Raw genomic sequence first — 44,482 nt, 5'->3', positions numbered from 1 at the left:
CTGGGCCGCGGACTGGTTGCACGTCCACAGCTGGATCTGCGTCCCGTCGGCGCTCGCCCCGTTCGCGACGTCGACGCACTTGCCGCCGATGCCGGTGATCTGGCCACTGCGAGCGGGAGCCCCGGCGGTGGTGAAGGTGAAGTCGTCGACGTCGAAGAGCGATCCGCTGCCGCCCTTGAAGACGAGGTACAGGGTGGTGGTGCCGGCGGGGCGGTCGGTGAGGTTCGCCGACACGTTCTGGAAGGTCTCCCAGCCCCCGGTGACGGGGACGGACGCGGAGCCGAGCAGGGTCCCGGTGGGGGAACCGGCACGTACCTCCAGAGTGCCTCCGCCACCGCCGGAGGAGACCCTCGCGGTCAGGGAGGTGGCGTTGCCGAGGATGTACGGCTTGAAGGAGATCCAGTCGCCGTTGTCGATGTTCCCGACCGTCTTCCCGCCGTTCGCCGTCGCCTTGTCGATGACCGTCACGCCCGCGGAGCCGCCGTAGTGCTCGGCCTGGCGTTTGCTGCCCTGGCTGATGTTCTGGTCGTGGGTCGTCAGGGCCGGCTGACCGTTCGCGCCCTTGTCCGTGTACTCGGCGTCCCAGACGCCGAAGATGTTCGCGTTGGGGTCGTGCTCACCGTCGGCGATGGTCTGCACGGTGCCGGAGCAGCCGGTGGCGGATGTCTGGGGGTGGCCGTGGCTGTCGTGGCCGATGATGAACGTGACCTTGACCTTGGAGCAGTCGATCGTGCCGTCCTCGGGATCCGTGACGGTCACCTCGAAGGGGACGGCGGCGCCCGGGTCGATGATGGAACCGTCGGCCGGGAGTTCCAGGCTGACGGTGGGTGCGGTGTTGCCGACGGTGACGACGACCGAGGCGGTCGCGGTGTTCCCGGTCCCGTCGGACAGTGTCAGTTCCGCGGTGTAGCGGCCGTTGGCGGTGTAGGTGTGCGAGGGGTCGGCCGCCGTCGAGGTGGTGCCGTCGCCGAACTTCCAGGCGTAGCTCAGCGGGTCGCCGTCGGGGTCGGAGCTTCCGGCCGAGGAGAACCGGACCGCGAGCGGGGCCTTCCCCGAGGTCCGGTCCGCCGCGGCCCTGGCGAGCGGTGAGCGCCCTCCTGTGACGTTCTCGATCCGGTAGAGCGCACTGTTGGCGTCGCCGTTGAAGTAACCGGTGCCGTAGTCGAGGACGTACAACGCCCCGTCCGGACCGAAGGCCATGTCCATCACCTGGGTGCCCTGCCACGGGAACGCGTTGATGGACTGCACGGTCCCGTCGGAACCCTGTTCGATGCGCTTGATCCATTTGCGGCCGAACTCACCGGCGAAGAAGTCGCCGTCGAAGCTCTCGGGGAACTTGACGGCCGAGGCCGACGCCGCGTCGTAGCGGTACACGGGGCCGCCCATGGGCGACTCCGAACCGCTGCCGAACTCGGGCACCGAGCCGCCGTCGTAGGGGACCCAGGCGGGCTGGGCCGGGGGCAGGTCGGTCAGGCCCGTGTTGTTCGGCGAGGTGTTCCTGGGCGCGGCACAGGAGAAGGCGGAGCCGGACGTCGAGCCGGCGAAGTCGTAGTCGACGTAGGCGCTGTTCCTGCCGGTGCAGTAGGGCCAGCCGAAGTTGCCGGCCTTGGTGATCCGGTTGAACTCGACCTGTCCCGCGGGCCCCCGGGACGCGTTCGCGGTCCCCGCGTCGGGTCCGTAGTCGCCGAGGTACACGATGCCGGTGGGCTTGTCGACGCTCATCCGGAAGGGGTTGCGGAAGCCCATGGCGTAGATCTCGGGCCGGGTCCTCGCGGTGCCGGGAGCGAAGAGGTTGCCCGACGGGATGGAGTAGCCGCCGGCCGCGTCGACCTTGATGCGCAGGACCTTGCCTCGCAGGTCGTTGGTGTTGCCCGACGAACGCTGGGCGTCGTAGGCGGGGTTGCGGTTCGGCCGTTCGTCGATGGGGGTGTAGCCGTCGGAGGCGAAGGGGTTGCTGTCGTCCCCGGTGGAGAGGTACAGGTTGCCCTGGGCGTCGAAGTCGATGTCGCCGCCCACGTGACAGCAGAGACCTCGGCTCGCGGGGACGTCGAGGACCTTCTTCTCGGAGGCGGTGTCCAGGGTGCCGTCCGTCCTGAGGACGAACCGGGAGAGCCGGTTGACACCGTCGAACGGTGCGAAGTCGGCCGCCGAGCCGTTCGCGGGGGCGTCTCCGGCGGGGGTCGAGAGCTTCGGGGCGTAGTAGAGGTAGACGAAGCGGTTGGCGGTGAAGCCCGGGTCCACTCCGACGCCCTGGAGGCCTTCCTCGTCGTGCGAGTAGACGTCCAGTCTGCCGGCGACCTTGGTGGCGCCGGCGGCGTCCGTGAGGCGGAGGGTCCCGTCCCGTGATGTGTGCAGGACGGACCTGTCGGGCAGAACGGCGAGCGTCATCGGCTCACCGGTCTCGGCCACCCCTTTGGCAAGGGTGACCTGCTGGAATTCGTCGGCGGCCGTCGGTGCCGCTTCGGCCGGTCTCTGGTGAGCGGTGAGGGCGCCCGCGGCGACGAGCAGGGTGCATACGAGCGCCGCGAGGGGCCGGGTGGGTCTCCTGTGCACGCGAATCCTCCGTGTGGTGACGGGGCCGGGGTGGAGCACAGGCGCGCGCCGTCGCGCCGGGAGACGGGTGCCCACAGGGGGGAGGGGAGGGCACCCCGTTCTGTTGTCCGGTTCAGGTCAGGAAGGTAATGGCTTTTGCACCCGCCAGATAGCCCTTTGACGTACCGGAACACAACTTTCTCTAGTAGCGGGACAAAGCGGCTGGGAGCGGGCCCTGGCCGGTGCACGCGCGCGGGGTCCGGGAAGCCGGGCGGATCGCCCCACGGCATGCGCGGAACTGTGCACGGACCCGGCCGCAGCCATCGGGCGTGCCCCGCCACGGGATGTGTGGCGCCGGAGCGGCTGTGAAGGGGCACGTCCGCACGAACGTCGACGGGGGGCGGGCACGGAACGCCGAACTCCCGGTCATGCCTGATGTCCCGTCAGAACCGGAGCGCTGCCCGCGGGCGGCAGGGCAAGCCGCGCAGATGGTGATCATTGCAGCCGGTGTTCAGCTCGGCGTCACCGTACGGCCAGGACGGGTGAGGAGCGTACGGGCTGATCCCACCCGATGCCTGAACCGTGGAGCCCCGATGAGCACAGAGGGACAGACCAGCCGCCGCCATCCCCTGGACAGACGCGCGCTCCTGCGAGCGGCGGTGGCCGTGCCGGCGGCCGGTGCCGCGGCCGCCGGCACGGCCACCGCGCAGGCTCAGGCCGCCGAAGCAGCCGGACCGACGTCACGCGGCCGGTTCGACGCCGAGAGCCCGCGCTTCGCGCTGGCAGTGCTGCCCGACACCCAGTACCTGTTCGACGCCGACAGTGCGGACCCGGCCCCTCTGCGGGCGACCTTCCGCTACCTCGTCGACGAGCGGTCGGCGGCCAACATCGCCTTCATGACACATCTCGGCGACGTCACCGAACACGGGACCGAGGACGAGATCGCCCTCGCCGCCGACACCTTCCGCACCCTCCACGGCAAGGTGCCCTACAGCGTGCTCGCCGGCAACCACGACGTCAGCTCCTCCACGGACGACCAGCGCGGCGACTCCGCCTACCTCGCCGCGTTCGGACCGGAGCGCTACTCCGCCATGCCCACCTTCGGCGGTGCCTCGCCGGACGGCTACAACAGCTACCACGTCCTGCGGGCCGGCGGCCGGAAGTGGCTCGTGCTCGCCCTGGACTGGCGCATCTCCGACAAGGGCCTGGAGTGGGCACAGAACGTACTCGACACCCACCCCACGTTGCCCGCGGTGCTCACCACCCACGACATCGCCTGGTCCGGGGACGACGGAAAGGCCCAGCTCTCGGAGAACGGCAAGCGCCTGTGGGAAGCGCTCGTCAAGGGCAACGACCAGATCTTCCTGGCGTTGGGCGGACACTACTGGCCGTCCGGACGCACGGTCCTGACCAATGACTACGACAACGATGTCCACATCCACATCACCAATTACCAGGACCGTTACTACGGTGGTGCCGGAATGATCCGGACCTACGGTTTCGACCTGGCGCGCAACGCCGTCGACGTCGAGACGTTCTCACCCTGGTTCCTCGCCGGGGACTCGGACAAGCGCCCTCCGCTGGCCGCCGAGACCGTCGAACTGACGGGGCCTGTCGAGCGGTTCAGCCTCTCGGTCGACTTCGAGGCGCGGTTCGCCGGCTTCGCCCCGTCCGCACCGCCCAAGCCGCGTCCGGCCTCGGCCGTGATGCCACGGGGCACCCTGGCCTACTGGCGGTTCGACGCCTCCGGCACGGGTGCGGCAGGAGGGCCGGGGGCGACGGTGGAGGACGGCGTCCTGGTCCGGGACCTGACCGGCAACGGCAACGACTTGACGGTGAGCCGGCTGCACTCCAGCGGCCCCGACGCGCTGACCTGGTCGGACGACCACCACCCCGGCCAGCCCGCACACGCCAGCCTGCGCTTCGACGGCGGCCGGGGGCCCGACCGCGGAGCCATCCTCACCACCGCGGGCGGGGCCGCGCTGAACAGCGAGAAGTTCACCCGCGGCTACACCATCGAAACCTTCGTCCGGCTGCCGGAGCCCTTCGAGGGTGATCACAGCTGGATGGGAATCCTCAGCTGGGAGGGCCGGAACGGCGACGCGGGAAAGACGACGGGATGGTCGCCGTCGGAGCCGACCTGCAGTCTGAACCTGTCGCCCGAACGTTTCCTGCAGTTCGTCGTCTACCCGCACCGGCAGGACGCCGATCCGACGTCCTGGAGCCACGCCGTTCCGGTCGGCCGGTGGATGCACATCGCCGTCGTCAACGACGGCCGCCGCACGGTGATGTACGTTGACGGTTCGAAGATCGCCCGAAACCCTTCGCAGCCGTCCACCGGCATCGCGACTCTGGGTGAACCCTTCGTGCTGGGCGCCACCCAGTTCGACAGGCGCTTCGGCCAGGGTTTCTACGGCTGGATGGGCGACACCCGGATCGTCGGCCGGGCGTTGCCGGTGGCCGAATTCCTCACCTCGTTCGGCTGAGCCGCGCCGGCCTTCCGGGGGTGAGGGGCCTGCGGAGTGCGGCGGGGCAGTCTGCCACGCGCTCACGGCCGGGAAGGTGCCGTGCGGGGCCGCCGGGTACACCGAGCGGCCCCGCCCGCCTCGGCGCGTTCCAGATGGGGCGTGCCCTGGTGGACGGCCCCATGCCGATCAGGCGGTCCTGATGTCACCGCGCGGGGCGGACGGCCGGACTCCCCGGCGTGAGCACCGGCCTGCCCGATCCGCGACGCCCTACCGTGGCGCGACGGCCGCCAGTACCCCCCGTGCAGCCGTACCGTCCGGCCAGGTCCATCCGGCGACGAGGCGTCCGGACGACTCCTGCGCGGCGTCCGCCGGCCGCAGGACACGGTGGACCTGGAAGCCGAGGCCGTCATCGAGGCCGGGATCGCGCACGGTGACGGTCGGGTCAGGGGTGTCGCTCCTGCTCTGATGCTGCGGTACCACCTCACCGCGCAGGAGCGCGCCCAACTGCGCCATCACGACCGGGTCGTGGACGCCGTCGTAGATCCACCGGGTGCCGAGCACCCCATGCTCAGAGGTACCGATCAGCGCCTCGTCCGGGACGCCCTCCAGCGCCGCACCCCGGTAAGCCATCGGGACCAGGTACGCCACCGGTTCCTGCGCGGCGGCATCCACCACGACCGTGAACTCGATCCCGACGGCGCCCTCCGGATCGTCCAGACGGAACCCGCCGGCCCTGGCCAGTTCCGGCGTTCCCGCGCCCCCCACGTACCAACTCTGCCTCGGCAGCCAGCCGGTGAGCAGCTCCAGCTTGGTCGGCGTCATGGTGGTGCGGTGGATGGTGGCCATGCGAGCTCCCTCTCGTGTACGTCCGGGCCCGTCGTCCGACGGGCTGGGACCGAACCTATAGGACCCGGCCGCACGCCCTGAGTGGTCGCGAGACCGTCCGACCGGGTCCCCGCCGTGTCTCGGCTGCCGTCATCGCCGACCCCTGTGTCCGCACTGATGCCGCGTCCCTCGCCACGACTGCACCGAGTCGGCCGCAGGGGGCAACCGGGCTGGTGCTCGCGCCGGACCGCACACCGCCGGCAGCTGCCCCGGAGGCGGCTCCCCAGAAGCACGTCGCCCGGCGTTTCCGAGCGGTCCCCGCAGGTGTGTGGGGCAGCATGGGGCAGATGGATCCTGCGCAGCCGGAGCGGACGCCCGACGGCCGGTACATCGTGGTGCACGGGCGACGGTGGCGGGCGACGGACCCGGAGATCCCCGAGGACGTCGCCGCCGGTCTGCGCCGTCATCTCATGGCGGCCCGGCGTGCGGTGGGCGTCTCGCGCCGGAAGGGGGACACGGCTGCTGAGGGACTGGCCCGAAGGCGCGTGCACCGGGCGAAGGTGGCCCTCGGCGAACGTGGCACCCCGTGGTGGGAGCAGTCCCTCAGCGAGCGGCGCCGACGCTGGGAGGACGGCGCGGCCGAACTCGATGCCGACCGGCCGGACGAAGGCCGGGCAGCGCCGTAGCCGTCGCTCCGCACGGGAGGTCCGCCCGAAAGCTCCGCGGCGCGAGCGCGGGGCGGGCAGGCACGAGGCAGTCGTCCCGGGCAGGAGTGTTCCCGGGAGTCCCGCCGGGGCCGGCTGCTCGTGCCTGCTCCGGTGAAACCGCTTCCTCGTACGCATAGTTGAGGCGTACAGGACCTGACCCCCGCGCCGGGGCCGCCGCGCGGCACGGACCCGCCCGTGGCACCAGCGGACACCGGCAGAGTGCTCACGGCGTCACAGGGTCTCTGGCCGCACGTCTGGGGGCGTCGGGTTACCTCGTCGAAGCCATCGGGACGGGAGCTGCCGCTCTGGGGTCGCTCGGCGAGCAGCGCTTCGACCTGATCATCGCGGACGTGGACATCCCCGACCTGCAGGACCTGCCCACCACCGCCCCGCCCTGGTCGACAGGCCGCCCGTCCTCTGTGTCGCCTCGTGCGAGTCGCTGGACCAGTTGGTGCCCGAGATCGGTACCGAGGTGGCGGACTACGTCACCAAGCCCTGCCGGGAGGAGACGAAGCCACCACCGGGGCGTGCCCCTCATGACGCCCGCCGACCGTGCCCCCGTACGTCCCGCGCGAAGGTGTACGAGGCGCCGAGGAAGAGCAAAGCTCCGGCCCCGAGCCAGAGGACCGATGCCCCCGAGTGGTAGTCGCGAAAGGCGACGACGAGCAGCAACGCGCTGCCGAGGACGCCGAAGGCTGAGATCAGAGCGCTGATGCGGTGGGTCACACGGACATCATCGACCACGACCTCGGCCGTCGGGAGCGATCCAGGCGGATTGGCCCAGCTCTCTCATCGACCAGGCTGGATGCGCGAGCGGCCGGCGACGCGCGTCGCGCGGCGGAGGAAGGAGGCGACACGGTGGGTCGGCGCCCTCCCTTGCTCGAGCGAGGGAGGGAGAGAGCCCGGGGAGGACCGATGACGCTGCGGCGCATGTGCGTGCCGGGCGCGGGCCGGGTGAGGCCGCGAAGACGGCTCGGCCCGGAGTGCGGGCTGTGCGAAAACCTCGGCCGGAGCCTTGGCCACCGGCCGGTGCCGAAGGGCGGCCGACGGCACGGCCGGGCGGCGCCGGCCCGCTCGGGAACGGGGCCGGCGCCGCGGCGGGTTCAGCCGGGCCAGATGCCCGTCACACGTCGCGTGGCCACTGCGCCCGAGCGATCGACCGCGGCCTTGACCACAGAGAAGATGGCTCCCTGGACAGCGGCGGCAAGCAGGATCTGCCGCCAGGAACGGTGCTCGTCCAGAGCGTCGGGGGCGTCGTTGTCGCCTTCGATGATCTTCCACGCCTGTTTGAACGCGGCACCCGCGATCATGCCGCTCGCCGCGCCGAGGGCGAGCCCCACCGGTTTGTAAGCGATCTTGGAAGCCTTCATCGGCGTCCCCGGCCGCGGCGCACCAGCAGGAAGGCGGCAAGCAGCGCACCGCCCGCGAGCAGCTGGTTCCGGTTGGCCCGTGCGAAAGAAGCGGCCTTGCCGGCGTTCTCGAGCAGCGGGTCGGGAGCCCTCTCCGCCGCGTACTGTCCTGCCCGGGTCGCGGTCTCCCGTACGTGTGCCGCGGCCTGCGCCGTCTTCTCCAGGACGGGATCGGGCGTCTTGTCCTTGACGAGTTGTGTGGCCTGCTCCGCCTTCGCCCGGAGCTGGTCGGCCATCAGGGCCGCCTTCTCCGAAGCCTGTTCCTTCGCGGCGGCCGTCTTCTCCTTCGCCTGTGCCTTGACGTCCGCCTTGGCGGCGAGCGCCTCGACGGTGCGGCCGAGTTCGTCGCGGGTGCGTTCGACCTGCTCGCGTACCTCCTCGGGGTTGGAGGCGTCGGGGACGGGGGTGCCTATGTTGGTGCGGGACTCTTCGTTCATCGGTGTGCCTTTTCCTTGATCTCGGCCACATCGGCCTTGACGCTGTCTACGGTCTGCTCGGGAGTGGGAGAACCGGCCTGCGCGATCTGCTTCTTCCCGGCCAGGGCGGCTGCGGCTGCCACTGCCGCCAGCACCGCCGTGACGATCAGCGCCGACGCCCACACCGGCAGCGCCAGTGCGAGAGCCGCGATGCAGGTCGCGACCAGAGCCTGGGCCGCCAGCATGCCGATGAAGCCCGCGGCGCCGAAGAGGCCACCGCCCTTCCCGTAGCGCTTGCCCTTCTGGGTCATCTCCGCCCGGGCCAGCTGCATCTCCTCGCGGACCAGCTCCGAGACCTGTTGCGAGGCGCGGGAAACCAGCACGCTCACCGAGTCGTCGTTGGCGTGGGTCTGCCGCTCTGCCGTGCTCATGGCTACGTCACCTTGCCTTCCTCGATCTTCGTAAACATCGCCTGGTCCGTGACGTCCGGCGGGCCGGTCAGCCGCTCGGACCTGTGCCGTAGCCCGCCATGACGGAACCTCCCTGTTGAGCGGTGTTTGCCGGTGTCTCGGCTCGACTACCCCGCAACCGCCCCAGCACCCTCCTCACCGGCAACGTCTTCTCCCGGCCCGGCTGTCCGTGCTCCGGCGGCACCTTGTGTCCAGGCCCATATCCCGTGGTGGGGGGCCGTGGGACTGCTCCGCCCCGCGCGAGGGAGGCACCGGAACGCCACGGAACCCGCAACACCGCGAGCGGGCAGTCCGGGCGGCGGTGCCCCCGAGGTGATCAGACAGCGGGCGATTCGGGAGGCTCCTCCCAGCGGAGCAGGTCTCCCGGCTGGCACTCGAGCACTTCGCACAGGGCGGCCAGCGTCGCGAAGCGGACCGCCTTCGCGCGGCCGTTCTTGAGCACCGCCAGGTTGGCGGGCGTGATCCCCACGCGCTCCGCGAGTTCTCCTACGGACATCTTGCGTTTCGCCAGCATCACGTCGATGTCGACCGCGATCGGCATCAGATCACCTCGTCCAGCTCGGCCTGCATCCGGGTCGCCGCGACGTCACGCTCGACGGCCTGGGCGAGCAGCATCCGCAGGACGAGTACGACGAGCGCGACTCCCAGGACCGCCAGAGCCGCGCCGCCCACCAGGAGGACCACGCCAGGCGCGACGGCTTCGCCCGGAGCCAGGAGGACCGCGAGTCCGAAGAGGAGGCAGGCGGCTGCCACCACCGCGCCGATCACCACATGCACGTACCGGAAGGCGGCGTGGGAGAACACCGTCCCGCGTCGCACCATCGTCACCAGTCGCCATACGCACATCAGGACGACCTCGACGGCCGCTGTGCCCAGCACGATGACCGAGAGGAGCGGGGCGCGAAGGTACTCGATGTCCGCGTCCATGCCCCTCAGGTCGATGGCCAGCAGCGGCACCATCACGGCCTGCACGAGCACCGATCCGGTGAGCAGCAGCACGAGCACGGCCCGCAGTGCGAGCACTGTCAGTCTTCCCATCATCTCTCCTTCGATCGACCTGCGATAAAAATCTATCGATAAACGATAGGAGAGGCAAGTCATGAACCCTCAGTGACGGAGAACCTCCACAGGGCCCGGCCGCGCCGGAGCCGGTCGTCGCCAAGAAGGGCGCGAGCCGGGAGCGGGGGTGTGGAGCAGTGGCGATCCGGAGCGCGTGCGTGGACGCAAGTGCCTCCGCACGCTGGACGGCGGTGAGTCGTGAACGCGGGACAGGAAGGCGGACATGCGCCGTCCCGATGTCCGAACGGTCCGTAGTGGGGAAGGCGGGCGGTGGGGGAGTCGTCGGAGAGCGCCGACGTGATCGTCGTGGGTGGCGGACTCACAGGCCTCGCGTCCGCGTGGGTGGTGACCGCGCACCGGCGGAGGTGATCGGCGAGGGCTGACGCGTCTGCCGGACGCCGTCCACCATCGGCATCCCGTACCGCGGCCGGCAGGGAGAACGGAACCGCATGCAGGCCGGAGTACAGCGGCGGGAGCCGGGCGTCCGGATCCGCTGTCCGCTACCTCCGGACCCTTCGGCGGCTGCCCCACAAGGCAGCCGCCGTCGTCCACCCGCTCGTCACGCAGGTCACCAGTCGTGGACGGTCCCGTCATTCAGCCGGTTGACCGGGAGGTAGGCCGCTTCGTACGGGTGCGCGGCTGCCAGCTCCTCGTCCAGATCCACCCCGATGCCCGGCGCCTCGCCCGGGTGCAGGTATCCGTCCACGAAGGTGTAGGCGTGGCGGAACACCTCCTCGGTGAGCGGGGTGTGACCCGAGTACTCCTGGATACCGAAGTTGTGCACGGCCAGGTCGAGATGGACGGCGGCCGCCATGCCGACCGGGGAGATGTCCTCGGGCCCGTGAATCGCGCTCTTGATCTGGTACTGCGCTGCGAAGTCGAAGAGCTTCCGCAGCGGGGTGACCCCGCCGAAGTGCGTGACGGCGGAACGCACGTAGTCGATCAGCTGCTCGGTGATCAGGGACTGGTAGTCGTACACCGTGTTGAAGACCTCGCCGATGGCCAGCGGGGTCGTGGTGTTGCGGCGGACGAGGCGCAGAGCCTCCTGGTTCTCCGCGGGCGTGCAGTCCTCCAGCCAGAACAAGCGGTACGGCTCCAGGTCCTTGCCGAGGCGGGCGGCCTGGACGGGTGTGAGCCGGTGGTGGGCGTCGTGCAGCAGGGGCAGTTCAGGGCCGAACTCGGCGCGTACGGCCTCCAGTACGGTCGGCATGTGGCGCAGATAGGCGTCGGTGTCCCAGTCCTCCACCAGCGGCCGGGCCTGCTGGTGCAGCACGGGGGAGCCGCTTTCGTCCGTGCTCGACACACCGTAGACCGCCTTCAGCCCGGGGACGCCCGACTGCACGCGGACGGCAGGGTACCCCTCGGCGAGGCGTGCCCGGACCGAGTCGAGGAGCTCGGGGATGTCACGGCCGTTGGCGTGACCGTACGTTCCCACCCGGTCCCGGCTGGCTCCGCCGAGCAGTTGGTAGAGGGGGAGGCCCGCGGCTTTGGCCTTGATGTCCCACAGTGCCACGTCGACGGCGGCGATCGCGGCCATGGTCACCGGCCCGCGCCGCCAGTAGGCACCCCTGTACAGGGATTGCCAGGTGTCCTCGACACGGTGCGGGTCGAGACCCATGAGGAGGGGCACCACGTGGTCGGTGAGATAGCTGACGACGGCCAGCTCCCGGCCGTTGAGCGTCGCGTCGCCGAGGCCGGTGAGCCCGTCGTCCGTCGTCAGTCTGAGGGTGACGAAGTTCCGGCCGGGGCTGGTGACGAGGACCTTCGCGTCGACAATTTTCATGGGGATACTTTCTTCAGAATGCGGTGGTGAGGGTCGTTCAGCCCTTGGTGGCGCCCGAGGTCAAGCCGGCCACCAGGTACTTCTGTCCGAGGACGGCGGCCAGGACGACGGGGACGGTGATGAGCGTCGCTGCGGCCATCAGGCCGCCCCAGTCGGTGCTCGCGTACGAGATGAAGTTGAAGAGGGTCACCGGCACGGTCTGGGTGCGGTCGTCGGCGAAGATCAGCGCGAACATGAAGTTGTTCCAGCTGAAGACGAAGGCGAGCAGCGAGGCGGTCGCCGTCCCGGGGGCCGCGAGGGGCAGCGCGATGCGCCAGAAGGCTCCGAAGGCGCTCAGGCCGTCGGTGCGCGCGGCCTCCTCCAGCTCGACCGGCAGGCCGGCGAAGAAGCTGATCATGATCCACATGATGAGCGGGACGGAGACGAACATCTGGCTGAGGATCAGCACGGTGTAGGAGCCGACGAGGCCCATCTGCGCGAACAGGTAGTACCAGGGGACGAGCAGCGAGATCGCGGGCACGATGCGCGCGACCAGGATCAGCGATCCGGTGCGGTGCATGTCGAACCGTCCGACCGCCCAGGCGGCGGGCACCGCGATGACGGCGGAGAGCACGGTGGAGACCACGCCGACCAGCAGGGAGTTGCCCATCGACCGGAGGATCTGCCCGGCCTCGACGATGTTCCGGAAGTTCTCGAGGGTGGGGCTGAACCACAGCCCCACGGACGGGTCGGTCACCTGGACGTTGGTCTTGAACGCGGCGGCGAACATCCACACCAGGGGCAGCGCGAAGACGAGCGTCACGACGGCGATGGCGATGCCGCGCAGCCACGACCGGACCCTGCGGCGCCGCAGGTGTGCCGGGACGGGTGCGGGGACGACGGTGGCGCTCATGCGGTCTTCCTTCCGCCCCGGCGGCGCAGCAGCACCACGACGCCGATGATGAAGAGTGTGAACAGGACCAGGACGGCGGCGGCCAGGCCGTACTCCTGGTAGTCGAAGGTGAGCCCGTAGGCGTAGACGTTCAGGGTCTCCACCTCGAAGTCCGAGCCGCCACCCGCCCCTTTGGTGGCGTAGAGGATGTCGAAGGTCTTGAGGGCGTCCACGGCGCGCAGTACCAGGGCGGTGGCGAGCGTCGGGCCGAGCATGGGCAGCACGACGTGCCTGAACCGCTGCCAGCCGTTCGCCCCGTCGACGCGGGCCGCCTCCTCCGGTTCCTCGGGCAGCGTGGTCAGCCCGGCGAGCAGCAGCAGGGTCATCATGGGCGTCCACTGCCAGACGTCGATCAGCATCAGAGTCGGCAGCGACTGGCTGACGGAGCCCAGGAACTCCTGCCGGGGCAGTCCGATTCCGGCGAGCAGGTGGTTGGCTATGCCGTTGGTCGGGTCGAGGATCAACAGCCAGAGGATGCCGATCGCCACCGGCGTGGTGAGCAACGGGATGATCAGGACCGTACGCACCCACCGCATGCCCCGGAACGGCTTGCGCATGAGCATCGCCAGGGCGAGACCGAGCACCGTCTCGAGGATCACCGCCCCGGCCGTGAAGATCACCGTACGCTGCGCGGCGGGCCAGAACCGGCGGGTGTCGCCGAGCGCGTCGGTGAAGTTCCGGAGGCCGATGTGCGCCTTGCCGGCGTTCACCGCGCCGAAGGCGTCGGTCAGGCTGAGGTTGATGGTGTAGACCAGCGGAAAAATGATCATGAGGCCGACGAACAGCAGGGCCGGGGCGAGCATCGTCCACTTGAGACGTCGGTTGGCCTGCTCGAACGTGCGGGGGGTGCGGCGCGCGGGGGCCGGCCCGGTCCCGGACGCGGCGGCGCCGCGGACCGGGGAGACCTCTGTGGTGGACATCAGGACTCCTTGTGGCGGTTGTCGCGGACGAGGAAATCGGCGAACTCCGCATCGGCGTCACGAGCGGCCGGCCGCACGTCCTCGCCGAGGATGCCCGCGACCAGCGGCCGCCCGACGATGTCCCTGGCCCGGCCGACCTGCAGGACGCGGGGCCTGTCGTAGCCCAGGCCCCTCTCGGCGTTCAGCCGCATGGCCTCGGCCAGGTCCGGCGGGAAGGAGCCCAGAGATGCGGGGTCGGACCACACCGAGGCGCGGGCGCCGGGGATGCCGTCCTTCTGGAGCGCTGCCGTCACCTCGGTGCCCGCGGCCCACCTGATGAACTCCCAGGCGTCGTCGCGCAGCAGGCTGAACTTGCTGATGCCGAGGCTCCAGGACGGGATGTTGTGCGGCCGCGCGCCGGCCGGTCCGGCAGGGAAGGGTGCGAAGCCGACGGTCTCCCGCACGGTCGACACCTGTGGGTCGAGGAAGCTGCTGTAGATCGCGTCGGCGTCGATGTAGAAGGCGGCCTTGCCCTGCGCGAAGATCGGCATGGCCTGTTCGAGGCTCATGTTGGTGGCGCCGGGCGGGCCCGTCCTCGCCAGGAGCCGGCCGTAGTACTCGTACGCGGCGAGAGCCTCGGGCGAGCCGATTCCGGACCGGCCCCGCACGACGAAGTCCCCGCCGTGGGAGTACAGGAAGCTGGACCACTGGGACACGGCACCGCTGCGCTGCCCCCGGCCGACGAAGCCGTAGAGGCCCTTCTTCTTCTCGGTGAGTTCCTCGGCGGCGGACATCAGCGCTTCCAGGGTGCGCGGCGGTCCGCCGAGGCCCTCCACGAGGTCCTTGCGGTAGTAGAGCGCCGGGCGCTCGGTCACCACCGGGACGCTGAGTACCCTGCCCGCGGTCAAGGAGGCCTCGCGCGGGGCCTCCTGGAAGTCCGGCCAGGCGAAGTCCTGGTCCTGCGTGACGCGGTCGGTCAGGTCGGCCAGCCAGCCGTTGTGCGCGAAGAGCAGTTGCTCCTGGAGCGCACGGACCATCATGACGTCCACGTCGGTGCCCGAGGCGTTGAGCTTCACGTTGTAGCTGCTCGCCAGTTGGTCCGCGGTGAGCAGGGTCATGGACACCCGCCGTCCGATGCGCTCCTCGAACTCCTTCGTCCGGCGGCGGATCGCCTGGGACCACACGTGGTTGATCGCCATGATCCGCAGCGGGGTGTCGGCGCCGGGCCGCCCGCCCCCGGTCGTACACGCGCCGAGCGCCCCCATCCCGGCGGCTCCCGCGACTCCTGCCGCCAGCCTGCCGAAGGAGCGCCGGCTGAGGAGCTGGCTGCTCGTGGACATCGTTGTCCTCGTCTCTCTCTGCGCTGTCGTGCGTCTTGCTCACCAGGGGGGTGGCCTCCTCGGGAGCTCCGATTCGTCTGGCCCAACTGGTAGGACCAGTTGAACCAGAGGGACGTTAGCAGGAGAGAGGCGTACCGAACAGCCCTTCGGGGTCCCGGATTCATCGAGGCGTCGCGCTGCCCGCGGAGGCTCGTGGCCGGTGACCCGGTGACCCGGTGACCCGGTGGTCCCGCTGCCGCCCGCCCCGCTGCCGAGCCCTACCGGTTGCCGGTCTCGTCCAGCAGCGCTTCGATGTGGTTGCGCGCCATGATGTCGACCTGGATGTCGAGATCCTTGCCGTAGGTGCGCAGACCGAGCATCAAGTGCTCCCGCATGCGTTCACAGGCCAGGTCCGCGTCACGGGCCTCGACAGCCTCGAAGATCTCCGGGTGGTGCGGAACACCGGGCTCGCCGATCGAGGGGTCGGAGTTGGAACGGAGCATCATCTCGAACATCATCCCGCTGATCGACGAGAGCATGATCCTGAGGACCGGATTCTTGCTCGCCTCGGCGATGGCGTCGTGAAAAGCCATGTCGGCGCGGGCCTTCACGACGACGTCGCTCGCCGACTCGAGGGCGTCACGCGCGGACCGCATCGCCTCGATGTCCTCGTCCGTCGCACGTTCGGTCGCCAGGCGGACCATCTCGACCTCGAGCGGCAGCCGGGCCTCGATCAGCTGCCGGACGGTCGGCCGGCCCGCCCGGTACAACGCGTCGTACCCTCTGGCCTGCCCCGACGTCTGCTCACGCACGAAGGAGCCGCGCCCCGGTGCGACCTCGATCAGATGCTGGGCCTCGAGCCGCCGCAGGACCTCGCGCACCACGTTCCTGCTGGCGCCGAACTGGGCCGCGAGCTCGCGCTCCGAGGAGAGCTTCGTGCCGACGGGAATGTGACCGGACCGGATGTCATGCTCGAGTTCCCGCGCGATCCGTTCCGTCAGGAGCCCACGCTGGGCAGGAGCCGCGGCCTGGCCGGACCGCGCGGAGGAGGGAGAGGCGGACGACTGCATCCCCGCAGCGTACAGCCTGGTCCAGGACGGGACGCGGCCGATCGAACGGCCGGACACCGGCGATGCCGGGTCCTGACCGGGGCCCCGTGCAGGACCTCGGGAAACGCCTACTGCCTCCCGGGAACCGACGTACCGGCGCGCGTGGCGTCCGTGCCCCAGCTGGCGAGCAGTCGCAGGGCCTCGGCGGACGGGGAGCCCGGCTCGGCGTGATAAGCGATCATGGACTGTTCCGCGTCGTCGGGCAGGGCGAACGTCTCGAAGGCCAGCGACAGCTCCCCGACCAGCGGGTGATGCAGCCGCTTGACGCCGTGGCTCTTCTCCTTGACGTCATGCCTGGCCCACAGCCGCCGGAACTCCTCACTCTTCACGGACAGCTCCCCGACGAGCGCCGAGAGGCGCGGGTCGTCGGGATGACAGCCCGCGTCCATCCGCAGGTAGCTGACGATGTCCGACGCCTTCTGGTCCCACTCGACGAACAGCTCGCGGTACTCCGGGTTCAGGAACACCAGCCGCGCCCAGTTCCGCTCCTGCTGCGGCAGCTCCGACCAGTCGCCGAAGACGGCAGCGGCCATCCGGTTCCAGCCGAGGATCTCGGAACGCCGTCCGATGACGTACGCGGGTACGCCCTCCATCGTGTCGAGCAGCTGACAGAGCGTGCCACGCACCCGCTGCTGCCGCATGGACGGCTTCTTCTTGTGCTGCCTGGGCTTCGTGAGGTGCATCAGATGCGCCTGCTCGGCGTCCGTCAGCCTCAGCGCGGACGCGATCGCGCCGAGCACCTCCCCGGACACGTTCTGCCCGTTTCCCTGTTCGAGACGTGTGTAGTACGCCACGGACACTCCGGCCAGCTGGGCCAGCTCCTCGCGGCGCAGCCCCGGGACCCGCCGGTGCCGCCCGTAGTCCGGCAGCCCCACATCCTCCGGCTTCAGCCGGGCACGCCTGCTGCGCAGGAACTCGCTCAGTTCGGCGCGCCGGTCGAGGGCGTGCCCCGTGCCGCCACCGGGGCCATGGCCACCGGCGGGCCGCCGCGGGGGTACAGGCTGCTCGTCCATGAGTCCAGTATCCACGGTCGTACGCACGCCATCCTGACCCCGCCAGTAGTAGGACCACTGGACGTACGCAGAGCCGTGGCCTGGGTGGAAACCGTGAGGTGGGGCAGGCTGGACGGCGTGCCCGGACCGAAAGCTGCCGGGCGCAGGACCACTCCTTAGGAGACACTCCCGCATGACTTCTGTCGCCGCGTACGCCGCGTCCTCCGCCAATGCTCCGCTGGAGCGCACCACTGTCGAGCGTCGCGCGGTCGGCGAGTTCGACGTCCTGATCGACATCAAGTTCGCCGGCATCTGCCACTCGGACATCCACCAGGCCCGCGACGGCTGGGGGCAGGGCATCTTCCCGATGGTGCCGGGCCACGAGATCGCCGGCGTCGTCACCGAGACGGGCTCCGGCGTCACCAGGTTCGCAGTGGGCGACCGCGTGGGCGTCGGCTGCATGGTCGACTCCTGCCGCGAGTGCGACAACTGCAAGGCGGGCCTCGAGCAGTACTGCGTCAAGGGGAACACCGGCACGTACAACGCCCTGGACAAGAACGGCGACCCCACGTACGGGGGCTACTCCACGCACATCGTCGTGGACGAGAACTACACGCTGCGCATACCCGACGGCCTGTCGCTCGACGAGGCCGCGCCGCTGCTCTGCGCGGGTATCACCACGTACTCCCCGCTGAAGCACTGGAACGCGGGTCCCGGGAAGAAGGTCGCCGTCCTCGGCATGGGCGGCCTCGGGCACATGGGTGTCAAGATCGCGCACGCGCTGGGTGCGGAGGTGACCGTCCTCTCGCAGTCCCTGCGCAAGCAGGACGACGGGCTGAAGCTCGGCGCCGACCACTACTACGCCACCAGTGACCCGAAGACCTTCGAGGAGCTGCGCGGGACGTTCGACATCATCCTGTCGACGGTATCCGCGCCGCTGGACTTCGGTGCCTACCTCTCCCTCCTCAAGACGGACGGTGCGCTGGTGAACGTCGGCGCCCCGGAGGAGCCGATCTCCGTCAACCTCTTCTCCCTGATCGGCGGCCGCAAGTCCCTCTCGGGTTCCGGTATCGGCGGCATCCAGGAGACCCAGGACATGCTGGACTTCTGCGCGGAGCACGGCTTCGGTGCGGAGATCGAGCTGATCGGTGCGTCCGAGATCAACGAGGCGTACGAGCGAGTGCTGAACAGTGATGTCCGGTACCGGTTCGTGATCGACGCCGCGACGATCTGAGACCCGACCCGCCCCCACCCCACCGGTGCCGTGACGAGGCTCCGGGGCGTACTCGGGCGGCCGGTCCGGCGGGGACGTTCCCTTCGCGGAACGCCCCGCCGCGGGCCGGCGGTCAGCCCGCGGCCATGTCACACGGGGCCGGTCCGCGGGCATGCCGTGGAGGGATGACCGTCCTCCCGGGCGTGGTGCCCGGGGTGTCAGGCGTCCGGGGCGGGGGGAGCGTGGCCCGCGGCGGCGGCGCGCAGGTCCTTCTTGGAGACCTTGCCGACTCCGGTCTGCGGGAACGCGTCCACGAACTCGACACGGTCCGGAATCTTGTAGGCGGCCAGTCCCCGGCGCTGTACGAATCTTCTGACGGCAAGGGCTTTGAGGGGTTCGGCGCCCGGGCGCAGGATCACGTACGCACAGATGCGCTCGCCCAGGTAGGCGTCGGGCTTCGCCACCACGTTGGCGTCGTGGACCGACGGGTGGGCGAGGATGTGGTTCTCCACCTCCTCGGCGGCGATCTTCTCGCCGCCCCGGTTGATCTGGTCCCTGGCGCGTCCCTCGACGATCAGACGGCCGCTCGCCGTGACCCGGACGATGTGCCCGGTACGGTAGAGGCCGTCCTCCGTGAAGGAACGGGTGTTGTGGTCCGGGGCGTTCCAGCAGCCCCGGATCGTGTAGGCCCCCGGGTCAGCAGGTGCCCTGTTCCGCCCGGTGCCACCTCGCGGTCCTGGTCGTCGACCACCAGGATCTCGTCGTCCGGGGAATGGCTTCCGTGCTCACAGCTCGGCCCCCACCGCACTGAGGAAGGTCCGGAACTTGGCCGCCGTCTCGGCGGTCTCGGCCTCCGGATCGGACGCGGCGACGACCCCGGCACCCGCGTACAGCCGCAGCGTGCGTTCCTCGGCCTCGGCGCAGCGGATCGTGACGACCCATTCGCCGTCACCCTGCGCGTTGCCCCACCCCACCATGCCGGTGAAGAACCCGCGGTCGAACGGCTCGGTGTCCGCAATGACCTGACGGGCCGTCACGGTGGGCGTGCCGCAGACGGCCGGGGTGGGATGCAGGGCGCAGGCGAGTGCCAGGGCCGAGGTGTCAGGGGCGGCGAGCGTGCCGGTGACGGTGGTGGACAGGTGCCACATGGTGGCGGTACGGATCAGCGTCGGCCGGGCGGGGACGGTCAGCTCGGTGCAGTACGGGGCGAGCGACCGGTGGACCGCGTCCACCACGACGGCGTGCTCGTGCAGGTCCTTGACCGACTCCAGCAGCGTCGCCGCCCGGCGCACGTCCTCGGCGAGGTCGGGGCTGCGCGGGGCGGACCCGGCGAGCGGATTGGCTGTCACCTGTCGCCCCTGCCGGGAGACGAGCAGTTCAGGGCTGGCGCCGATCAGTGTGCGGCCGTCCCCGGCCGGCAGCGCGAACGTGTAGCCGGCGGGGTCCCGACGGGCCAGGCGCTGGAGCATCACGGGCAGGTCGAGGGGGACGCGGGACGTGAGTTCGAGCGTGCGGGCCAGCACCACCTTGCTGAACTCCCCGCGCCGCATGCGCTCCACGGCCGAGGCGACCCCCGCTCCGTAGACGTCCGGGCCGGGCACGGGGCGTATCCGCCAGTCCGCCGAGCCGGACACGCCCGCGGGGAGGGCGATCAGCGGGTCGGAGGCGAGCGGCAGCGCGATGCGCGGTGCCGCCGGCACGCTCAGGGCTGCTGGTGCGTCGTGGTCGAACGGGATGGCGCCGATGACCACGGGCGAGTGCTGTCCGGCCGCACCGGCCTCGGCCAGGGTCGCGCTGACCCGCTCGTCCAAGGTCCGCTCGTCGTGCGGAACCTGGCGTGCCACTCCGTGTGCCAGCAGGGTGCGGCGGGGGGTCGCCAGGAAATGGGCGCCCGGTGTGTAGGCGTCCAGAAGCGAGGTGGCCGCGCCTATGACCGGGTGGGCCGGACCTGCCGGGGGTATGTGGGTGGCGGCCTGGGATGCCGGCGACACGGGGACTCCATTCTCGATGGTTCCGTCAGCGGATGCGGGAGACGGGAGTGCGGCGGAGCTGAGGGGGATTCAGCGAAGCGTCCCCGTCGCCGGCGTACGGTTCCCGCACGGTGATGTGGCGGGGCAATCCGAGGTCGGCGTGGCCGCGGCTTCGCCGATGCCCTGCCGGCCTGCGACCCGTCCCCGGATCTGCCGGTGCGGCATACCGGTGACAGGCGGGACCCCTGCCGGACGCCAGGACACAGCACGGTCGTCGGACTCCCTGTCCGAACGCGGTATGTGCTGAGGCACGAGTAACCTCCTGGCGAGATGTTAGGTAAGGGTAACCTCAGTTGTGCGGGTCCGGACAGGGGGTCGCCGATCCGTCCGGTGTGGCTTCGGTTACGACGCGGGCCACGGGCGGGGCGGTGGCCGAACGGGCCCGGGGGTCCGCCGGTGGGCGGGGCGGGGTGCCCGTGCGGCGTTGATCAACTTTCGGGCCTCGGCGTCAGCGGGCTTCAAGTTAGGTTAGCCTCGCCTGGGCTTATGAGGGGGAGGGAGTGTTCCTGTTGGCTCGGAACGTGGAGGGCGGCGCGGCCTGCAAGGCCGGGCGGGGCGCCGGGCCGGCCGGTTGGGCGGCCCGGGCGTGTCGCCGTGCTCGCCGCTGCGTCCGCCGGCGGCACCCCGTCACACCGCCACCGGGTCGGAGTATCCCGCGCGCGGCGCCCGGCCGTTCCCGGTGGCCGACACCCTCGCCGGGCCTCTCCCGCGGACGCGCGTCCGGGCGTTCGCCGTCCGGTGCTGTGGCGCCGTGACCACCACCACTGTCGCGCCGGCCGCGCTGTCGGCGCCGTACCTGCAGGAGTCATCCGATGAGCCAGACCTTGACACCCGAACGTGTCCGCGCCGACGTCGCGGAACTGCTCGGCTGCGACCCGGCCGAGATCGAGCCGGACGAGAACCTGACCGACCTGGGCCTCGACTCGGTGCGGACCATGGTCCTGGTCGAGCGCTGGCGTGCAGCGGGGGCGGCCACGCTGGAGTACCCCGACCTCGCCGAGCAGCCCGAACTCGCTCACTGGACCGAGCTGCTGACGGGTGGGAACGCATGAGGCTGGCTGATCACCGTAACCGGCACCTGGAGCGCATCGCGGAGGTCCGGGCGGGCCTGCACGCCGAGAAGGTGGGCTACCCGATCGGCATCCGGGAGACCCGTGTCGTGCGTACCGTCATGGTCGGGGCCGGCCTGCTGCGGGTGACTCTGGGCGGGGCGGGCACGGAAGGGTTCGAGGCCCACTCGCCGGACGAACACGTCAAACTGCTCTTCCCGGAGGCCGACGGCTCGCTGCGGCTGCCCGAACCGAACGGGACCATGCTGCGCTGGGCGGGGTCGGTGCTCCGCTCGCGGCAGTACACGGTGCGCCGTTACGACCCCGTCGCCGGAGAGATCGACATCGACGTCGCCCTGCACGACGGGGGTCTGGCTGCGGACTGGGCGCGTGAGGCAGGGCCGGGCGCCGTCATGCACCTCGCGGGGCCGCCCGGCGGGCTGATCGTCCCGCACTCCTACGACCGCTACCTGCTCGCGGGCGACCTCACGGCCCTGCCTGCGATCGCGCGCTGGCTGGAGGAGCTGCCCAGGAGTGCCAAGGGCTGGGCGTTCGTCGAAGTCTCCGACGCCACGCAGGAGATCGAACTGTCCGCGCCCGAGGGCGTCGAGGTGCGCTGGCTGCACACCGCCGGCCCGTCGGCGGGAGACGGCGACGCCCTGGCGCGGGCCGTGACCGGGGTGACGGTGCCCGACGGGGAGCGGGTGTACGTGTGGGTCGCGGGCGAGGCGGGCCAGATCAAGCCGCTGCGCCGCTGGGTCCGCGACGAACTGCGGCTGGAGAAGGCCGATTACGACATCACCGGTTACTGGAAGCGCGGGGTCTCCGACTTCGACGAGGACGACCACTGACGAGCCGGGCCGGACGGGGGGCGGGCTCGATGCCGCTTCCGGGGTGTCCGGACGTGAAATCATCAACTAAGGTAAGCCTTACCTAAATCTCAAGGAGCATTGCATGTCCATACGCAGAACCTCCGGCCTCGTCGGCGTCCTGTCGCTGAGCCTGATGCTGGCCGGATGCGGGTCCTCTTCGGAGGAGGGTGGGTCCAAGGCCTCGGAGAAGGCCGAGACCCGGGTGTTCGCCGCTGACAACGGCAAGATCACCATCCCCGCCGACCCGAAGCGTGTGGTGGCCACCGGCTACGCCGTGCCCGCTCTCATCGAGGCCGACGCCCCGCTGGTCGGGATCTCTTCGTGGAAGCGCGGCGAGCCGATGATGAGCGAGGAGGATCTGGCCGAGTACAAGAAGCTCACCAAGGTGGCGGGTGAGCAGGCGGCCGAGACCAACTACGAGGCCATCGCCGAGGCTGAGCCCGACCTGATCGTCATCGGTGTCCCCGCCCCCGTGCTCGGCGACATCGACGTCAAGCGGCTGGAGTCGATCGCCCCCGTCGTGGCCATCGGCCCGTCCCTGCCGTCCGCCTGGCGCGACCTGTCCCGCAAGCAGGCCGACGCGGCCGGCGCCCTCGAGAAGTTCGACGCCGGACAGAAGACGTACGAGGCGAAGGCCGCCGAGCTGAAGACGAAGTACGCGGGCGTGCTGCCCCAGCTGAAGCTGGGACACGTCGGTGCGTACGGCGAGGTCGCCAAGGGCAACTTCCACCGGGAGTTCGGCGGCTCGTGGGGGACCAACATCACCGAGGACGTCGGTGCGACGTACTACGGCAAGGTCAAGAAGGCGGGCCCCGGCTCCGCCGCGGTCAGCGAGTACCCGTCCATCGAGGAGCTCCCGGACGCGTTCGCCGAGGCCGACGCCCTGACCTACTCCGTCAACGCCGACGGCAGCGTCTCCGAAGCGGTCCAGTACGTCCTCGACTCCAAGCTGTGGAAGAACCTGCCCGCCGTCAAGGCCGGCAAGACCTTCCCGATCCGCTACACCGAGGCCGCGACCTACGGGTCCGCCATGAACACCCTGGACGCGATCGACACGTCGCTCGCTCCGCTGCTCAAGCGATGACCGTCGCGGGTCGCGCGTCCGGTCCGGCGGGGGCCGAGCGCACCGTCGCACCGCAGGTCGGCCTGCTCGTCGGCGGTCTGGTGCTGCTGACGGCGGTCGCCGTGCTCAGCATGGGCGTCGGCGCGCACCCGGTCCCGCCGGGCGACGTCGTGCGCGCGTTGCTGGACTACCAGGGCACCGACAACCACGTGATCGTGCGTGATGTACGAGGCCCCCGAGCGCTGCTGGCCGTCGCGGTGGGCGCCGCGCTCGCGGTGTCCGGCGCGCTGATCCAGACGCTGGCCCGCAATCCGCTGGCGGAGCCCGGCATCCTCGGGGTCACCGCGGGTGCCGGGTTCGCCATCACCATCGGCTCGGCACTCGGACTGGCCGCCGGGCAGGCCGGCGAACTCGGCTTCGCGGTCATCGGCTCCGTGATCGCCGCGCTGCTGGTCACCGCCGTCGGGCGCCGCTCGCCGCTGCGCCTGGTCCTCACCGGCGTCGCCCTGACCGCGGTGCTGAGCGGTGTCGCACTCGGCCTGCGGCTGATGCTCCCGGACGTCTTCGACATGTACCGGTTCTGGTCGGTCGGGTCGCTGGCGGCCCGCGAACAGGCGCCGCTGGCCCTGCCGGTGGCCGCGATCGTGGTCTCCCTGGCCGGGGCGCTGCTGCTGAGCAGGGCGCTCAACGCTCTCGCGCTGGGCGAGAACGTCGCGCAGACCCTGGGCGCGGGAGTGGGCCGGGTGCGGGCCGCCGCGCTCGTCCTGATCACCCTGCTCTGCGGGGCGGCGACGGCGGTGGCCGGGCCGATCCTGTTCGTCGGCCTGATCGTGCCGCACCTGGTCCGCAAGCCGGCGGCGGGTTCGGTGCCCTGGCTGATTCTCTACGCGATGGTGCTGGGGCCCGTGCTGCTGCTGGTCGCCGACATCGGGTCGCGGGTGCTGCTGCCCACCGGTGAGGTGCCGGTCGGCATCGTGACCGCGTTCCTCGGCGGCCCCATGCTGATCTGGGCGGTTCGCCGCTACGGGGCGGGATCACTGTGAACACATCCAAACTGAAGGTCGAACGACGCACCGCCGTACTGATCGCGGTCATGGTCGCCCTGATGCTGTGTCTGGGCCTGCTGGGGCTCTGTTACGGCGCGTCATGGGCCTCCCCCGGCGAGGTGTTCGCCGTCCTGACCGGCGCGGACCGCTCCGTGGTGATCTCGGACTGGCGGTTGCCGCGGGTGCTGGCCGGCCTCGTCTTCGGTGCCGCGCTCGGCGTGGCGGGTGCCATCTTCCAGAACCTCACCCGCAACCCGATGGGCAGCCCGGACGTCATCGGGCTCGACGCGGGCGCCTACACCGGTGCTCTGGTCGCCATCACCGTCCTGTCCGGCACGTCCGCGCAGCTGGCCACGGGCTCCGTGACCGGCGGGCTGGCCGTCGCGGCCGCGATCTACCTGCTGGCGTACCAACGGGGCTTCTCCGGACTGCGGCTGGTCGTGATCGGTATCGCGGTGAACGCGATGATGACCGCGGTCAACTCGTGGATCGTGCTGCGCGCCGAGCTGGAGGTGGCGATCGCCGCCGTCGGCTGGAGCGCGGGCTCACTCAACGGGGTGAGCTGGGACGACCTGACCATCCCGTTCGCGCTCATCGCCGTACTGCTGATCCTGATGACCACGCGGGCGCACGCCATGCACCAGGCATCGCTGGGTGACGCGGTCGCGACGGCCACCGGCGTCGGGCTCAACCGGCTGCGGCTGCTCATGGTGCTGGTGGGAGTCGGCTGCACGGCCACGGTGACCGCGGTCGCCGGTCCGATCGCCTTCATCGCCCTGGCGGCCCCACAGATCGGCCGCCGGCTCGCCGGCGCGGCCGGTGTACCGCTGCTCCCGGCCGCCCTGACCGGGGCGGTTCTGCTCCAAGGCGCCGACCTGCTCGCCCAGATGCTGCTGGCGCCCGTCGCGCTGCCCGTGGGAGTGGTGAGTACCGCGATCGGCGGTTGCTATCTGATCTGGCTGCTGACCAAGGAGGTGAGGCGCGCGTGACCGCACGCCTGACCGCGCGGGACATCACCCTGCGCTACGGAGACCGGGTCGTGTCCACACGGCTCAGCCTCGACGTGCCCGACGGTGCGTTCACCGCCATCGTGGGCCCCAACGCCTGTGGGAAATCGACCTTGCTGCGCGCGCTGGTGCGGCTGATGCGGCCGGAGGCCGGGCAGGTGGAACTCGACGGCCGTGCCGTCGGCGACTACGCGCCCAAGACACTGGCCAAGCAACTCGGTTTCCTGCCGCAGGACCCGCTGGCCCCCGAGGACATCAAGGTCCGGCAGCTCGTGAGCAGGGGACGGTTCCCGCACCAGTCGCTGCTGGCGCTGTGGTCGCCGGAGGACGAGGAGGCCGTCACCGAGGCGATGGCCGCCGCCGGGGTCGAGGACCTGGCCGGCAGGCCGGTGCAGGAACTGTCCGGCGGACAGCGCCAGCGTGTCTGGATAGCCATGGTGCTGGCCCAGCGGACGCCCTACCTGCTGCTGGACGAACCGACGTCGTTCCTGGACATCACTCACCAGTACCAGCTGCTCGGCCTGCTGGCGCGGCTGCGCGACGAGGGCCGCACGGTGATCGCCGTGCTGCACGACATCAACCAGGCCTGCCGGTTCGCCGACCACCTGGTCGCCATGCGGGACGGCCGGGTGGTCGCCGAGGGCGTCCCCGGGGACATCGTGGACGCCGCCCTGATCAAGGACGTCTTCGACCTGCCGAGCGTCATCGTCCCCGACCCGGTGACCGGCACACCGATGATCGTTCCCACACTTCAAGGAGAGTAAGTTGACCACCGCGAGCGTCTCCTCCTCGGACGGCCTCCTCCCCCTCACCCGAGCCCAGTCGGGCATCTGGAACGCGCAGCGCCTCGAGCCGGACTCGCCGTACTACGTGGTCGGCGACGTGGTGGAGATAACCGGCAGCGAGCCGGTCGACGTCGACGCGCTGGTCGAGGCGGTCCGGGCGACCACCGAAGAGGCCGAGACGCTGCGGTTGCGGGTGTACGACACTCCGGACGGTCCACGCCAGAGGGTCAGCGAGGAGCCCGTCGAGCGGCCCGAGGTGATCGACGTCAGCGCGGCGCCCGACCCCACGGCCGCCGCCCAGGCGCTGGTCGAGGCCGAGCGGGCGCGGGCGGGTGAGGAATGCCGGGGGATGGTGGACCGGCCGCTCTACTCCCGGACCGTCATCCGGCTCTCCGACCGCGAGGTCTGGTACACCCAGCTCGGCCACCACCTGGTCTTCGACGGCTACACCGCCGCGATGCTCGCCCGCCGTACCGGTGCCCGCTACACCGCCCTGGTGCGGGGGAGCGAGCCGGCGAAGTCGACCTTCGGCAGCTTCGCCGCCCTCGTCGCCGCCGACCAGGCGTACCGGGACAGCGACCGGTTCGCCGAGGACCGCGCGTACTGGGTCGAGCGGTTCACCCCGCTCCCCGAACTCGGTTCCCACGACGCCGCCGGCACCGCCGACGGCGTGCCGGACCGCACCCTGACCGCCCGCGCCGTCCTGACGCCCGAAGAGACCGCCCGGCTACGGGAGTTCGCCGACGGCGAGGGCGTCACCTGGGGCGAGGCTCTGATCGCCGGTTACGCCGCCTTCCTGCACCGCACGCTGGCCCGCACCGACGTGGTGTTCGCACTGCCGCTGATGTGCCGGACGGGCGGCGTCGAGCTGCGCACCCCCGCCATGGCGGTCAACGTGCTGCCGTTGCGCGTGACCGTGCGCGGCGGTGACCGGCTCGGCGAGCTGAGCCGGCGGGTGTCCTCCGCCATGCGCGAGATGCGCGACCACCAGCGGTACCGGGGCGAGGACCTGCCGCGGGACCTCGGCGTGCCCGGCGCCGGCGCGCTGTTGCACGGACGCGGGATCAACCTCAAGGCGTTCGACCTGGCGATCGACTTCGCGGGGTCCGGCGGTGTGATGCGCAACGTCGCGGGCGGCCCGCCCGAGGACATGGGCCTGAGCGTCCTGCCGACCCGTGACGGCGGTCTGCTGCTCGGCTTCGAGGTCGATGCCCGGACCCACGACCAGCCGGCGGTCGACAGCCTGCTCGCCGGGCTGCGGACCCTGCTGACCGCGCTCGTCGACGGCCGGGCCGTCGGACACATCGCCATGACGGACGAGGTCGACACGCTGATGGCGGCCTGGTGCCCGCCCGCGCTGCCCGGCACGCCGGTGGACGTACCCACCGCGTTCGACGCGATGGCCGCCGCCGGGCCCGGGCACACCGCCCTGGTCTGCGGTGACGAGCGGCTGAGCGCCGCGGACCTGGCGGGCCGGGTGCACCGGCTGGCCCGTGCGCTGCGGGCCCGCGGGATCGGGCCCGACGACGTCGTCGCCCTCGCGCTGCCGCGCTCGGCCGACTCGGTGACCGCCCTGCTGGCGGTGATGGACGCGGGCGCGGCCTTCCTGCCCCTGGACGCCGCCTACCCGCCCGAGCGGCTGCGGGATCTGGTCGAGGACACCCGCCCCGCGCTGGTGGTGACCGACGGCACGCTCGACGGCCTGCCGTGGAGCACCCTGCTCGGCGAGTCCGACGGTCTGTCCGGCGCACCGCTGACGGACGGTGAACTCGCCGCGCCCCGGCACCCCGAACACCTCGCCTACGTGATCCACACCTCCGGATCGACCGGGCGCCCCAAGGGCGTACTCGGCCGGGTGGGCGGCCTGGCCGCGCTGCTGCACCACCAGCGGGCCACGGTCGTCGCGGAGGCGGAGCAGGCGGCAGGCAGGCGCCTGCGCGCCGCTCACACCTACTCCTTCGCGTTCGACTCCGCGTTCGACCACCTGGTGTGGCTGCTGTGCGGCCACGAACTGCACGTCTACGACGCCGAGACCATCCGCGACGCCGACGCCCTGCTCGCCGCGTACGACCGCGACGGCATCGACGTCGTGGACACCACCCCCTCGATGGCTCTGCCGCTCGTCGAGGGCGGCCTGCTGGACCGGCGGCCGACCCTGCTGGTCCTCGGCGGAGAAGCGACCCCGCCCGCCCTGTGGCAGCGCGTCGCCGGGTCGGGGACGACCGCGCGCAACATCTACGGGCCGACCGAGGCGACCGTGGACAGCACCACCGCGCGGATCGACGAAGGCGAGCCGGCGATCGGCCACCCCCTCGCGGGCACCCGGACCTATGTGCTGGACAGCGCGCTGCAGCCGGTACCCCCCGGCACGACGGGTGAGCTCTACCTGGCGGGGCCGCACCTGGCCCGCGGCTACCTCGGCAGGCCCGGAGCCACCGCGGAGCGCTTCGTCGCGGACCCGTTCGGCGCACCGGGGGAGCGGATGTACCGCACCGGCGACCTGGCCCGATGGGTGCCCGGCCGGGGCCTCGTGTACGGAGGCCGTGGCGACGGACAGGTCAAGATCCGCGGACACCGGGTGGAGACGGGCGAGGTCGAGGCAGCCCTCGCAGCCATCCCCGGGGTCACCGCGGCGGCCGCCAGGGTGTTGTCGTCCCGGCTGATCGGCTACGTCGTGTCCACCGCGGTCACCGGTGAGGCGGTGCGTGCACAGCTCGCCGAGCGGCTGCCCGACCACCTGGTGCCCGCGGCGGTGGTCGTGCTGGCCGCGCTGCCGGTCACGCCCAACGGCAAGCTCGACCGCGCCGCCCTGCCCGCTCCGGCGGCGGCCGGCGGCGGCCGGGAGCCGCGCACCGAGCGGGAGCGTCTGCTCTGCTCCGTGCTCGCCGAGGCGTTCGAGGTCGAACGGGTCGGCGTGGACGACGACTTCTTCGCCCTCGGCGGGGACAGCATCACCGCGATCACCGTCAGCAGCAGGCTGCGGGCCGCCGGCCTCGGGCTGCGGCCACGGGACCTGCTGGCACGCCGCAGCTTCGCCGCGCTGGCCGCTTCCGCCGAACTGCTGGAGGACGTGCCGGAGCCGTTCGACGACCCGATCGGGGCCGTGCCCGCGCCGCCGATCGTACGGGGACTGCTCGATCCGCACCCGGACGTGGACGTCGTGGCCGGATACGCGCAGTGGACAGCCCTGAGTGTCGACGCTCTCGACCACGACGCCCTGCTCACCGGCGTACAGACCGTGCTCGACCACCACGACGCCCTGCGCCTGCGGGCGGACGACGGGCTCGACGTGCTGCCCCGCGGCGCGGTGCGGGCCGTCGTCGAAGAGGTCCGCGGTGAGGCGGTGGCCGCCCTGGCCGGGCGGCTGGCGGGACAACTCGACCCGAGGACGGGCGACCTGCTGCGAGTGGCCCTGCTCCGCACCGGTGACGGCACACCGGACCGGCTGATCGTCGTCGTGCACCACCTCGCCATGGACGGCGTGTCCTGGCGCGTCCTGCTGCCCGACCTGCACACGGCCTGCACGGGTGGCGCCCTCGACCCGATCGGATCGTCCTGGCGGCGGCACGCCCTGCTGCTCGCCGGCCAGGGGACGTCCGGCGCGCGACGGGGCGAACTCGACCACTGGCGGGCCGCGCTCGCCTCCGCGTCCCGGCTCGGCGCGCGCCCGCTGGACCCGGCGCGCGACACGGTCGCGACCGCCCACCGTTCGGTCACCGTGGCCTCGCCCGAGGTCACCGAGGCGCTGCTGACCACCCTGCCCGCGGCGTACCGCGCCGGAGTCGACGAGGTGCTGCTCGCCGCGCTCGTGCTCACCCTGCGGAACTGGGGTCTCTCCGGTGACGAGATGACCGTCTCGATGGAGGGCCACGGCCGCGAACACCTCGACCTGTCCCGCACGGTCGGCTGGTTCACCAGCGAGTACCCGGTCCGCGTTCCCGCGTCCGACGCCGCGGGGCGGGCCCTGCGTGCCGCCAAGGAGGCCAGGCGCGGTGTGCCCGACGGCGGCGTCGGATACGGCGTCCTGCGGTACCTCGACCCGGAGGCGGCCGCCGAACTCTCGGCCACCCCACCCCCGGACGTACTGCTCAACTACCTCGGCCGCTTCGCCCCGTTGGCCGCGACCGGATGGCGTCTGCCGGACCACGACGCCTTCTCGGTGACCGAGCCCGACGCCAAGGCCCTGGAACAGGTGCTGGCCCTCAACTGCTTCGTCCACGAAGGAGGCGCGCCACGGCTCGCCGTGGAGTGGACGGCGGCGACCGGAGTCCTCGGCGCCGACGTCGTGACAGCCCTGCAGACCGCCTGGGCCGCTGCTCTGGACACGCTGGCCGCGCACGCGCTGCACACCACGGGCGGGCTCACCCCGTCCGACCTCCCGCTGCTGGATCTCGACCAGAGCGCCATCGACGCCCTCGAACGCACGGGCCGCATCGCCGACGTACTCCCGGCCACCCCGCTCCAGGTCGGGCTGTCCTTCCACACCATGGTCCGCGACGACGACGAGACCGACGTCTACGTCGTCCAGGCCGTCACCACCCTGGTCGGCGAGCTGGACCCGGACCGCATGGCCGAGGCCGCACGCGAACTGCTGCGCCGCCACCCGGCCCTGCGTGTCCACCTGGGCACGGCCGGGGACGAGGTGGTGCAGGTGATCCCCGCCGACGTCACCCTGGACTGGCGCGCGGACGACCGGTTCCCCGAAGCCGCCCGCGCCGATCTCGAGCGCCCCTTCGACCCGAACAGGGCGCCGCTGATCCGCTTCCTGCTGTCCCGCGTCGGGCCCGCCGAGCACAAGCTGGTGATCACCAACCACCACGCCCTGCTCGACGGCTGGTCGATGCCGCTGGTCGGCCGTACCCTGCTCGCCCTCTACGCCGAACTGAGCGGCGGTCCCGCCGCGCCCACCGCTCCGCCGCTGTCGGAGTACTTCCGGTGGCTGGCGGACCGGGACCGGGAGGCGTCCCTCGCCGCGTGGCGGGACGCCCTCGCCGGTGTCGACGAGGCGACGCGGCTGGCACCCGCCGTCACCGGGGGGACCGGCATCGAGCGGCCGGGCCGCGAAACCGTCGGGCTGGGCCGCGAGTTCAGCGACCGGCTCCGCGCGTTCGCCCGTGAGGAGGGCGTCACCCTGACCACGGTGCTCCAGACGGCCTGGGGACTGCTGCTCGGCCGGCTCACGGGGCGCCTCGACGTCGTCTTCGGCTGCCCGGTCTCCGGGCGGCCCGCCGAGGTCGACGGAGTGGAGTCGATGATCGGCCAGCTCGGCACCACGATCCCCGTGCGCGTCCGGCACACCCGGGACACGACCGCGCGTGACCTCATGGCACAGGTGCACGCCGAGAGCGTCGCCCTGGCCGAGCACCACCACGTCGGTCTGCCCGAGATCCAGCGGGCGACGGGCATCGGCGAACTCTTCGACACCATGCTCGTGATGGAGAACTTCCCGCTCTCCAGCCGGAACCGCACCCCGCTCGCCCCCGGCCTCGACCTCACGGGGGTGGACATCACCGACGCCACCCACTACGCGCTGACCGTCATCGTGATCCCCGGCGACGACATCACCATCGGCCTCGGCTACCAGCCGCGCGCCTTCGACGCGTCGACCGTGCGCGACTACGGCCGCTGGCTGCACAACCTCCTCCAGGAGATCGTCGACGACCCGGCACGGCCCGCCGTCCGGCTGCCGGCGCTCGACGCCGACGAGCGTGACCGGATGCTGCGTACCGGCACCGAGACCGTCGCGGCGAAGGCCCGCGGCCACTGGCTGGACGAGTTCGCCGCCTGGGTGGGCCGCAAGCCCGACGGCGAGGCGCTGGTCTGCCGCGACCGCAGCCTCAGCTACGCCGAGCTCGACCGCCGGGCCAACCGGCTCGCCCACGCGCTGATCGCGCGCGGAGTCCGGCCCCAGGACCCGGTCGCGGTCCTACTCGGACGCGACATCGAGATGACCGTGGCCCTGTTCGGCGTGATCAAGGCGGGCGCCGTGTACGTACCCATGGACGCGAGTTACCCGCGCGAGCGGCTCGCCTACATGTTCGACGACATCGTCCCGGCCGCCGCCGTGACCACCGGTGCCGCCCTGCCCGTGGACCGCGACGTCCCCGTACTGCGGCTGGACGACCCGGACACGCTCGCATCGGTGCCGGACACCGACCCGGCGGAGGCACGTGCCGCGCTCACCGAGGACGCGCTCGCCTACGTCATCTACACCTCCGGCACCACCGGGCGGCCCAAGGGTGTCGGTGTGACCCACAGGGGCGTGCCCGACCTCATCGCGCTCCAGGAAGAGGTCGTCGGCATCACCGAGCACGACCGCTACCTGCACTTCGCGTCGACCAGCTTCGACGTCGCGTTCTGGCAGACCATGGTGCCGCTGCTCTCCGGCGGCACATCCGTGATCGCACCCGAGGAGGTGCGCGTCCCCGGCGACGAACTCCTCGACTACATCGTCGAACACCGGGTGACCGGGGTGAACCTGCTTCCCTCGTTCCTGGCCGCGATGCCCGACGACCGCACCGTCGACCCCGACGTGTTCTTCGTCGTCGGCGCCGAGCGCCTCGACCCCGAACTGGCACGACGCTGGGGGCAGGGCCGCAGGGCCCTGTTCAACGCCTACGGCCCGACCGAGGTCACCATCAACTCCACGCTGTGGCGGTACGACCCCGACGACGCCGGTCCGCTGCCGATCGGCCGCCCCGACCCCGACGTCCGCGCGTACGTACTCGACGGGGGCCTCCAGCCGGTCGGTGTCGGCGTGACGGGTGAGCTGTACCTCGGCGGGCCGAGCCTGGCCCGTGGTTACCTCGGCCGACCCGGCCTGACCGCGGCGACGTTCGTCGCCGACCCGTTCGGCCCGCCGGGGGAGCGCCTCTACCGCACGGGCGATCTCGTGCGGTGGCGCCCGGACGGGCAGCTGGTGTTCCTCGGGCGCGCCGACCACCAGGTCAAGATCCGCGGCTTCCGGGTCGAGCTGGGCGAGATCGAGTCCACCCTGACCGCCCATCCCGACGTACGCGCCTGCGCCGTGATCATGCGGGAGGGCAGGCTCGTCGGATACGTCATCCCCACCGACGAAGCGGACCTGGACACCGCTCGGCTGCGTTCGTACCTGGCAGAGCAGCTGCCCGACCACATGGTGCCGACGGTGCTCGTCCCGATCGACCGGCTGCCGCTCAGCCCCGGGGGCAAGCTCGACGCCTCGGCCCTGCCGGCTCCGGAGACCACGGCCGCGGCGCGGCGAGCACCGGCCACCGAGGCCGAAGCAGTGCTGCTCGGCGTGTTCCGTGACGTCCTGGGCACCGACGACATCGGCCTCGACGACGACTTCTTCGCCGTCGGGGGAGACAGCATCGTGTCGCTGCAGGTGGTGTCGCGGGCCCGGCGCCAAGGGCTCGGCCTGATGGCGCGGGACGTGTTCGAAGGCGAGACGGTCGCCGGGATAGCCGCCCGCGCCCGCGACCTCGACGGCGCCGAAGCACCCGCCGTCGGGGACGCACCGCTCACCCCCGTCATGCGGGACCTGTTCCGCCGCGCGGGAGCCGCCGCGGACGGGTTCTGCCAGTGGGTGGAGATCTGTGTCCCGCCGGGGGGTGACGAGACGGCATGGCAGGCCGTGCTCGACGCGCTGGTGGCCCGGCACGACGTGCTGCGGGCCCACCTGGCCGGCGACGTACTGCGTATCCCGGCCGTCGGCCAGGTGACCGGGGCCGACGTACTGACCCGCGTGCCGGCTGACGGCGACCCGCGAGCCGCCGCCGACGCCGCGACCGCGGCGGCCAGGGAGTCGATGGACCCCCGTACCGGCCCGCTGCTGCGCGCGGTGTGGGTGGACGCCGGACCGGACCGGCCGGGCCGGCTCGTCCTGGTCGCCCACCACCTGGCCGTCGACGGAGTGTCCTGGCGTGTCCTGCTCGACGACGTGGAACACGCCCACTCCGGTGGTGCGCTGGCCCGGCACGGCCAGTCGTTCCTCGGCTGGGCGCGGTCCCTGCACGACGCCGACCGGCGCGCCGAACTGCCCCACTGGCAGCGGATGACGGCCACCGAGGCTCTCACCCGCCCGCTCGACACCGCCCGGGACACCGTGACCACCGCGGCCCACCACGAGATCCGGCTCGACGCCGACTCGACCCGAGCCCTGATCACGACGCTGCCCGCCGCCTACCGCACCACGCCGGACGCCGTACTGCTGAGGGCGCTCGCCCAGGCGGTGCGGGACTGGCGCGGGACGCAGCGTCTCCTGGTCGCACTGGAGAGCCACGGCCGTCCGCGGCAGGTCGACCTGTCCCAGACGGTCGGCTGGTTCACCGCCGTCCACCCCGTGCTGCTCGACGCGGACGACGACGTCCAGGCGGTCAGGGAGCGGCTGCGCGCCCAGGGCGACGGCCTCGGCCACGGGATCCTCACCGCGGCGGGTCTGCTGGACCCCGTGGAACCGGAGGTCGCCTGGAACTACCTCGGCCAGTACCCCGGGGCTCCGGCTCGGGAGACGCCGTGGCAGGCGCCCCCGGACGCCGATCCGCTCGGTTCGGGCGGCTCGGACGCCATGCCCCTGCCCCACAGCCTGATGGTCAACGCCCTCGTACGCGACGACATGCTCGGGGTCCGGATCACCTGGCCCTCCGCGCTGTTCACCGCCGCCGAGATCGAGGACCTCGCAGGGCACCTGCGGGCCGCGCTCCTGCGCACCGCCGCCGTGCCCGAGATCACGGAGCTCGGTCCGGACCGCCAGGCCGCCGAAGTGCAGCCGCTCACCCCGCTGCAGGAGGTGATGCTGCGGCACTCGCGCACCGAGCGCCCCGACCCGTACACGGTGCAGTCGGCGTTCTCCCTCGCCGGACCGCTCGACATCGACGCACTGCGCGCCGCGGGGGCCGACCTGCTGGACCGCCACCCGAACCTGGGCGCCGTGTTCCCCGCCTCCCTGGCGGTGATCCCCACGTCGCCCCGGCCGGACTTCCGTGTGACCGACGGGCCGGTGGACGAGGTGCTGGCCGCCGACCTGGCCGAGGACTTCGACCTCGACCGGGGCCCGCTCGTCCGCCTGACCGTGATCCGGCGCGGTCCCGAGCGCTCCGACCTGGTCATGACCAGCCATCACGTCCTCTCCGACGGCTGGTCGGCCCCGCGCATCCTCACCGAGCTGTTCGCCCTCTACACGGCGCGGCTCCGCGGCGAGGCTCCGGACCTGCCCGCCCCGGTGCCGTTCGCCGGTTATCTGCGATGGTGCGCCGACCACGAGCCCGACCTCGGTGCCTGGACGGCCGAGCTGGACGGCCTGCCCGAGGGCGACTACCTCGGCGGCGGCGAAGTCGGTCCGGCAGGGCCGGCGCCCGAGGTCATCGAGTTCGACGCGGCACTCGTCGCCGACCTCACCCGTCTCGCCGCGCAGCGCGGTCTGACCCGGAACACGCTGGTCCAGGGCGCGTGGGCGGTGCTGCTCGCGCGGCGTTCGGGGCGGACCGACGTCTGCTTCGGCGCGATGGTCGCCTGCCGTCCCCCCGAGCTGGAGGGTGTCGAGGAGATCATCGGGCTGCTGGCCAACACCGTGCCGGTACGGGCACAGCTCGGTGGCACGCTCGCCGAGACGCTCGCCGACCTCCAGGCCCGTCAGAGGGCCCTCGTGGAGCACCAGCACGTGGCCCTGTCCGACCTGGAACGCCTGACCGGACGGCGCAGGCTGTTCGACAGCCTGGTCGTGTTCGAGAACTACCCCGTCGACCCGGACCGCCTCCGTGAACCCGCCCCCGGGCTCACGGTCGTCGGCACCCGCTTCCGCGAGTCCACGCACCACCCGGTGACCCTGACGGTCATGCCGGACGGCGACGGCTGGACCGGTGTGCTCGCCCACCGTGCCGGAGCGGACGTCGACGGCCTCGCCGAGGAGCTGCTCGGCCTGCTCCGGACCCTGGACAAGCACCTGGACGACGACGTACGCCATCTCCTGGACGGCAACCGATGAGCGGGGACGTCGCGCCGCCCGTCGAACGTGTGGACCGGCAGCTGCTGCGGGTCGCGTTCATCCTGGTACTCGGCACCTTCATGGCCTCGCTGGACGCCACCATCGTCAGCGTCGGAGTGGACGCCCTGACCGACGAGTTCGGCGCGTCCGTCGCGGAGATCCAGTGGGTCACCACGGCCTACCTGCTGGCCGTCGTCGCCGCCGTCCCGGCCTCCGGCTGGCTGGCCGGCCGGTTCGGCGGACGGCGGACCTGGCTGGCCGCCGTGGGCGTGTTCCTGGTCGGGTCGGTGCTGTGCGCGCTGGCCTGGTCCGTGACCAGCCTGATCGTGTTCCGGGTGATCCAGGGCCTCGGCGGCGGGCTCTTGCCGGCGACCGGGCAGGCGTTGCTGGCCCGCGTCGCGGGCCCCGGTCGCACCGGCCGCGTGATCAGTGTCGTCGCCGTCGTCCCGCTGCTGTCACCGGTGTTCGGCCCTCTGGCCGGTGGCTCCATCCTCAGCGTGGCGACATGGCAGTGGCTGTTCCTGATCAACCTGCCGATCGGAGTGGTCGCCGCTCTGCTCGCCCGCCGCCACGTGCCCGCGGTGCCGCCGTCGACGCGGCGGACGGCGTTCGACCTGCGCGGGGCTCTGCTGCTCTCGCCCGGCCTGGCCGTGCTGGTGTACGGGCTGACCGAGGTGGCACACGGCCGCACCCTCCCCGCCGTGGCCGGCGTGTCGTTGGGGCTGGCCATGCTGGCCGGTTTCACCGTGCACGGGCTGCGGACCCGCGGCACACCGCTGGTCGATCCCCGGCTGTTCGCCCGGCCGCCCTTCGGCGCCGCCGCCCTCGCGCTCCTCGTACTGGGCGCGTCGGTGTTCGGCACGATGTTCCTGCTGCCGCTGTACTTCCAGACCGGCCGTGGACTGTCGGCGTGGGAGGCCGGGCTGCTGCTCGCACCTCAGGGGCTCGGCGCGGCAGCGGGGTCGGTGCTCGTGAACCGCACCATCGACAAGGTCGCGCCGCGGACCCTGGTGGTCACCGGCATCGTGCTGATCCTCGCGGGTACGGTGCCGTTCACCCAGCTCGGCCACGACATCCCGGACCTCGTGATCGCCACCGCGCTCGCGGTCCGCGGCCTGGGGATGGCGATGGTCGGCGCGCCCGTGATGAACATCGTCTACAGCCGCATCGAGCCCGAGCAGCTCCCCCGTGCGTCCGGGGCGCTCAACCTGCTCAACACCGTGGGGGGTTCGGTGGGTACCGCCGCCCTCGCCGTGGTGCTCGAGAGCAGGCTGTCAGCCCGCGGCCAGGACGTCTCCTGGGCGTTCGCCGACACCTTCTGGTGGGTGCTCGGCTTCTGTCTGCTGGCCGCCGCCGGGGCCACGAGGCTGCCCCGGACCCAGGGCAGGAAGCCGTGAGCCGCTCTCGCCCGCACCGTCCGGTTCCGCCCCGGCGCCGGTCCGGCTCGGCGGAACCGGTGTCGCGGTGACCGGGCGGCCGAAGCCGTGGGCCGGGAGGCCGCCCGGGCCCGGTCACCGCCGGGTCCGGGCCTCCGGGCACCTCCCCGTGCACGCCGCCAACCAGGCTGCCGGGCCGGGCAGTTCGCACCCGGGCGCGGGGACCGGGGGTGCTCCTCTCCGTCAGGCACCTGAGCGTGGGCCCGGGGCCCCGGCTGCTTCGGGGCAGCGCGGTCGACCCCGACACGCGTGCTGAGCAGCATCGATTCTGCGGCCGTGCAGATGCCGCGGCTGTCAGGGCCACGAAACCCGGGGCCGGGACTTTGAACTCGCAGATGACAAAGTATGGACTTCTTCAGCAGAAGCCCCCTAGCGTGGCGGCGCAACCGTAGGCGTACTGCTACTTCGCGGATCCCGTACAGCCCGACCGGAGTGCGACCCCTCTGGAGGACCGATGCATCCACGGCTGTTCCAGCGTGCCCGAAAACAGCTCACCACCCTGCTCGTCGGAGGGTTCGTCGCGGGAGGTGTCTGGGCCGCGCCCCCGGTCGCCGCCGAACCCGACGACATCCCGCCCCAGGAGCCGGGCGTCACCCTGCGCGTCTTCGACACCCAGGTGCCACTCAGCGCACTGTGCACGCTCAAGCCGGGCCAGACCCCCAACCACGACAAGCTGATGCCGACGGTGGACTGGTCCACGGTCGAGGACTTCGGCGGTCACGCCGACAACTTCGTGGCAGAGGTGTCCGGCTATCTGGCCGTCCCCGCCGACGGTACGTACGCCTTCCGCCTCAACAGTGACGACGGCTCGCGGCTCGTGATCGACGACCGGGAGGTCATCGACCACGACGGCCTGCACGGCGCCGAGCCCAAGGACGGGTCCGCCCAACTCACGGCAGGATTACATCCGTTCCGTGTGGACTACTTCGAGCGCGGCGGCGAGCAGCAACTGACGCTCGCGTGGAGGCCCCCGGGTGCGGACGGCTTCGGAGTCGTCCCGCGTGAGGCGCTGAGCACCGACGCCGGGGTCGTCCGGGTCACCGCGCCGGGCCGCAAGGAGTGCGAATCCGGTGCGGACAGCCCCGGTGACGGGCTGCCGCTCGCCGGTGTGCGTCCCGACCTCGACCTCACCGACCTGCGCCCGGACGGCTTCGAACCGCAGGTCACCGGCATGGACTGGCTGCCTGACGGGCGTCTGGCGATTTCGACGTGGGGTGGCTCCGAGACCCGGACGGGCGAGGTGTACCTGCTCGACCATGTCACGGGTGACACCAGCCGCGACAAGGTGACGGTGAAGAAGGTCGCCGAAGGCCTGCGCGAGCCGATGGGCATCAAGTACGTCGATGGTTCGCTGTACGTCTCGCAGAAGCACGAGCTGACACAACTGGTCGACGGGGACAAGGACTTCGTCACCGACGAGTACCGCACGGTCGCCACCTGGCCGTACGGCGGCAACTTCCACGAGTTCGCCTTCGGGCTGCTCTACCGGGACGGCTACTTCTACGTGAACCTGTCCGTCGCCATCAACTACGGCGGTGCGACCACCACCCCGCAGCCGGCGAAGGACCGCGGAACGACGTACAAGATCAACAAGAAGACGGGCAAGATCAAGCCCGTCGCGGGCGGGCTGCGGACCCCGAACGGGATCGGCTGGGGCCCCGGTGGTGACATCTTCGCCACCGACAACCAGGGCGGCTGGCTGCCGTCGTCGAAGCTCGTCCACATCAAGCAGGACCGTTTCTTCAACCACTTCACCGAGCCGTCAGGTCCGTTCGACACCCGGCCCGTCACCCAGCCGGTCGTCTGGCTTCCGCAGAACGAGATCGGCAACTCACCCAGTACGCCACTGCATCTGACGGAGGGTCGCTTCGCCGGACAGATGCTCATCGGTGACGTCACCTACGGAGGGCTCCAGCGGGCCTACCTGGAGAAGGTGAAGGGCCAGTACCAGGGAGCCGTGTTCCGCTACACACAGGGACTCGAAGCAGGCGTCAACCGCATCACCATGGGGCCGGACGGTGCGGTGTACGCAGGGGGTCTCGGCGCCGACGGCAACTGGGGCCAGGAAGGGAAGCTGAAGTTCGGCCTGCAGAAGCTCACGCCCAACGGTGGCAACACCTTCGACGTCAAGGAGATGCGGGCGGTCCCCGGCGGCTTCGACCTGGAGTACACCCAGCCGCTGTCGGACGCCACCGCGGAGGAGCTGAAGACCCGCTACCAGGCGGAGCAGTGGCGCTACACCCCGACGTCCGACTACGGCGGTCCGAAGATCGGCGAGGAGCGGCTCACCGTGCGCTCGGCGACGCTCGCCGCCGACGGACGTACCGTCCAGGTGCGCCTCGACGGGCTGAAGCCCGGCCGGGTCGTACACCTGCGCTCACCGCGCCCCTTCGCCTCCGCCTCCGGCGAGACGCTGTGGAGCACCGAGGCCTGGTACACGCTCAACGCCCTGCCCGGCAAGCAGCCGCCGCCGGCCACGCTGTACGAGGCGGAGGAGGCGCGGCTCACCGGCACGGCCGGCGTCAACACCGACCACACCGGCTACTCGGGCAGTGGTTTCGTCGACCGCTACAACACGGAGGGCAAGGCCGCCACGACCTTCGACGTGACGGTCCCCAAGGCCGGCGACTACGCCGTGAACCTGCGCTACTCCAACGGCCCGGACCCCTACCGGGGCACCAAGCCGCTGTCCCTGCATGCCAACGGCAAGAAGGTGAGACAGACGAAACTCGCCTCGACCGGCACCTGGGACACCTGGTCGACGCAGACGGAGCGGGTCCGCCTGCACGCGGGGCCCAACACCATCTCGTACCGCTTCGATCCCGGTGACGCCGGTCATGTCAACCTCGACATGATCACCGTGCTCCCTCACGGTGCACCCGTGTCCCTGTTCGACGGCACCGCCGTCTCCCAGGAGCAGTGGCAGCACACGGACGGCCGGCGCGTGGAATGGCCGGTGGCCGACGAGCGGTCGATGGAGGTGTGCTGCGGTGACATCCGTACGAAGGACGCCTACCAGGACTTCAAGCTGAGCCTGGAGTTCCGCGTGCCCCTGCTGCCGGACGACGTGACCGGCCAGGACCGGGGCAACAGCGGCATCTACCTCCAGGACCGCTACGAGCTCCAGATCCTCGATTCGTACGGCGACACCACCCTCGACACGAACGAGGCCGGGGCGATCTACCAGAAGAAGGCTCCGGACGTCAACGCGGCTACCGCCCCGGAGACCTGGCAGACCTACGAGGTCACGTTCCGCGCGGCGCGCTTCGACGACGGCAGCCGCAAGACCGCCGACGCACGTGTGACGGTCGTCTGGAACGGCCGGAAGATCCATGACGACATCGCGATCGACGGGCCGACCGGTGCGGGTGCTCCGGAGGGGCCGTCGGCCGGAGCGATCCGTCTCCAGGACCACGGGAACAAGGTGCGGTTCCGTGACATCCGAATCGAACCGCTGAGCTGAGGTCCGTCCTCCAGCACAGACGCGGGGCGCCTGCGAACCGCAGGTGCCCCGCGTCGCCGCGCAGGCGGAGGTGGTCCGTCGCCGGAGGCCGCGCCCCGTGTCGTCCCCGGCTCCCCGGCCCCGGGCCGGGGCGGGCCGTCAACCTCGAGCGACCTCCGACGCGCTCCAGGCCGTCGAGAGTCCTTCGAGCCATGCCGGGGGGAGTTCCGCGTGCTCCCACTCCGCCCGGAGTGCTGACGGTGCGGCGGTGAGACGCTCCAGTACGGCGATGCTCGTGGGGGAGTGGAGCAGGGAGTAGCGGCCGTGGACGGCGATGCGGCTGTGAGGCCCGTACTGCGCGTACAAGTGAGCCAGCCGCTCGCGGTGGGACCCGGTGAACTGCTCGAGTCGTCCGGCGTACCCCACCCGACCCACGACACTCATCGTGCCGAGCAGTGCGGTGAGGACCTCGTCCGACACCTCGGGGTCGAGGTCCGAGGTGTCACTGAACTCGAGGAAGAGCGGCATGACGGCGACCTTCGCGCGCTCCACGTCCATCCTCCCGACGGGGTGACGCACCCGCGTGACCCCGGCCGAGCCGGGCGTCTCCGGGCCGATGGCACGCTCGAGGGCTCGATCCGCGACGCGGGCGAGCACGTCGCCGACGGCCCGTGCGCCGTCGCGCCAGCCGACGCCGTAGGACTCCCCCTGCCCGGCCGGGACGCGCTCCGCCCTGCCGACCTCGCTGTGCGCGTCCGCGATCGCGCCGGCCTCGACGAGCGCGATCAGCTCCTCGGCTTCGCCCCGGAAGACTCCCGCGCGGCCCAGGAGTTCAAGGAGGGTGTTCCTGGCGTTCGTCACGTTGGCGGAGTCCAGCGGGTGCCGGTCCGTTTCGGCGGTGTCGATCGTGTCCCCCTCGTCGGCGTGGGTCCGGTCCGTCGGCGGGACGGGGAGTTGCCGTCCCGCTGTACGTGCCCCGGCTGTGCGGCTTTCCACCGGAAGCGGCTGACGCCCAGCTTCTCAAGTCTCCACGACACGATCCGTCATCGCCGCACCCGGGGCGGATCCGGACGGCCCGTGTCCTGTCCCAACGGGCGGCTCCGGTCTATACCAAACCCTTGACATGCTCGATGTTCATTCATTAAATCAAGAAGTGAACTAAGCGCTCCACCTCTTCACCCTCCCTGTGCGGCCCGTCCGGTCCGTGCGGGGCGCGCGAGGAGGGCTCGATGCGGTGCCTGCCCGACTCTCGTATCTGACATGCGCACGTCAGTCCCTCACGCTCCCCGAAGGGAGAAGGCATGAGTTCCCCTCGTTCGTCTCGACGTCTGATCGTGTCCCTCGTCATGGCGCTCGGCCTCGCCTCGCTGTCCACCGGCCTGGCGCAGAGCGCGCCCACGCCGGAGCCCGCGGTCACGGCACAGGCCACCACCGCCGCGGCAGCACCGGCCGCCGTCACGTTCTCCGACGAGTTCGACGGGCCCGCCGGGTCCGGCGTCGACGGAGGCAAGTGGCAGACCGAGACCGGTGACAACGTCAACAACCACGAGCGGCAGTACTACACCGCGGGCAACCGGAACGCCGCGCTCGACGGCCAGGGCAACCTCGTCATCACCGCGCGCAAGGAGAATCCAGGCAACTACCAGTGCTGGTACGGGCGGTGCGAGTACACGTCCGCCCGCCTGAACACCGCCGGCAAGTTCACCACCACCTACGGCCGCGTCGAGGCCCGGATGAAGATCCCGCGCGGGCAGGGCATCTGGCCCGCCTTCTGGATGCTGGGCAACGACATCGGCCAGGTCGGCTGGCCCAACAGCGGCGAGATCGACATCATGGAGAACGTCGGCTTCGAACCCGGCACCGTCCACGGCACCCTGCACGGCCCCGGCTACTCCGGCAGCGGAGGCATCGGCGCGGGTTACTCCCTGCCCGGCGGGCAGGCGTTCGCCGACGCGTTCCACACCTTCGCCGTCGACTGGAGCCCGAACGCCATCACCTGGTCCGTCGACGGCACCGTCTACCAGCGGCGTACCCCGGCCGACCTGGGCGGGAAGCAGTGGGTCTTCGACAAGCCGTTCTTCATCATCCTCAACCTCGCGGTCGGCGGCTACTGGCCCGGCGACCCGGACGGAAGCACCGTCCTTCCGCAGCGCCTCCTGGTCGACTACGTCCGTGTCAGCACCGACAGCGGTCAGCCGGGCGGTGGCGGGCCCATCACCGGCCTGGCGGGCAAGTGTGCCGACGTCGCGGGTGCCGCGACCGCGAACGGCACGGCGGTTCAGTTGTACGACTGCAACGGCACCGCTGCGCAGCGGTGGACGGTGGGTGGTGACGGGACGATCCGCGCACTGGGCAAGTGTCTGGACGTCGCGTCGGGCGGAACGGCGGACGGAACCCCGGTGCAGCTGTGGGACTGCAACGGGTCGGCTGCGCAGCAGTGGGCGACGCCTGCTGCACGGGACATCGTGAATCCGCAGGCGAACAAGTGTCTGGACGTGAACGGCGGGAGCAGCGCGAACGGAAGCCGGTTGCAGATCTGGACCTGCACCGGTGCCGCCAACCAGAAGTGGACGGTGACCCGGTGACCCGGTGACCGCGAAATCCGCGAGGTGACCCGCGCCACGGGGTGTCCGCTGAGCGCGGCGAGCGGGACCGCCGCCGGCCGGACCGACGCTCCGGCGGCTGACCCGCACCGGAGCGCCACCTCGGGTAAGAGCTGACCCGCTCGCAGCCCGCAGGTGCGAATCCGGCTCCCCACGCCCTCGCCGTGCACGCTGCGGCGAGGGCGCGGGTGGTCGCGGACCGTGCACGGGCGGGAACGGCGAGGCGGGTGCCCCGGCCTCATCCCTCCGGTCGAGGCGATGCTCTCTCACCGCGACCGCTGCCCGTCCTCGGTCAGAAGGCGAAGACCTGGCCGTCAGCGAGGCTTGCCCGCATTTCGCACGCGTTGCCGAAGGTGGCCGACCATGAGACGTGACGGCCCTGCCACACACCGGTCGCGTCGACGACTACGGGGTCCCACTGACGCGTGCAGGCCCCCTGCGGCATCGGCGTGGTCAGCCGCGTGAACTCGCCCTGGACCGAGTGCAGTTCCGCACACGCGGTGGCGGGCGAGGGGTGGGTCCCGCTGGGGCGGGGTGCGCAGCTCAGGGTGACGGCCCGCTGGACGGCGGCCGTGGCGGTGCCGCTCTCGCCGACCGAGAGGACGAGAGCCGACGGGGCGTAGAGGCCGGACGGCTGTGCGGGCAGGGCCTGTGCGACTCCCGTAACGGCCGTGCCGGCCAGGACGAGTGTGGAAAGCGTGGCGATTACGCCGATTCTGCAGAGCTTGCCGCGCATTGGTGAATCTCCTTCGCTCGGGGTGCGATTGCGGTGGGGAGTCTGATGCATGCGGACAGTGAGTGCACATCGATCAGTGTTTTCCGGCCCGGCCCTCCGGTGAGTCACCTACCGAATGACCGTTCGGGCAGCTGGGGGGCGGTGCGTGAGTCCCGCGCGAGCTGTCCGGCATGTGGACAGATTCCACTGGTACAACCGCGAACTACCGTCTGACCTGCAATGACGGGCAAGTGGTTCCAAGGTGAACAGCCGGGCTTCGGCCGGAAAGCAGCGTTCGGTACGTAGGCCGGGTGATCGACGTGAGGCCCGGTGTGCGA

Annotated in this window: 30 protein-coding genes and 1 pseudogene; 13 read left to right on the top strand and 18 right to left on the bottom strand. The window is 71.4% G+C overall.

What is annotated here, in order from left to right; translation table 11 throughout:
- On the bottom strand, positions 1–2,553 hold a 2,553-nt coding region (locus OO67_RS20780; RefSeq protein ID WP_033302534.1), incomplete at its 3' end, for a carbohydrate-binding protein.
- Positions 2,554–3,125: 572 nt separating this feature from the next.
- Here OO67_RS20780 and OO67_RS20775 point away from each other — a divergent pair.
- Positions 3,126–5,018 (top strand): LamG-like jellyroll fold domain-containing protein, encoded by a 1,893-nt coding sequence (locus OO67_RS20775; RefSeq protein ID WP_033302533.1) that lies wholly within the window; start codon positions 3,126–3,128, stop codon positions 5,016–5,018.
- Positions 5,019–5,267: 249 nt separating this feature from the next.
- Here the strand turns inward: OO67_RS20775 and OO67_RS20770 are convergent, their stop codons facing one another.
- Entirely contained in the window at positions 5,268–5,846 is a 579-nt protein-coding gene (locus OO67_RS20770) for a maltokinase N-terminal cap-like domain-containing protein (protein WP_033302532.1), read from the bottom strand.
- Between the two features lie 326 nt (positions 5,847–6,172).
- On the opposite strand from OO67_RS20770, the gene OO67_RS20765 reads away from it, so the two are divergent.
- Entirely contained in the window at positions 6,173–6,511 is a 339-nt protein-coding gene (locus OO67_RS20765) for a hypothetical protein (RefSeq protein WP_033302559.1), read from the top strand.
- Between the two features lie 555 nt (positions 6,512–7,066).
- Here OO67_RS20765 and OO67_RS20760 read toward each other — a convergent pair.
- The 12 genes from OO67_RS20760 to OO67_RS20705 form a co-directional block, all read right to left on the bottom strand.
- Positions 7,067–7,258, bottom strand: a complete 192-nt coding sequence (locus tag OO67_RS20760) for a hypothetical protein (RefSeq protein ID WP_033302558.1) — start codon at positions 7,256–7,258, stop codon at positions 7,067–7,069.
- 377 nt (positions 7,259–7,635) lie between these two features.
- Positions 7,636–7,902, bottom strand: a complete 267-nt coding sequence (locus OO67_RS20755) for a DUF4235 domain-containing protein (protein ID WP_033302531.1) — start codon at positions 7,900–7,902, stop codon at positions 7,636–7,638.
- Complete coding sequence (locus tag OO67_RS20750; protein WP_033302530.1) at positions 7,899–8,378, bottom strand: DUF3618 domain-containing protein; 480 nt, start codon at positions 8,376–8,378, stop codon at positions 7,899–7,901. Before OO67_RS20750 ends, OO67_RS20755 begins: the two co-directional genes overlap by 4 nt.
- Positions 8,375–8,788, bottom strand: a complete 414-nt coding sequence (locus OO67_RS20745; RefSeq protein WP_033302529.1) for a phage holin family protein — start codon at positions 8,786–8,788, stop codon at positions 8,375–8,377. The genes OO67_RS20750 and OO67_RS20745 overlap by 4 nt, the downstream gene beginning before the upstream one ends.
- A 355-nt stretch (positions 8,789–9,143) precedes the next feature.
- The gene (locus OO67_RS20740; RefSeq protein ID WP_033302528.1) at positions 9,144–9,368 is read right to left on the bottom strand and encodes a helix-turn-helix domain-containing protein; all 225 of its coding nucleotides are present in this window, start codon (positions 9,366–9,368) and stop codon (positions 9,144–9,146) included.
- On the bottom strand, positions 9,368–9,865 hold the full coding sequence (locus OO67_RS20735) for a DUF2975 domain-containing protein (RefSeq protein WP_033302557.1): 498 nt from the start codon (positions 9,863–9,865) through the stop codon (positions 9,368–9,370). Before OO67_RS20735 ends, OO67_RS20740 begins: the two co-directional genes overlap by 1 nt.
- A gap of 589 nt (positions 9,866–10,454) precedes the next feature.
- Positions 10,455–11,669, bottom strand: coding sequence for a D-mannonate dehydratase ManD (manD, locus tag OO67_RS20730; RefSeq protein WP_033302527.1), 1,215 nt, complete (start codon positions 11,667–11,669; stop codon positions 10,455–10,457).
- A gap of 37 nt (positions 11,670–11,706) precedes the next feature.
- On the bottom strand, positions 11,707–12,561 hold the full coding sequence (locus OO67_RS20725; RefSeq protein WP_033302526.1) for a carbohydrate ABC transporter permease: 855 nt from the start codon (positions 12,559–12,561) through the stop codon (positions 11,707–11,709).
- Positions 12,558–13,520 (bottom strand): carbohydrate ABC transporter permease, encoded by a 963-nt coding sequence (locus OO67_RS20720; RefSeq protein WP_033302525.1) that lies wholly within the window; start codon positions 13,518–13,520, stop codon positions 12,558–12,560. The genes OO67_RS20725 and OO67_RS20720 overlap by 4 nt, the downstream gene beginning before the upstream one ends.
- Positions 13,520–14,839 carry an ABC transporter substrate-binding protein gene (locus OO67_RS20715; RefSeq protein WP_033302524.1) on the bottom strand — a complete coding sequence of 440 codons (1,320 nt, stop codon included), beginning with the start codon at positions 14,837–14,839 and terminating at the stop codon, positions 13,520–13,522. Before OO67_RS20715 ends, OO67_RS20720 begins: the two co-directional genes overlap by 1 nt.
- A gap of 257 nt (positions 14,840–15,096) precedes the next feature.
- Positions 15,097–15,888 carry a FadR/GntR family transcriptional regulator gene (locus OO67_RS20710; RefSeq protein ID WP_033302556.1) on the bottom strand — a complete coding sequence of 264 codons (792 nt, stop codon included), beginning with the start codon at positions 15,886–15,888 and terminating at the stop codon, positions 15,097–15,099.
- Positions 15,889–15,995: 107 nt separating this feature from the next.
- Complete coding sequence (locus tag OO67_RS20705) at positions 15,996–16,940, bottom strand: helix-turn-helix transcriptional regulator (RefSeq protein WP_033302523.1); 945 nt, start codon at positions 16,938–16,940, stop codon at positions 15,996–15,998.
- Between the two features lie 172 nt (positions 16,941–17,112).
- Between OO67_RS20705 and OO67_RS20700 the strand changes: the two genes are divergently transcribed.
- Positions 17,113–18,153, top strand: coding sequence for an NAD(P)-dependent alcohol dehydrogenase (locus OO67_RS20700; RefSeq protein WP_033302522.1), 1,041 nt, complete (start codon positions 17,113–17,115; stop codon positions 18,151–18,153).
- 197 nt (positions 18,154–18,350) lie between these two features.
- On the opposite strand, the pseudogene OO67_RS36885 reads toward OO67_RS20700, so the two are convergent.
- Together OO67_RS36885 and dhbC are read right to left on the bottom strand one after the other, a co-directional pair.
- A pseudogene (locus OO67_RS36885) lies at positions 18,351–18,904 on the bottom strand (AMP-binding enzyme); the annotation flags it as partial.
- Positions 18,905–18,917: 13 nt separating this feature from the next.
- On the bottom strand, positions 18,918–20,123 hold the full coding sequence (gene dhbC, locus OO67_RS20690) for an isochorismate synthase DhbC (RefSeq protein ID WP_033302520.1): 1,206 nt from the start codon (positions 20,121–20,123) through the stop codon (positions 18,918–18,920).
- A gap of 851 nt (positions 20,124–20,974) precedes the next feature.
- On the opposite strand from dhbC, the gene OO67_RS20685 reads away from it, so the two are divergent.
- The 9 genes from OO67_RS20685 to OO67_RS20645 all read left to right on the top strand — a co-directional run bounded on the left by OO67_RS20685 (position 20,975) and on the right by OO67_RS20645 (position 40,847).
- Complete coding sequence (locus OO67_RS20685) at positions 20,975–21,214, top strand: phosphopantetheine-binding protein (protein ID WP_033302519.1); 240 nt, start codon at positions 20,975–20,977, stop codon at positions 21,212–21,214.
- Positions 21,211–22,062 (top strand): siderophore-interacting protein, encoded by an 852-nt coding sequence (locus tag OO67_RS20680; RefSeq protein WP_033302518.1) that lies wholly within the window; start codon positions 21,211–21,213, stop codon positions 22,060–22,062. The genes OO67_RS20685 and OO67_RS20680 overlap by 4 nt, the downstream gene beginning before the upstream one ends.
- 103 nt (positions 22,063–22,165) lie before the next feature.
- Complete coding sequence (locus OO67_RS20675) at positions 22,166–23,167, top strand: ABC transporter substrate-binding protein (RefSeq protein ID WP_033302517.1); 1,002 nt, start codon at positions 22,166–22,168, stop codon at positions 23,165–23,167.
- Complete coding sequence (locus tag OO67_RS20670) at positions 23,164–24,189, top strand: FecCD family ABC transporter permease (protein ID WP_033302515.1); 1,026 nt, start codon at positions 23,164–23,166, stop codon at positions 24,187–24,189. Before OO67_RS20675 ends, OO67_RS20670 begins: the two co-directional genes overlap by 4 nt.
- Before the next feature lie 50 nt (positions 24,190–24,239).
- On the top strand, positions 24,240–25,181 hold the full coding sequence (locus OO67_RS20665; RefSeq protein ID WP_106972782.1) for a FecCD family ABC transporter permease: 942 nt from the start codon (positions 24,240–24,242) through the stop codon (positions 25,179–25,181).
- A complete protein-coding gene (locus tag OO67_RS20660; RefSeq protein WP_033302512.1) occupies positions 25,178–25,963 on the top strand; it encodes an ABC transporter ATP-binding protein in 786 nt (261 codons plus the stop codon). The genes OO67_RS20665 and OO67_RS20660 overlap by 4 nt, the downstream gene beginning before the upstream one ends.
- Before the next feature lies 1 nt (position 25,964).
- Positions 25,965–35,948 carry a non-ribosomal peptide synthetase gene (locus tag OO67_RS20655; RefSeq protein ID WP_033302511.1) on the top strand — a complete coding sequence of 3,328 codons (9,984 nt, stop codon included), beginning with the start codon at positions 25,965–25,967 and terminating at the stop codon, positions 35,946–35,948.
- Positions 35,945–37,345 (top strand): MDR family MFS transporter, encoded by a 1,401-nt coding sequence (locus OO67_RS20650; protein WP_033302509.1) that lies wholly within the window; start codon positions 35,945–35,947, stop codon positions 37,343–37,345. Before OO67_RS20655 ends, OO67_RS20650 begins: the two co-directional genes overlap by 4 nt.
- 493 nt (positions 37,346–37,838) lie before the next feature.
- The gene (locus tag OO67_RS20645; RefSeq protein ID WP_033302508.1) at positions 37,839–40,847 is read left to right on the top strand and encodes a 3-keto-alpha-glucoside-1,2-lyase-like domain-containing protein; all 3,009 of its coding nucleotides are present in this window, start codon (positions 37,839–37,841) and stop codon (positions 40,845–40,847) included.
- Between the two features lie 138 nt (positions 40,848–40,985).
- On the opposite strand, the gene OO67_RS20640 is transcribed toward OO67_RS20645, so the two are convergent.
- Complete coding sequence (locus OO67_RS20640; RefSeq protein WP_341864646.1) at positions 40,986–41,822, bottom strand: hypothetical protein; 837 nt, start codon at positions 41,820–41,822, stop codon at positions 40,986–40,988.
- A gap of 305 nt (positions 41,823–42,127) precedes the next feature.
- Here OO67_RS20640 and OO67_RS20635 point away from each other — a divergent pair, with 305 nt between their 5' ends.
- The gene (locus OO67_RS20635; RefSeq protein WP_033302507.1) at positions 42,128–43,411 is read left to right on the top strand and encodes a glycoside hydrolase family 16 protein; all 1,284 of its coding nucleotides are present in this window, start codon (positions 42,128–42,130) and stop codon (positions 43,409–43,411) included.
- A gap of 310 nt (positions 43,412–43,721) precedes the next feature.
- On the opposite strand, the gene OO67_RS20630 is transcribed toward OO67_RS20635, so the two are convergent.
- Complete coding sequence (locus OO67_RS20630; protein ID WP_033302506.1) at positions 43,722–44,165, bottom strand: SSI family serine proteinase inhibitor; 444 nt, start codon at positions 44,163–44,165, stop codon at positions 43,722–43,724.
- Positions 44,166–44,482 lie beyond the last annotated feature (317 nt).

This window comes from Streptomyces atroolivaceus, from assembly GCF_000717025.1.
Lineage (GTDB): Bacteria > Actinomycetota > Actinomycetes > Streptomycetales > Streptomycetaceae > Streptomyces > Streptomyces atroolivaceus.
The sequence above is the reverse complement of the archived record's forward strand: the minus strand, read 5'-3'. Positions and strand labels throughout refer to the sequence as shown.

What these genes read in the sequence shown, in the direction of transcription:
- OO67_RS20735 (WP_033302557.1), bottom strand. Translation starts at nt 9,865, where the DNA reads ATGGGAAGACTGACAGTGCTCGCACTGCGGGCCGTGCTCGTGCTGCTG.
- OO67_RS20720 (WP_033302525.1), bottom strand. Translation starts at nt 13,520, where the DNA reads ATGTCCACCACAGAGGTCTCCCCGGTCCGCGGCGCCGCCGCGTCCGGG.
- OO67_RS20765 (WP_033302559.1), top strand. Translation starts at nt 6,173, where the DNA reads ATGGATCCTGCGCAGCCGGAGCGGACGCCCGACGGCCGGTACATCGTG.
- OO67_RS20770 (WP_033302532.1), bottom strand. Translation starts at nt 5,846, where the DNA reads ATGGCCACCATCCACCGCACCACCATGACGCCGACCAAGCTGGAGCTG.
- OO67_RS20755 (WP_033302531.1), bottom strand. Translation starts at nt 7,902, where the DNA reads ATGAAGGCTTCCAAGATCGCTTACAAACCGGTGGGGCTCGCCCTCGGC.
- OO67_RS20630 (WP_033302506.1), bottom strand. Translation starts at nt 44,165, where the DNA reads ATGCGCGGCAAGCTCTGCAGAATCGGCGTAATCGCCACGCTTTCCACA.
- OO67_RS20775 (WP_033302533.1), top strand. Translation starts at nt 3,126, where the DNA reads ATGAGCACAGAGGGACAGACCAGCCGCCGCCATCCCCTGGACAGACGC.
- OO67_RS20700 (WP_033302522.1), top strand. Translation starts at nt 17,113, where the DNA reads ATGACTTCTGTCGCCGCGTACGCCGCGTCCTCCGCCAATGCTCCGCTG.
- OO67_RS20650 (WP_033302509.1), top strand. Translation starts at nt 35,945, where the DNA reads ATGAGCGGGGACGTCGCGCCGCCCGTCGAACGTGTGGACCGGCAGCTG.
- OO67_RS20680 (WP_033302518.1), top strand. Translation starts at nt 21,211, where the DNA reads ATGAGGCTGGCTGATCACCGTAACCGGCACCTGGAGCGCATCGCGGAG.
- OO67_RS20670 (WP_033302515.1), top strand. Translation starts at nt 23,164, where the DNA reads ATGACCGTCGCGGGTCGCGCGTCCGGTCCGGCGGGGGCCGAGCGCACC.
- OO67_RS20675 (WP_033302517.1), top strand. Translation starts at nt 22,166, where the DNA reads ATGTCCATACGCAGAACCTCCGGCCTCGTCGGCGTCCTGTCGCTGAGC.
- OO67_RS20645 (WP_033302508.1), top strand. Translation starts at nt 37,839, where the DNA reads ATGCATCCACGGCTGTTCCAGCGTGCCCGAAAACAGCTCACCACCCTG.
- OO67_RS20685 (WP_033302519.1), top strand. Translation starts at nt 20,975, where the DNA reads ATGAGCCAGACCTTGACACCCGAACGTGTCCGCGCCGACGTCGCGGAA.
- manD (WP_033302527.1), bottom strand. Translation starts at nt 11,669, where the DNA reads ATGAAAATTGTCGACGCGAAGGTCCTCGTCACCAGCCCCGGCCGGAAC.
- OO67_RS20665 (WP_106972782.1), top strand. Translation starts at nt 24,240, where the DNA reads ATGGTCGCCCTGATGCTGTGTCTGGGCCTGCTGGGGCTCTGTTACGGC.
- OO67_RS20740 (WP_033302528.1), bottom strand. Translation starts at nt 9,368, where the DNA reads ATGCCGATCGCGGTCGACATCGACGTGATGCTGGCGAAACGCAAGATG.
- OO67_RS20710 (WP_033302556.1), bottom strand. Translation starts at nt 15,888, where the DNA reads ATGCAGTCGTCCGCCTCTCCCTCCTCCGCGCGGTCCGGCCAGGCCGCG.
- OO67_RS20705 (WP_033302523.1), bottom strand. Translation starts at nt 16,940, where the DNA reads ATGGACGAGCAGCCTGTACCCCCGCGGCGGCCCGCCGGTGGCCATGGC.
- OO67_RS20635 (WP_033302507.1), top strand. Translation starts at nt 42,128, where the DNA reads ATGAGTTCCCCTCGTTCGTCTCGACGTCTGATCGTGTCCCTCGTCATG.
- OO67_RS20745 (WP_033302529.1), bottom strand. Translation starts at nt 8,788, where the DNA reads ATGAGCACGGCAGAGCGGCAGACCCACGCCAACGACGACTCGGTGAGC.
- OO67_RS20725 (WP_033302526.1), bottom strand. Translation starts at nt 12,561, where the DNA reads ATGAGCGCCACCGTCGTCCCCGCACCCGTCCCGGCACACCTGCGGCGC.
- OO67_RS20750 (WP_033302530.1), bottom strand. Translation starts at nt 8,378, where the DNA reads ATGAACGAAGAGTCCCGCACCAACATAGGCACCCCCGTCCCCGACGCC.
- OO67_RS20715 (WP_033302524.1), bottom strand. Translation starts at nt 14,839, where the DNA reads ATGTCCACGAGCAGCCAGCTCCTCAGCCGGCGCTCCTTCGGCAGGCTG.